This window comes from Paenibacillus lutrae, from assembly GCF_009757775.1.
In the GTDB taxonomy this organism is placed as follows: domain Bacteria; phylum Bacillota; class Bacilli; order Paenibacillales; family NBRC-103111; genus Paenibacillus_F; species Paenibacillus_F lutrae.
In genome coordinates, this window is the sequence record NZ_RHLK01000002.1 from 632,884 (window position 1) to 690,554 (window position 57,671).

53 protein-coding genes and 1 riboswitch (1 of these 54 running past the window's edge) are annotated in these 57,671 nt (G+C 51.8%); of the genes, 40 read left to right on the forward strand and 13 right to left on the reverse strand.

Annotated elements, in window-relative coordinates:
* Window positions 1-491: 491 nt before the first annotated feature.
* Window positions 492-3,260 carry a DUF5704 domain-containing protein gene (locus EDM21_RS05105; protein WP_157333458.1) on the forward strand — a complete coding sequence of 923 codons (2,769 nt, stop codon included), beginning with the start codon at window positions 492-494 and terminating at the stop codon, window positions 3,258-3,260.
* Between the two features lie 120 nt (window positions 3,261-3,380).
* Window positions 3,381-3,953 (forward strand): GNAT family N-acetyltransferase, encoded by a 573-nt coding sequence (locus EDM21_RS05110; RefSeq protein ID WP_157333460.1) that lies wholly within the window; start codon window positions 3,381-3,383, stop codon window positions 3,951-3,953.
* 83 nt (window positions 3,954-4,036) lie between these two features.
* Here EDM21_RS05110 and EDM21_RS05115 read toward each other — a convergent pair whose 3' ends face one another.
* On the reverse strand, window positions 4,037-4,900 hold the full coding sequence (locus tag EDM21_RS05115; protein ID WP_157333462.1) for a M15 family metallopeptidase: 864 nt from the start codon (window positions 4,898-4,900) through the stop codon (window positions 4,037-4,039).
* A 556-nt stretch (window positions 4,901-5,456) separates the two neighbouring features.
* Here EDM21_RS05115 and EDM21_RS05120 point away from each other — a divergent pair.
* The gene (locus EDM21_RS05120; protein ID WP_157333464.1) at window positions 5,457-6,530 is read left to right on the forward strand and encodes a hypothetical protein; all 1,074 of its coding nucleotides are present in this window, start codon (window positions 5,457-5,459) and stop codon (window positions 6,528-6,530) included.
* Window positions 6,531-6,726: 196 nt separating this feature from the next.
* Here EDM21_RS05120 and EDM21_RS05125 read toward each other — a convergent pair whose 3' ends face one another.
* Together EDM21_RS05125 and EDM21_RS05130 are read right to left on the reverse strand one after the other, a co-directional pair.
* Window positions 6,727-6,960, reverse strand: coding sequence for a hypothetical protein (locus tag EDM21_RS05125; protein ID WP_157333466.1), 234 nt, complete (start codon window positions 6,958-6,960; stop codon window positions 6,727-6,729).
* A 17-nt stretch (window positions 6,961-6,977) separates the two neighbouring features.
* Window positions 6,978-7,196 carry a hypothetical protein gene (locus EDM21_RS05130; RefSeq protein ID WP_157333468.1) on the reverse strand — a complete coding sequence of 73 codons (219 nt, stop codon included), beginning with the start codon at window positions 7,194-7,196 and terminating at the stop codon, window positions 6,978-6,980.
* A gap of 347 nt (window positions 7,197-7,543) precedes the next feature.
* Here EDM21_RS05130 and EDM21_RS05135 point away from each other — a divergent pair, with 347 nt between their 5' ends.
* The 4 genes from EDM21_RS05135 (at window position 7,544) to EDM21_RS05150 (ending at window position 11,012) form a co-directional block, all read left to right on the forward strand.
* The gene (locus EDM21_RS05135; RefSeq protein ID WP_420850641.1) at window positions 7,544-8,347 is read left to right on the forward strand and encodes a sugar phosphate isomerase/epimerase family protein; all 804 of its coding nucleotides are present in this window, start codon (window positions 7,544-7,546) and stop codon (window positions 8,345-8,347) included.
* A gap of 156 nt (window positions 8,348-8,503) precedes the next feature.
* Window positions 8,504-9,298 carry a thymidylate synthase gene (gene thyA / locus EDM21_RS05140; protein ID WP_157333472.1) on the forward strand — a complete coding sequence of 265 codons (795 nt, stop codon included), beginning with the start codon at window positions 8,504-8,506 and terminating at the stop codon, window positions 9,296-9,298.
* A gap of 167 nt (window positions 9,299-9,465) precedes the next feature.
* The gene (locus tag EDM21_RS05145) at window positions 9,466-9,954 is read left to right on the forward strand and encodes a dihydrofolate reductase (RefSeq protein WP_157333474.1); all 489 of its coding nucleotides are present in this window, start codon (window positions 9,466-9,468) and stop codon (window positions 9,952-9,954) included.
* 155 nt (window positions 9,955-10,109) lie between these two features.
* Window positions 10,110-11,012 carry a Gfo/Idh/MocA family protein gene (locus EDM21_RS05150; RefSeq protein WP_157333845.1) on the forward strand — a complete coding sequence of 301 codons (903 nt, stop codon included), beginning with the start codon at window positions 10,110-10,112 and terminating at the stop codon, window positions 11,010-11,012.
* A gap of 328 nt (window positions 11,013-11,340) precedes the next feature.
* Here EDM21_RS05150 and EDM21_RS05155 read toward each other — a convergent pair whose 3' ends face one another.
* The 4 genes from EDM21_RS05155 to EDM21_RS05170 all read right to left on the reverse strand — a co-directional run bounded on the left by EDM21_RS05155 (window position 11,341) and on the right by EDM21_RS05170 (window position 14,035).
* Entirely contained in the window at window positions 11,341-11,985 is a 645-nt protein-coding gene (locus EDM21_RS05155) for a YcnI family copper-binding membrane protein (protein WP_157333476.1), read from the reverse strand.
* Between the two features lie 103 nt (window positions 11,986-12,088).
* On the reverse strand, window positions 12,089-12,757 hold the full coding sequence (locus EDM21_RS05160) for a response regulator (protein WP_157333478.1): 669 nt from the start codon (window positions 12,755-12,757) through the stop codon (window positions 12,089-12,091).
* Window positions 12,720-13,556: a sensor histidine kinase gene (locus EDM21_RS05165; protein ID WP_157333481.1), complete on the reverse strand. Its 837-nt coding sequence runs from the start codon at window positions 13,554-13,556 to the stop codon at window positions 12,720-12,722. The genes EDM21_RS05160 and EDM21_RS05165 overlap by 38 nt, the downstream gene beginning before the upstream one ends.
* Before the next feature lie 236 nt (window positions 13,557-13,792).
* On the reverse strand, window positions 13,793-14,035 hold the full coding sequence (locus EDM21_RS05170; RefSeq protein WP_157333483.1) for a hypothetical protein: 243 nt from the start codon (window positions 14,033-14,035) through the stop codon (window positions 13,793-13,795).
* A gap of 220 nt (window positions 14,036-14,255) precedes the next feature.
* Between EDM21_RS05170 and EDM21_RS05175 the strand changes: the two genes are divergently transcribed.
* On the forward strand, window positions 14,256-15,599 hold the full coding sequence (locus EDM21_RS05175; protein ID WP_157333485.1) for a helix-turn-helix domain-containing protein: 1,344 nt from the start codon (window positions 14,256-14,258) through the stop codon (window positions 15,597-15,599).
* A gap of 167 nt (window positions 15,600-15,766) precedes the next feature.
* On the opposite strand, the gene EDM21_RS05180 is transcribed toward EDM21_RS05175, so the two are convergent.
* Window positions 15,767-16,360 (reverse strand): VTT domain-containing protein, encoded by a 594-nt coding sequence (locus EDM21_RS05180; RefSeq protein ID WP_166541833.1) that lies wholly within the window; start codon window positions 16,358-16,360, stop codon window positions 15,767-15,769.
* 200 nt (window positions 16,361-16,560) lie between these two features.
* Here EDM21_RS05180 and EDM21_RS05185 point away from each other — a divergent pair, with 200 nt between their 5' ends.
* From EDM21_RS05185 to EDM21_RS05225, 9 genes are all read left to right on the forward strand, one after another.
* The gene (locus tag EDM21_RS05185) at window positions 16,561-17,175 is read left to right on the forward strand and encodes a type II toxin-antitoxin system PemK/MazF family toxin (RefSeq protein ID WP_235918035.1); all 615 of its coding nucleotides are present in this window, start codon (window positions 16,561-16,563) and stop codon (window positions 17,173-17,175) included.
* Between the two features lie 217 nt (window positions 17,176-17,392).
* On the forward strand, window positions 17,393-18,178 hold the full coding sequence (pxpB, locus tag EDM21_RS05190; protein WP_166541834.1) for a 5-oxoprolinase subunit PxpB: 786 nt from the start codon (window positions 17,393-17,395) through the stop codon (window positions 18,176-18,178).
* A gap of 21 nt (window positions 18,179-18,199) precedes the next feature.
* Entirely contained in the window at window positions 18,200-19,264 is a 1,065-nt protein-coding gene (locus EDM21_RS05195) for a 5-oxoprolinase subunit C family protein (RefSeq protein ID WP_157333487.1), read from the forward strand.
* A gap of 5 nt (window positions 19,265-19,269) precedes the next feature.
* Window positions 19,270-20,031, forward strand: coding sequence for a 5-oxoprolinase subunit PxpA (locus tag EDM21_RS05200; RefSeq protein WP_166541851.1), 762 nt, complete (start codon window positions 19,270-19,272; stop codon window positions 20,029-20,031).
* Window positions 20,032-20,692: 661 nt separating this feature from the next.
* Entirely contained in the window at window positions 20,693-20,989 is a 297-nt protein-coding gene (locus EDM21_RS05205) for a CD3324 family protein (RefSeq protein WP_068776399.1), read from the forward strand.
* 298 nt (window positions 20,990-21,287) lie between these two features.
* Window positions 21,288-21,689: a response regulator gene (locus tag EDM21_RS05210; protein ID WP_157333491.1), complete on the forward strand. Its 402-nt coding sequence runs from the start codon at window positions 21,288-21,290 to the stop codon at window positions 21,687-21,689.
* Between the two features lie 22 nt (window positions 21,690-21,711).
* Complete coding sequence (locus EDM21_RS05215; RefSeq protein WP_157333493.1) at window positions 21,712-23,475, forward strand: diguanylate cyclase; 1,764 nt, start codon at window positions 21,712-21,714, stop codon at window positions 23,473-23,475.
* A gap of 340 nt (window positions 23,476-23,815) precedes the next feature.
* Window positions 23,816-24,223, forward strand: coding sequence for a DUF2203 domain-containing protein (locus EDM21_RS05220; RefSeq protein WP_157333495.1), 408 nt, complete (start codon window positions 23,816-23,818; stop codon window positions 24,221-24,223).
* A gap of 152 nt (window positions 24,224-24,375) precedes the next feature.
* Window positions 24,376-26,013, forward strand: a complete 1,638-nt coding sequence (locus EDM21_RS05225; protein WP_338043929.1) for a copper resistance CopC/CopD family protein — start codon at window positions 24,376-24,378, stop codon at window positions 26,011-26,013.
* A 145-nt stretch (window positions 26,014-26,158) separates the two neighbouring features.
* Here EDM21_RS05225 and EDM21_RS05230 read toward each other — a convergent pair whose 3' ends face one another.
* Together EDM21_RS05230 and EDM21_RS05235 are read right to left on the reverse strand one after the other, a co-directional pair.
* Complete coding sequence (locus EDM21_RS05230; protein ID WP_157333497.1) at window positions 26,159-27,355, reverse strand: DUF418 domain-containing protein; 1,197 nt, start codon at window positions 27,353-27,355, stop codon at window positions 26,159-26,161.
* A gap of 382 nt (window positions 27,356-27,737) precedes the next feature.
* Window positions 27,738-28,526, reverse strand: coding sequence for a lipid II flippase Amj family protein (locus EDM21_RS05235; RefSeq protein WP_420850642.1), 789 nt, complete (start codon window positions 28,524-28,526; stop codon window positions 27,738-27,740).
* 305 nt (window positions 28,527-28,831) lie between these two features.
* On the opposite strand from EDM21_RS05235, the gene EDM21_RS05240 reads away from it, so the two are divergent.
* Together EDM21_RS05240 and EDM21_RS05245 are read left to right on the forward strand one after the other, a co-directional pair.
* The gene (locus EDM21_RS05240; RefSeq protein WP_157333501.1) at window positions 28,832-29,806 is read left to right on the forward strand and encodes an ABC transporter substrate-binding protein; all 975 of its coding nucleotides are present in this window, start codon (window positions 28,832-28,834) and stop codon (window positions 29,804-29,806) included.
* A gap of 264 nt (window positions 29,807-30,070) precedes the next feature.
* Window positions 30,071-30,463: a hypothetical protein gene (locus EDM21_RS05245; protein ID WP_157333504.1), complete on the forward strand. Its 393-nt coding sequence runs from the start codon at window positions 30,071-30,073 to the stop codon at window positions 30,461-30,463.
* A 398-nt stretch (window positions 30,464-30,861) separates the two neighbouring features.
* On the opposite strand, the gene EDM21_RS05250 is transcribed toward EDM21_RS05245, so the two are convergent.
* Window positions 30,862-31,794 (reverse strand): aldo/keto reductase, encoded by a 933-nt coding sequence (locus tag EDM21_RS05250; RefSeq protein ID WP_157333506.1) that lies wholly within the window; start codon window positions 31,792-31,794, stop codon window positions 30,862-30,864.
* A gap of 175 nt (window positions 31,795-31,969) precedes the next feature.
* On the opposite strand from EDM21_RS05250, the gene EDM21_RS05255 reads away from it, so the two are divergent.
* The 8 genes from EDM21_RS05255 (at window position 31,970) to EDM21_RS05290 (ending at window position 43,755) form a co-directional block, all read left to right on the forward strand.
* A complete protein-coding gene (locus tag EDM21_RS05255) occupies window positions 31,970-32,545 on the forward strand; it encodes a TetR/AcrR family transcriptional regulator (RefSeq protein WP_157333508.1) in 576 nt (191 codons plus the stop codon).
* A 27-nt stretch (window positions 32,546-32,572) separates the two neighbouring features.
* On the forward strand, window positions 32,573-32,926 hold the full coding sequence (locus tag EDM21_RS05260) for an SMR family transporter (protein ID WP_166541835.1): 354 nt from the start codon (window positions 32,573-32,575) through the stop codon (window positions 32,924-32,926).
* Entirely contained in the window at window positions 32,926-33,240 is a 315-nt protein-coding gene (locus EDM21_RS05265; RefSeq protein ID WP_157333512.1) for a DMT family transporter, read from the forward strand. Before EDM21_RS05260 ends, EDM21_RS05265 begins: the two co-directional genes overlap by 1 nt.
* Window positions 33,241-33,723: 483 nt before the next feature.
* The gene (gene pheS / locus EDM21_RS05270; RefSeq protein WP_157333514.1) at window positions 33,724-34,758 is read left to right on the forward strand and encodes a phenylalanine--tRNA ligase subunit alpha; all 1,035 of its coding nucleotides are present in this window, start codon (window positions 33,724-33,726) and stop codon (window positions 34,756-34,758) included.
* 25 nt (window positions 34,759-34,783) lie between these two features.
* A complete protein-coding gene (gene pheT / locus EDM21_RS05275) occupies window positions 34,784-37,240 on the forward strand; it encodes a phenylalanine--tRNA ligase subunit beta (protein ID WP_157333516.1) in 2,457 nt (818 codons plus the stop codon).
* 181 nt (window positions 37,241-37,421) lie between these two features.
* Entirely contained in the window at window positions 37,422-42,413 is a 4,992-nt protein-coding gene (locus EDM21_RS05280; RefSeq protein WP_166541836.1) for a hypothetical protein, read from the forward strand.
* Entirely contained in the window at window positions 42,413-42,961 is a 549-nt protein-coding gene (locus tag EDM21_RS05285; protein ID WP_157333518.1) for a CvpA family protein, read from the forward strand. The genes EDM21_RS05280 and EDM21_RS05285 overlap by 1 nt, the downstream gene beginning before the upstream one ends.
* A 221-nt stretch (window positions 42,962-43,182) precedes the next feature.
* Window positions 43,183-43,755 (forward strand): hypothetical protein, encoded by a 573-nt coding sequence (locus EDM21_RS05290; protein WP_157333520.1) that lies wholly within the window; start codon window positions 43,183-43,185, stop codon window positions 43,753-43,755.
* Window positions 43,756-43,855: 100 nt separating this feature from the next.
* Here the strand turns inward: EDM21_RS05290 and EDM21_RS05295 are convergent, their stop codons facing one another.
* Window positions 43,856-44,221 (reverse strand): cupredoxin domain-containing protein, encoded by a 366-nt coding sequence (locus tag EDM21_RS05295; RefSeq protein WP_157333522.1) that lies wholly within the window; start codon window positions 44,219-44,221, stop codon window positions 43,856-43,858.
* Window positions 44,222-44,446: 225 nt separating this feature from the next.
* A complete protein-coding gene (locus EDM21_RS05300; protein ID WP_157333524.1) occupies window positions 44,447-44,812 on the reverse strand; it encodes a phage holin family protein in 366 nt (121 codons plus the stop codon).
* 217 nt (window positions 44,813-45,029) lie between these two features.
* Between EDM21_RS05300 and EDM21_RS05305 the strand changes: the two genes are divergently transcribed.
* From EDM21_RS05305 to EDM21_RS05365, 13 genes are all read left to right on the forward strand, one after another.
* Window positions 45,030-47,396, forward strand: a complete 2,367-nt coding sequence (locus tag EDM21_RS05305; RefSeq protein WP_338043930.1) for an endonuclease MutS2 — start codon at window positions 45,030-45,032, stop codon at window positions 47,394-47,396.
* 214 nt (window positions 47,397-47,610) lie between these two features.
* The gene (locus tag EDM21_RS05310) at window positions 47,611-48,285 is read left to right on the forward strand and encodes a PspA/IM30 family protein (RefSeq protein ID WP_068776418.1); all 675 of its coding nucleotides are present in this window, start codon (window positions 47,611-47,613) and stop codon (window positions 48,283-48,285) included.
* Between the two features lie 96 nt (window positions 48,286-48,381).
* On the forward strand, window positions 48,382-48,801 hold the full coding sequence (locus EDM21_RS05315) for a DUF350 domain-containing protein (RefSeq protein WP_157333525.1): 420 nt from the start codon (window positions 48,382-48,384) through the stop codon (window positions 48,799-48,801).
* A gap of 191 nt (window positions 48,802-48,992) precedes the next feature.
* On the forward strand, window positions 48,993-49,520 hold the full coding sequence (locus EDM21_RS05320; protein ID WP_157333528.1) for a hypothetical protein: 528 nt from the start codon (window positions 48,993-48,995) through the stop codon (window positions 49,518-49,520).
* 163 nt (window positions 49,521-49,683) lie between these two features.
* Window positions 49,684-51,012 carry an MFS transporter gene (locus EDM21_RS05325; RefSeq protein WP_338043931.1) on the forward strand — a complete coding sequence of 443 codons (1,329 nt, stop codon included), beginning with the start codon at window positions 49,684-49,686 and terminating at the stop codon, window positions 51,010-51,012.
* A 108-nt stretch (window positions 51,013-51,120) separates the two neighbouring features.
* Window positions 51,121-52,047, forward strand: coding sequence for a cysteine synthase A (cysK, locus tag EDM21_RS05330; RefSeq protein WP_157333530.1), 927 nt, complete (start codon window positions 51,121-51,123; stop codon window positions 52,045-52,047).
* A gap of 263 nt (window positions 52,048-52,310) precedes the next feature.
* Entirely contained in the window at window positions 52,311-52,625 is a 315-nt protein-coding gene (locus EDM21_RS05335; RefSeq protein WP_157333532.1) for a GNAT family N-acetyltransferase, read from the forward strand.
* Window positions 52,626-52,838: 213 nt separating this feature from the next.
* On the forward strand, window positions 52,839-53,330 hold the full coding sequence (locus EDM21_RS05340; RefSeq protein ID WP_157333534.1) for an Lrp/AsnC family transcriptional regulator: 492 nt from the start codon (window positions 52,839-52,841) through the stop codon (window positions 53,328-53,330).
* Window positions 53,331-53,342: 12 nt separating this feature from the next.
* Window positions 53,343-54,539, forward strand: coding sequence for an aminotransferase class I/II-fold pyridoxal phosphate-dependent enzyme (locus tag EDM21_RS05345; RefSeq protein ID WP_157333536.1), 1,197 nt, complete (start codon window positions 53,343-53,345; stop codon window positions 54,537-54,539).
* Window positions 54,540-54,608: 69 nt separating this feature from the next.
* On the forward strand, window positions 54,609-54,866 hold the full coding sequence (locus tag EDM21_RS05350; RefSeq protein ID WP_235918036.1) for an aspartyl-phosphate phosphatase Spo0E family protein: 258 nt from the start codon (window positions 54,609-54,611) through the stop codon (window positions 54,864-54,866).
* A gap of 53 nt (window positions 54,867-54,919) precedes the next feature.
* On the forward strand, window positions 54,920-55,495 hold the full coding sequence (locus EDM21_RS05355) for a hypothetical protein (RefSeq protein WP_157333538.1): 576 nt from the start codon (window positions 54,920-54,922) through the stop codon (window positions 55,493-55,495).
* A gap of 88 nt (window positions 55,496-55,583) precedes the next feature.
* Window positions 55,584-55,787: riboswitch (cobalamin riboswitch) on the forward strand.
* Between the two features lie 179 nt (window positions 55,788-55,966).
* Window positions 55,967-56,974 (forward strand): ABC transporter substrate-binding protein, encoded by a 1,008-nt coding sequence (locus EDM21_RS05360; protein WP_157333864.1) that lies wholly within the window; start codon window positions 55,967-55,969, stop codon window positions 56,972-56,974.
* A protein-coding gene (locus EDM21_RS05365; protein WP_157333540.1) for a FecCD family ABC transporter permease crosses the window boundary here: on the forward strand, window positions 56,975-57,671 show its 5' portion. 341 nt of this gene lie beyond the right edge of the window; only the first 697 of its 1,038 coding nucleotides appear in the window; it begins with the start codon at window positions 56,975-56,977; its stop codon lies beyond the right edge, outside the window. It begins immediately after the preceding gene.

Consider the following 57,671-nt stretch of genomic DNA (forward strand, 5'->3'; position numbering starts at 1 on the left):
CCACGCCAAATGAAAAGATATTAGGAGACTTTTGGTATGATACTTCAATTTCTATTGCAAATGAAGGAAGTGCACAGACTAAAGATTTAATTTACTACTTTTCAATAAATAAAATGGATTACGGGTTACAAAAAGTAGAGATTCCGTTAGGTAAGAAATTAAAGAGGGTTGTTGTAAGAAATAAATTTGATAAGCAAGAAATAAGTGATTTAACAATAACATCTCCCGATACATATTATTTAAAGGTCGAGGGAGAAGCATATGATCTTAAAGAAGTGGAAGAAAGTGAGCTAGGATATTTCGAGTGGTTTCGTGCACCTCAGCGAAAGCGTTTATGGCAATATGATTATGATGGGATCCGATTTTATCACTGGAATAAAGATATCAATGATACTCCGCAGCCCGAAGCACTAATACATTCGGTACCTTTTTTAGGTAGTTATCCTCCTAGATATCCTACTGACAATGAATTAAACAACGGACTTTCCTCAATGGAGGGTCATATTGCATGGGATATAAGAAAAATCAATATTCATATTAACTCACTACTGTTTGCGGACAGGCACAAAAATCAAAACATCCAATTTCCGATAGATAAGGTCGCAACCTTAACAGCGGATGTAGAATATTTTGATCCGCTTCAGGGTGGATCTCTACGTTCAATAGATGTTCTTGATGTTCCTGAAGATAGAAAGAAATTTGATCTTCAGAACAAATTATTTAACTTTTCCTATAAAGCCCAGTATGTCATTCCACCGGAACAACCGCCTAGAAGAAGTCCTGATGGAGATCTTGTCATTCGGTATTATAACCAGTGGAAAATCACCTACAAAGCCAAAGTCTACGGCTACCCGCAGATGGAGCTGGTCGCCTATTTCGATGATGACAGTGGCGGTTCCCCGCCGACTACAACTGATTGCGATATCAGAATAGGCGTGCCTGCCAGAGGAACCGTTAACTCGGGAGGTGTAATGGACCCGGCAGCTTCAGCGGTACTGCTTGCAGACCGGCGCGGGGCAGAGGCATTTAATGTCCGGCAGGGCATTCCCACTTCGGAGAGCCTTTATGCGAATGTTTTCGGGATGAGCTACTTATTTCAGAACAAGTTCGCCAACATGACGGGCGAAGTGACTTATAAAGTCAACGTCCGGCAGACGTATGTCATTTTCGTTCCGCCCGCCCCTGGCGGTCCCGCGCCTCCTCCGATCCGAATTCCGGTTGAACGCATGATGACAGTTAAAAGGCCATATTCCTATTGGCAGATTGACAACCTCGAAGTATATCGGCTCCAGCAGGCGACTCTCCGAAATTACGCATTGGGCGGCTATGGGGGCGCAATCACTTTACAACCTAACGGTTACGATGTTCCTACGCTGCAAAGTGACAACAAAGACAGTGTGGAGCAGCATGTCAGGGCCGCTTCCTGCCGGAATGTTAATCTGCCGGATGCATCGGGGCCTGTGCCCAGTCATGTGGAACAGATTTTTCAATCCGCTGCCGAATCTGTTGTGGGCACGAACCTAGTGAACAACGACCTCGTTATTTTCAACAAAACCACGATTATGGACAACAAGCCACAGAATGCGGCTGCTCCGGCGCCGATATCCATACCCAATCCGAACCCCATTTCCCCGGATGCTCTTTATGGAAGCGGCTATATCGTCAACAAATCCCTCATGAATCAAGCCAACCAGCCCACAACCGGGCAAATCAACTACAATTTGCTCCCAGGAAACATTAAAGGCGGCGCCGATAAGGAATTCGGCATCTCTGGCATCAACCCCGTTACTGTTCATACCCCAGTCGTGATGTACGCATCCGTATCGGATGACCGCGAGCACAACCAGAAAACCACGCCAGCCTACGATCGTTCCGCTCTCATACTAGATCGCCCTTTCACCGTTACGCTTCCGACTACAGGACAGCACCGGGATTTACCCGGCTACGGAAATCGTGATTATGCGAAGTATATCCGGTTTAAGCAGGTTTGGTTCCCGTTTGACGTCTATGATGCTGCTATGAAGTTTATCCCCCAACAGACTTGGGTGGACATTCCGGCGGGCCAGCTGACAGCAACCTTTTTTATGCCGGTTTGGGTAGATGAAGGATTCTATGATGTTATGTTCCGATCCATTGCGGAGAATGCTCCCGGTTCATTCACAACAGAGCGTGATGCGAATTTCAATCTGCTGAATCATGCAGCAACCGATATCATCCCGGTAGATGTAATCGGACGGGTGTATGATTTCAAGATTACGGACATCGCCGATTATAATTGGGAAACCGTATTCCGTACGGGAAAAGGAAGTTCCGTGCCGACCGGCACGAAATATTGGACAGGTAATCAGGGGATTGACGGTCAGCCGCGCTCTACCGGATATCCGTTTACTCTGCCAATCCATCCCGGCAGCCATACAGAGAAGGGCTACCAGAATATTGCGGTCAAAACCGGTTACCATTTCAAATTTGACTTGAAAACAAAAGGCAATATGTTTGATCTTCGGGACGGCGTCCGTATAACACCGACTATTACCTTTGTGAGCAAAGACGGCTCCTTGCGCCAGCCGATTGATCTCTACTATCATGCCCAGGGGCGGCCATTCATCCGGATTGGCTCCCGGGAGGACCAGGAGCAACGGTTTGTCATTCTGAATGAACGGCTGCGCAATGTGACGAAGCAGGAGATAGAGCAGACAGCAGGGTATATTTACGATCATGACTCTTCCGCTCAAAAGGGAGGTCTCAGCCGTGCGGGCTTCATCGCCGAATACCTTAAGAAAGCGGGTCAGTCGACCCGAGTGGGTAAGTATGACTGGATGATGCTTCCCTACACCTTGCGGACGCTGATTGGCAGCACACAGAATATCCCGCAGGGAGTTAATAAAGCACGCGTGCTTGCCTCGGATCAAAAATGGTACGGAGAATACAGTCTGCCTTCAGCTGTGTATGCAGTGCCGGCGGGGACCAATCTCGCCGAGTACGGCCGGAAGCATACGCTCGATGACCGGTCGTCAATTTTTCTGCGGAACGGATATATCATCGTGAACTTCAATATAGAGACAATCCGTAACGCCGATGTCAATCAGCCTCATCTGCAGTACATCAACGGACCGCTCAACAACCAATGGCGGATGGAGGGCTTCCAGTCCAGGATTCAAGACAGGCAAGGAAACCTGTTCCAATTGATGGATGGCGATGTTGTTTTTTACCACGGAGATCGATCCAGTTATGATGATTTCAGATCAAGTGGGACCCACTAATACAAGGAAGGAAAGAGACGAGGCAAGTATCCCCAAATGGCCCAAGATAATTTTTGTCTATTTTAGAATATACAAATATCCGCTATAGTAAAGCCAGCAGAAAAACTGGAGGTACATGATATGAAGCAGACCGAAGGCAGCTCCCCTGTCAGATTCCAGGAAGGAAGAGCCGTTTACTTACGCCCCATCGAGCTGGAAGACGCCGAAATGTATCATGCCAGCTTGTATCATTCCAGAATCCGCGAGCTAACGGGGACCCAGAAAATTTACTCCAGAGAGCAAATCCGCCGGTATCTTGAAGGGAAGATGCAGGATTCATCGAGCCTGCTTCTGCTGATTGCCCTGAGGGATACGGATGAGGTTATAGGTGACATAGCCCTGCAGGATATCGATTTGCTGAACCGGAGCGCGAATCTCCGGATTGCTTTGTTCGGAGACGAGGTGCTGGGCAAAGGCTACGGCAGTGAAGCCATTGCGCTTCTGCTGGATTACGCATTCGGTATTCTTCAATTGCACCGCATTGAGCTGAATGTGTTTGACTTCAATCCGCGCGCGCAGCATGTCTACGAGAAGCTGGGCTTCCGCAAAGAAGGTGTGCAGCGAGACGCGCTGTTCTATAACCACAAGTACCATGACTCGATCACGATGAGCATTCTGGAAGAGGAATACAGAGCGCTCTATGGCGCGAAGTAAACGAGCGGAGATGGGGCGCAGACCCTGACGTCAGAAGCCGGCTAACCCTTGGGGGGATAGCCGGCTTCTGACGGTTAGCCGTATTAGTTAGAAACAGCGGTTGAATTAAAATATTCTTCCATGGTCGTGTTCTTGCTGTGAATTTCTTTGGCGATCTTCGTACCGACATAGCGCATGTGCCATGGCTCATACTGGTAGCCTGTAATGTTTTCTTTTCCCTTAGGATAACGCACGATAAAACCGTAGTTCTGCGCGTTGTCCGCCAGCCACTTTGCTTCCGGTGTGCCGGCAAAGCAGTCATCGGCGGCACAGGCGCCTGTACTTCCCGAGATATCGATGGACAGGCCGGTTTCATGCTCGCTGTGTCCCGGAACAGCGCTGTATTTCTTGGCGGCTTCTTCCCCGTCTTTCTGCACATAGCGGTTAAACAGGGTGGTCTGAGTAGCATGCGAGCGATAAGCTGAGACACCCGCCAGATTAATACCGTCTTTTTTAGCTCCGGCAAACATCTTCTCAAGCGCACCGGCAGCTTCCTGACGCATCATCCGTTTCTCGATCTTTTCTTTGAAAAGAAAAGGGACGTCCGGGTAGGTAAGATCGGCAGGCTTATAATTGTCAGGCAGTTTATATTCTTTATTAACGAGAACAGATACGCTCTGCGGATCGGCTGACGCCGGAGAAGAACCGCCGCCGGCAGCAGGTGCGGTTGCTTTGGGTGAAGCGGTAGCTGCAGGTTTCCCGGATTCGGACGGTGAAGTGCTTGGTTTGTCGGATGGCGAAGATGAAGGTGAAGGTGTTGGTGACGCCGTGGCTGTAGTGTCCGGTGTGGCTGACGGATTAGTAGAAGATGCGGTTCCGCCCGTTTCCTTATTGTCGGAGCAGCCTGCGAATAGAGCGATTGCAGCGGTAAGCAGCAGGGTACGAACCATGATTTTTCCTGATTTCATCGTATTTCCTCCTTGATTGCAAAGCTGGTCTGGCATGAATAGAATAGCTGTGTTACTGGCAACTCTTCTATTATACCCCATGAGGGACTGCTATGCATTTGTGACTAAGCAGTGACAGCACTATTAACTTCACGAATGATTCGTTACAATGTGAGTAATTGAGAGGAGGCAGCGCACAATGATGATTGCATCTTTGATAATTGGGCTGGCATTAGCCGGGCTTATATTATGGGCTACGATATGGGTCACCAACAAGGCATACTCCAGAAAATGGGATAATCCGGATCAGGACTAACAGCGGATAATCACATAATAATTTAAACGCCCGCACTTAATTTCCGTTATAAGGGTTATTAACCAAGGGTATAATAAGTTTTTAGGAAAAAAATTCCCCCAAGCAGTTTCGATTTCGGATAAATAGGTTAATCTCAAACTGGGATATGATTTCATCATTTTCCTGCATTATACAAATCACTGCTTTGCTTCAGATACGATTTGTATTATAATGGTTCTTCGTGCTCCACTAAAAAGAAGGTTAGAGAGAGGGGAAATGGGTTTGAGTAAGAAAGTATGGATGTCCTTATTTGTTATTATGCTAGCGATTTCTGTAGTATTAACGGGTTGCGGAAGCAAAGAAACTCCGAAGCAGGCTATGGAGGAAGCATCAACTACGGCAGCGGCAATGACTTCTGCTGATTTTAACATGAAGATGACGCTGAATCTGGAATTCCCGGAAGCCGCCGTCAAAGCGGATCCAAGCTTGAACATGGCTGCCAATCTCATGAAGAACATGGAATTGACCGCTAAAGGTGTTTACCAGGCTGATCCTATGCAGACAGAAATGACCCTGGAGGCTCATATTAAAGGCGATATGCAGACTACAATCACCGTTCCTATGGTCATGACTGCAGATAAAATTTACATTAAAGTTCCTAAAACGCCATTTTTGCCGCTTCCGGATGACGTGACGAGCAAATACCTGGTGATGGATATGAACGAACTCAACAAGAACAGCGATGTGAAAGTCGATATTAAATCGCTTGATATGAAGAAACAGCAGGAATTCAGCCAAGATGCCATGAAAATCTTTACAGCTAACTTTGACGAGAAGACTTATTTCGTTGATGTAGACAAGAAAGATGCCGGCATTCCGGATACCGCTGACGCTAAGCAGGTTGTTAAGTTCCAGATCACGAACGAGACACTGGAGCCGGCACTGATGGCTATTATCGAGAAAGTGGCTCCTCAGATTCTTGATCTTGTAGGAAGCGACAAATATAAAGACATGTTCCAAGTCGACCCGGCAGAGCTTGAGAAAGCGAAGAAAGAAGTGGCGGCAACCGATACAGAACAAGCAAAGAAAGATATTGCTGAAATCAAGAAAGCTCTGAACATCAATGAAATGAACATCATCACAGCGATTAATAAAGATAACTACCCGACTTATCAAGCTATCAACGCTAATCTTGACATCAAAGACGAGAAGTCCGGTAACTTTAAAGTCGGCACTAAAATAACCAATGAGTATACGAACATCAACCAGAAGGCTAATTTCAAAATTGGCATTCCGGCTGAAACCCTTACTATGGAAGAGTTCAATAAAAAAATGCAGGGATCCGGTCTTCAGTAATCGGCTTGCATGATCATACGAAGAAATCCCGGGCATGCTCTATCAGCCTGGGATTTCTTCTTTATAGGGGATTGCTCAATAAAAATGCCCGAGAAACAATAAGCGTTCCGGATATAAAATCCGGAACGCTTATTGTGAAGATTTCGGGTATTTTTATAGGAATATCCTAATAGGATGTTGGTAGCTAACCAGGAGATCAACAGTTAAAAAGCAGGCGCGCGTACTGCATGATGAGCTGCATGACGGCCTTCTGTTCCTCTGTCTTGGCCAGAAGGCAGTGGCGGCGCCAATCAAGGAGTCGGATGGCCGCATCGCGATTTCCGCTGCGGGCTGCCTGCCAGGTTTGCTCCACCTCTGTCATAGAGGGGATCACCTGATGTCTGCGGTAAAAGCCGACTTGTCTGGAAAGAGCGGCAAAATCATCTCTCATGGAGAAGGTGCCCGTCCCTAACTGCTTTTCTTGGGGGCATTGGTTTCTTCAAATCCCGACCAGAAGAAAAACGTGCCGCTTATAACGATCAGCAGAGGACCCCACTGCAGAAGCTGATTCCAGCCTTCCGAGGATATCAAATATACGCCATATCCGGATAGCAGGATTCCGTATACCAGAAGAAGATAGCCCAGCAGCAGTTTTGTTTTCAGTTTTTTGACGGCCCAATTCGGCATTGTTTTCTTCCTCCTGTTTCCTTGTGACTACTCCTTATTACCTCGTTCTTTTTTAAAGGAATCACCTATTTCCATAAATTTAGTCACGAATAGCGAGAAAGAAGAAACCGGAGTGGAAAGAATGTCCAACATTCGCCGTAAGCGGGATGATAAGGGGCTAAAAAAGCGCAATTAGGGGGATATACGCGAATTATGCTGAATTATGCGAAATCAAGAAGGTTGCTTCTTGCCGAGGGGTTTTCTATGATACAGGTGTAGTTATTTCATTCATACAGAGAAACGAGGCGGCCCAATTGAAAATCGGCTTAAGCTCCTACAGTTTGTACCGCGCGATTACGGCAGGAGAATTGGACTATGTCAGCGCACTCGAATGGATCGCAGCTAACGGCGGCGAGCACATGGAGGTGGTTCCGCTTGGAATCGATTTCACCCAGGAACCTCAGCTGGTGCAGGATATTCGCGAGAAAGCGGCTGAGCTGGGCATAGAGCTGTCCAACTATGCTGTCGGCGCCAACTTCCTGACAGAAAATGATGAAGCATACCAGCAGGAGATCGAACGCGTAAAACGTGAAGTGGATGTGGCGAATGCCCTTGGCGTTAAACTGATGCGTCATGATGTTGCCCGTCACGAAGATGTGTCCATGCGTACCTTCAATGCGAATGTGGACCGGATGATCGAAGCCTGCCGCACAATTGCAGACTATGCAGCCCAGTATGGCATTACGACGAGCATTGAGAACCACGGTTATCTCGTTCAGGCAAGCGATCGTGTGCTGACAGTCGTACAAGGAGTAGACCGTCCTAATTTCAAAACGACTTTGGATATCGGAAACTTCATGTGCGCTGACGAGAATCCGGTTGCATCGGTGAAGAAAAACTTGCCGCTGGCATCGATTGTGCATATTAAAGACTTCTACCTCCGTCCGTCCTACCGGGATCCGGGTGAAGGCTGGTTCAAGACGACAGCCGGCAATTACCTGCGCGGTGCCATTGCGGGACAAGGCGATATTGATATGTGGGAAGTGCTTCGTGTTGTGAAGGAGTCCGGCTACGACGGTTACCTTTCGATCGAATTCGAAGGCATGGAGGAATGCAAGCAGGGCTCCCGCATCGCTTTGGAGAATGTGAAGCGCATCTGGGCCGAAGTGTAATTAGCATGCGTTATTTCCGTACAAAACAATAAACAGATATGCCCGTAAGAGGAGGATACAGCCCCTTGCGGGTTTTTTGCGTCCTCTGCTAATGAATTCTTGATGGAACCGTGGAACTAACTTATACTAATAAGGATGTTTTTCCGGAGGTGTGTAATGAACAGTTATTTGAACTTGCTGCGTGATATAAGGGACAACGGAATCCGCAAAGAGGACCGTACGGGTACGGGGACGATCTCGGTATTCGGACGCCAGATGCGGATGAATTTAGCGGAAGGATTTCCGCTTCTGACTACGAAGAAGCTCCATACAAGATCCATTATTCACGAACTGCTGTGGTTTCTTAAAGGCGAGACCAACATACAATATCTGCATGACAATAAAGTAACGATCTGGGATGAGTGGGCCGACGAGGACGGCAACCTGGGGCGTGTATACGGCGCTCAGTGGCGTACATGGCTCGCGCCGGACGGCCGCACCATCGACCAGATCTCGAAGCTGATCGACCAGATCAAGAACAATCCGGACTCACGCCGGCATCTGGTCAGTGCCTGGAATGTTGCGGAAGTGGACTCGATGGCTCTGCCTCCTTGCCACTATGCGTTCCAGTTCTATGTAGCGGACGGGAAGCTGTCCTGCATGTTCCAGATGAGATCCGTAGACACATTCCTTGGTCTGCCGTTCAATCTGGCCTCCTACGCCCTCCTGACGCACATGATCGCTCAGCAGTGTGATCTTGAAGCGGGAGACCTTGTGTGGACAGGCGGCGACGTACACATCTACCTCAACCACCTGGAACAGGTAGAAACGCAGCTCACCCGCGAGCCGTTCCCGCTTCCCAAGCTCGTAATAAAACGCAAGCCGGATTCGATCTTTGATTATACTTTTGAAGATTTCGAATTTACCGGCTATGAATCCCATCCCGGGATCAAGGCTCCGATTGCGATTTAGACCCGCTGTATTTACCGACATTTTATTGCCAGGGAGGTTCGTTTATCTCCATGGCAATTTTTATTTTGGGGTGTTATGCTAAGATGGAATTTTCCATCCGGACAACAAGAAGTCAACACGGGCCGATTTCGCGCATGGGCCCAAAATTTGAATAATGAGGTGAGAGTATGAGCGTATCGTTCCTATTTGCTATGGATCGCCAGAATGCGATTGGCATTGATAACAAGCTTCCATGGCACCTGCCTGCAGATCTTAAGTTTTTCAAAAAAATGACAACCGGTCATTCCGTCCTGATGGGGCGCAAGACATATGATTCGATCGGACGGCCGCTGCCGAACCGGAACAATATTGTGCTGACCAGACAGCCGGATTATAAGCTGGAAGGCTGCGAGGTTGTTCATAGTGTGGAAGAGGCGCTTGCCGGCTTCCAGGAGGAAGAAGTGTTCGTGATCGGGGGCACGGAAGTATTCAAGCTGTTCTGGCCCTATGCAGATAAGCTGTATGTAACGTTTATCGACGATATTTTCGAAGCGGATACGTATTTTCCGGTCATTGAGCCGCAGGAATGGTCGCTTGTTTCAGAGGAACAAGGAATCAAAGATGAGAAGAATCCCTACGACTATTATTTCCGTACTTATGAACGCACAGGGAAATAGCAACGAACCGATGCGCAAATCACGGCAGCCGGACGAGGCTAAGCTAAGCTTCATCTACATAGGAGACGGTACTTACACAACTACAAGGCTTTGAGGAATAGAGAAATAAGCATCACGACTTTTCTCATGAAGCCTATGGGGAGCGGGGAACGTTGATGAACAAGGTGTTGCGTATTGGGATGATCGGGCTGGATACATCACATGCCGTTGAATTTACGAAGCTGCTGAATGATCCGGCTAATCCCTATCATGTGCCAGGCGGCAAGGTCGTTATCGCTTATCCGGGCGGATCGGATGATTTCGAGCTCAGCCGGTCCCGGGTTGAAGGGTTCACGAATAAGCTGCGGGACGATTTCGGTGTCGAAATTGTCGATTCCCCTGCTGCGGTTGCGGCGGCGTGTGATGCCATTCTGCTGGAATCGGCGGATGGGCGGGTGCATGCGGAGCAGTTCCGCCAGATCGCCCCTTTCGGCAAGCCGGTCTTTATCGACAAGCCGTTGGCGGTATCTTCCAAGGAAGCGGCCGACATCGCGGCTTTAGCGAAATCCGGAGGGATACCGCTTATGAGCAGCTCATCGCTCCGCTTCGCAGAAGAAGTGACCCGGGCGCTCGCGGACACCTCCAAGGGCGCGCTGCTGGGCGCCGACTGCTACGGTCCGATGGCGCTGGAGCCTACGCAGCCGGGGCTATTCTGGTACGGCATCCACATGGTGGAGATGCTGTACGCTGCGCTGGGCCCGGGCTGCGTGCGGGTCACCGCGTTCACGCAGGATGCGCATGACGTGGTGGTGGGCGTCTGGGCGGACGGACGCATCGGCACCGTCCGGGGTAACCGCGCCGGAAGCTTCGGCTTCGGCGCCCAGATCCACCGCGAGAAGGGTACGATCGCGGTAGACGTGGCCGCCTCGGCGAAGCCTTTCTACGCGAGCCTGCTGGAGCGCGTCATGGAGATGTTCGCCGGCGGCCCCGCTGTCCGGCTGGAGGAGACGCTGGAAGTAATCCGCTTCATCGAAGCGGCCAACGAAAGCCGTGAGACGGGGCTGCCGGTACGCTTGTAGCCGCTGCTGGCTTGCCTGGGCGGTTCTTGCAGCGGGTTAACGAAGGAGCTTACCCGATGAAGTAAGCCTCGAAGTCGGATGGCTTTCGATTTCGATTGCCCGCAATCTGCTCATAACAGCAGCAGTGGATGTCAAAAACAAAGGAGCTAAGCATATTCCAGCCGCTTAGCTCCTTTTCGTTTACACGATCACTTATTTATAATAACGGGTAGTGCCCGTACATCTGCCTATTATTACTTTTGGGACAGCCCCAGGTCCCAGGTTCGGTCCCGCCGCCCTTCAGGCAGCGGCACTAGTTGCCGGGATATAGAGACCAGGCGGCGTGCGCCTAAGTACGTTTACGGAAAAGTGTAAGCAAGAGCGATGCTGCGCTCAGAACAACCGCTGCGATGGACAGGATCAGGGGCGTGCTGCTGGTTTCAGCACCGGCGGCTGCTTTAGGCGCTTCGGCTGCCTGATTAGGCGCGGCCGCTGTATTGCCGTGGCTGTCTTTGGCGCCCTCGGCAGGCTTGGCGCTTATTTTCGTAACGGAAGCGGGCTTGTCGGAACCTTCCGCGCCGGTCCATTCGACGACGCTGCCGTCTTTGTAGGTCTGGTAAGCTTTCCATACGATGCTGGAAGCATTGTCGGCCACTTTGCCCTGCATGCTGAATTCGGCAAATTCTGTTTTACTGAGTCCTTCGCCTTCGGAAGTCCAGGTGACGCCGGTTATTTTCTCGGCGGCATCCTTGGCAATCTCGTATTTCCAGCCCGGTTTCGGTTCGAATCTGGAAACAGCCACCGAATCAATTGGGAATTTCACTTCGACTTTGACAGTCGGGATGTCTTTTTCAACCGGAACCCGGACCGTGAACTTCTGGTAGGAGCCGGCTGGCGCCTCAGCGGGATTTACGGTTACGTGTGCGCTGGCGACTCCTGCGAAGAGCATCATCCCCGCCATTAAGGCGGCAGCTTTGACTGCGATTTTGTTCATTATTAAACATCCTCTCTCCTGCGTTTTCTATACTTCTACTGTATCTAATCTGCGCGGGAGAAAGAATGACTCAGGTGGGCTATTTTTATACAGAATTTGTAGATTAGTTATGTAAATTTCGTGTCAAACCCTGTTTGACGGCATAGGCAGTGAGCTGGACGCGGTTATCGATCTGAAGTTTCTCGAAAATATTCTTCATATGATTCTTAACGGTATTCTCGGATATCAGCAGCTTGCCCGCGATTTGTCGGTTATTATATCCTTCGGCAACATGCAGGACGATCTCGTGCTCCCTGTTGGTCAGCGGGGGGAGAGACTGGCCGGAGTGAGGCGGAGCCCCCGACATACGGAAGCGCTGCATCAGCCTGTCGGCCATTTGCCGGGCAACCAGGGAATTGTCATCGAGAAGGGCATGCAAATACTGCATCCACTCGTCGGGATCCATATTCTTAAGAAGATAACCCTGGGCTCCGAATTGAATAGCCGTGAACAAATCCGCCACGTCATCGGATACCGTAAGCATAACGATCCGAATATGCGGGTAGAGCTGTTTAATCTGCCGGGTGGCTTCAAGTCCGTTCACCGGGCTCATATGGATGTCCATCAGAACTACATCCGGCTGCAGGTTTCCGCACATGGATACGACTTCCTCGCCGTTATAGGCTTCACCTACTACAGTAAAAGCCGGATCATCCTCCAGCAGACTCTGCACGGCTTGCCGTGCCAGCGGATGATCATCCGCGATGATGACGCGGTACGGAATCTTTGCCATTTGACTTCCTCCTTACTGAATGAACGGACAGCTCTGTCCCGCCTTCAGGCGGAGAGTGGAACTTCCAGACCGCGTTCAATTCCGCTGCCCGTTTCTGCATCATGGCGAGGCCATAACGGTATCTGCCCGGATCCCCTTCAGCGAATCCGAGCCCGTTATCCGATATTCTCAGGGACCAGCTTGTCCCCGAAGCTTCCAGCTCGATCGAAGCCTGGCTGGCGCGGGAGTGCTTGCGTATATTCGTGAACGCTTCCTGGATAATCGCGAACAGCTGGACTTCTTCCGCAGGCGTGAATACTTTGTCGGCGATGCTCAGCTCCTGCAAGGTTTCGATCCCGGTCAACAGCTCCCAGTCCTGAAGCCATTTCACAGCGCGCAGCGTGAAGGAGCTTCCTTCTTCGGGAAGAGTGCGCAGATTATAGATCGCCTGCCTCAGGTGGTGATCAATCTCCGATACAGCAGCGGTGGCCTCCTCGGTCTTGCCCTGCTTTAACTTTACATGGATAAAAAACAACGTTTGCGCCAAGTTATCGTGAAGTTCTCTGGCAAGTCTTTCGCGTTCTTCGTAAACGGCCCGTTTGGATGTTTCCCGTGCAAGCCGGTCGTTGGTCCTCTCGATGTTGCGGAACATCCAGGTGGCGAAGAAATAAGAGAGGAGCAGGGTCAGCAGCGTAATGTACCAATTGCCCGCTTCCATGGATAAATAGCTTAGGATAAGCTCGTGCCGGATAAACTCGAACCCTCCGATAATAAGTGCGGGCGTAATCACGGCGAGCCATTTTAATGTTTTGAGCGACATAAAAGTTCCGTCCTTTACCTCCGACTCAATCTGTTCCCACTATACCCCAACGGGCAGCTGTCAACAAGGCGGGGCAGGCAATACACCGCTTTGCCGTCCCATAAGGAATCATGCCGGCAGACTACCGGGCACAGTTCTTTTCGCCGTATAGTAAGCGTTTACAATACCTTCGGGTTAACAGAATCCGCCGACAGAAAATAAGCCGGCCTGTAATCGCGCTGGCCGACTTCTTCTTATTAATAGAGCATTTCCGAGTAGGAAGCTCCTTTATTCGGATGATGCAGCGGTAAAGCAGCGTGATCGAATGGATCATGATCCTCTATGATTTCAATCATGCGGACATGTTCTAAAGGAAGCAAGACGTTATTGACTTTAATTAAACCGAATTGTTCATAATGATTGGTGATGGTACCTGTAATCGTATCTTTGCCGCAGCTGACTTTAACTTTTTTCTTTTGATAGATAAGAATATCGAACATGAACTCACCTCTCTAATAAGTTATGACATGTCTGCAAGGATATTCGTCACACTTTTAATAAAAAAAAGTTAAAAAAAATTTAACATAAGGACAATTTAAGGACTTGTCTGTAATAGGGGTGTTAGGTAAAATGTGAAGTGTGTAAACGTTTGCTGAAAACGCCGTGCACCTTCCGGCACATTCGCTTACTAAGGAGTAGAATCGGAAAAGGGGATGCAAGATGGAACTGAATGTGGCGGGCAGCCGGGATGAGATACCGATTGGAGTTATCGGACCGGAAGAGCTTCTGGATAAATTATTGGAAGCGATTAAAGCGTTTCCCTCTTTTCGTCCGCTGCCGTTAGTCTGGCGCGGAGAAGGACAGGATGCCGCTCAAACTCTTCAAATTATGGAGCAGGCAGAAGTGTTGCTTTTTACGGATCCGATTACGTTCAAATGGGCTAAGAAAAAAATAATGTTCCGTATCCCGGTACATTATGTCCCTCTTACGGGAACGGGGCTGTATCGTGCCCTTTACCTGGCGCGCAGCGGAGGGGCTCCCGTATGCTTGACGGTTGACGGCCTTAACGAGCCGGCGGCAGCCAAGGCGCTCCGCGAGCTGGGGGAAAGCAGCATGGAAGTTGTATGCTACAGCGGTCCCAGTGACGATCCGGTCACGGAACTTGTCAGATTCCATAGAGAAGCGGCTCAGAAGCCGGGCACGATTGCTTTGACGGGGATGAAAGCCGTGTACGATGAGTTGACATTGGCCGGGCTCCGGACAGAATGGCTTTCACCAACGGAGCACGATATGACTTTATCGCTGCAGCGCGCGCTGTTGTCCACAGAGACAAGACGCAGCAAGGAAGGCCAGATTGTGATCGGCTTTATTAATATAGACGGGTTTCAGCGCCTTACCGAGCGATCCGGATCGGAGCATGAAGTGCAGCGGATGAAGCTTGATCTTCACCGGATGGTTCTTGATTACGTCGAGCATCTGGACGGGTATATGAATACGCTTGGCGGGGATGAATTCTTGTTCATGACGACCCGGGGAATATTCGAGCGCGAGACGGGCGGCTACAAATCTATCCCGCTTGCCAGAGATATCTCCGCTATGCACGACTTGACGATGAGCATCGGTATCGGATTCGGGCGCTCGGCGAACGAAGCGGGTACGCATGCACGTCTGGCGCTTAGACGCGCCAAAGAAGCCGGGGGCAACATCACGTTCATTGTCCGCGAAGACCGCAGTGTCATCGGTCCTTTGGAGATGACGGAGCCGAATCGCTTTGACTTGTCCCTGATCGATGCGGATCTGATCGGGGAAGCAAGCCGGGCGGGCATGACGCCTGCATACTTGAGCAGGCTTGTTGCTTATGTGACGCGCTTCGGCAAGCTTGATTATACGGCTCAGGAGCTTTCCTCTGTCCTGGATGTGACCGTCCGCAGCACGCACCGGTTCCTGCTTGCCTGGCAGGACGCGGGTCTCGTCGACGTGATCGGGGAAGAGCGGGGCGTGTCCAAGGGCAGACCGAAGCAGATTTTCCGGCTGTCTTTTCTGGAAGAAAGACTGCGAACTTAGCAGACTTCGCAATTTGACGCATAAGCGGCCATAAAAAGGCAAACAATGTATACGAATCGTTTTAACACTATCCAATTCAGCACTTACACTAATAAAGAAAAAAAGCCCCGTAAGGAGCTTTTTTCTTTATATCGGGGTCCGAAGGGGAGCGGCTGCATAAAAGCCGCCTAATCGCGGTGCATGCGGTTTTCCACCTTCTTGCCTAGAAGCCACAGGATGAGAATGACGACTAACATAACGAGGAACTTCCAGGGCTGCCGGACAAACGACATGATATCGTAACCGACGAAAGCCATCATAAAGACCATAACGGCTTTACCGGATATGATGGCGGGGAGGAAAACCCATTTGTCCATTCGGGAAAGCGCCGCCACAATAACGACCAGGGATGAGGGCGTGAACGGGAAACAGCTCAGCAGGAAGATCGTACCGAACCCGTGGTTGTGAATCCATTTCATCCCGTTGCTTACTTTGGGCCGCTGTACGAATCGCAGCATGAAAGGGACACTGGAGAGCTTACGGAATAGAAGGAACAAGGAAGTCGCCCCGAGGCTTGTCCCCAGCCAGGAGTAAAGAAAGCCCAATCCTAAGCCGTAGGCGGCCGCATTTCCGACTACAATGGCGAACAGCGGCAGGATTGGGAGGAACGCTTCTATGAAAGTCATGAAGATTCCAGGCAGCGGTCCAAGTGATTCGTATTGGGACAACAGCTGCATAATTTTTTCTTCGGTAAGCATATTTTTTAGCGATTCCCAGTTCACGATAGTTTCAAGGGCTCCTTTTTCGGGTAGTGATGTTCAATTGGATTTTTTATTCTAGATGGAAAAGGATTTCTTCTATAGTATAACGAATGAAAATCACAATGGTTTCTTGCACCCGGATAATCCATTGTTGAATGTACATGCGTTACTCCTTTTACATCAAATTATACTTTCGTCAGCATGGAAGGAGAATGGGATTTATGTTGAACCGCAATCATAACGGAGGTGGCCCTTTGAAAGCTGACCTGACTCGTATGCAAGATTATCTCGAATGGCTCAAAACAAAAATTTATCTGGACTCTTTGTCCGATAAAGCGAAGACGCGATCTTTACGCCGCGGTGAAGTATACAAATGTAACTTGGGCAAAGGTATTGGCAGTGAAGAGGAGAAGGAACGCCCTTGTATCGTTCTGCAGAATGATGTAGGCAATAAACATTCCGGAAATACGATTATTGCGCCGATCACCCATACAGCGGGTATTCCCAGTGTATCCGTAGAACTTAAGGGAGAATACACTTATCTGGAAGCAGGCAAAGAAAAAAAGCTTTCAGGTTACGTGCTGCTGGCCAATGTGATGACAATCAGCAAATCTCGCATCTCTGGAAGCTGTCTGGCTAATATCCGCAGCGAAATGGATGAAATCGAAGAAAAACTGATGGTTTCACTGGGAATGTATAAGAAATACAAAGACCTGCTCGACAAAAAAGAACGGGATAAAGCGTTTATTAAACGCCTGCTGCAGGAAAATTACGCTCTCAAAGAAAAGCTGGATTTGTATGAGCGTCCGGACAGCGCTTCGGAAATACATGGTTGACAACTCTTATTTGGTATGGTTTAATTGGTTTAACGACTTACAAATATGTTTGGTCGGTCGATCGAATCGTACTGATAGGTCCATTACAAGTTCAAATATAAGGAGTCCGTTGATTCCTTCGCTTCTTTCGAAAAAAGATCTCCCGCCAGAGGTCTTTTTTTCATGTCTACATACTAATAAACGGTACAGCTATTTTTGAAACCGGGAGGCACAAAAAGTGGGTACGTTTCCAAAGTTCTTGCTGGAACCCTTGGGAGATCAGGCTCTGCTCGTAAGATTCGGTGAGTCCTTCTCGGAGGAACTGAGCCAGCAGGTGCTTGCAGCTGAAGCTGTGCTGGTACGGAATCCGTTCCCCGGACTGGTGGAGACAGTCCCTACATATCACACGCTCACGATCTGGTACAGTGTGCCCGATGTACTGGCTGCGCAGTCTGCGGAGCGGGCGAGAAACGCTGGAAATGACTTGTTCCATACAGAAATGCCGGTCTTCGATTGGGTCAGCAGGCAAGTGGAGAAGCTTCTGACGCCTGCTCCGCTGGAGAGGAATTACCCGGATGCTAGTGCTGGACCCGCCGGAGGAAGAGTCAAGATCATCCCGGTGTGTTACGGAGGCGAGTACGGGCCCGACCTCGAAGAAGTTGCCCAGATCCACGGACTTACAGCGGAAGAAGTAATCCGGCTGCACAGCGGTGCCTGCTACCGGGTCTATATGATCGGTTTCATCCCGGGATTTCCTTACATGGGCGGCCTTCCTTCCGCTTTGGCCACGCCAAGGCGCAGTAATCCGCGCGTGCAGATTCCCGCCGGCTCAGTCGGTATCGGGGGTACGCAGACCGGTGTGTATCCGCTCGCATCCCCGGGAGGGTGGCATCTTATCGGGCGCACTCCTTATGAATTATTTACGCCCGACCACGATACCCCGACTCTGCTACAAGCTGGAGACCGTGTCCGCTTCGAGCCGGTTACGGCAGCGGACTATGAGCGGATACGGCGCATCCTATAAAGGAGAAGAGGTGGAACAACGATGGCACTTCTGGTGAATCAGGCAGGTCTGTATACGACGGTGCAGGATCAGGGGCGAACCGGTCTGCGCCGGTACGGCATGGTACAAAGCGGAGCTATGGACCGGAGGTCTGCCCGGATAGCCAATATGCTGGTAGGGAATCCTCCCGATGCGGCTGTATTGGAATGGACCCTCCGCGGCCCGAAGCTGACCGTCGGCAGGGATATGCTGATGGCTTTCTGCGGGGCCCAGTCCGTTATCAAAGCGGACGGTCACCCCGTAAACGGGTGGCAGGCCGTATATATTCCGGCCGGTACGGTGCTCGATCTCGGCAATGCGTCCGAAGGATGCCGAGGCTACCTTGCTGCAGCAGGCGGCATAGACGTGCCCGAGGTGATGGGCAGCCGCAGCACCTACGTGCGGGCAGCCCTTGGCGGCCTCGAGGGCCGGCCGCTTGCTGCGGGCGACAGACTGCCGATTGGCGAGCCTGGCCCGACAGCTGACCGGATGCTGGGGCTCCTCGCAGCGGATGGAAGGAGCGAGCGTGCTGCTGCTGCGCTGCCAGCAGGCCCTGCCGTCAAGGCTGCGCCGTGGAGCGTATCCCACTCCTTGAGGCCCGCCTCAGCCAAGGCAGCGGTGCTCCGCATGGTCCGCGGACACGAAGCGGACCGGTTCGTGCCCGGGCCTCACGGCCTTGCCGGACTGCTGGGCGGCGTATACCGCGTGCTTCCGCAGTCCGACCGGATGGGGTGCAGGCTGCTGGGCGCTCAGCTGAAGCTCGTAGAGCGGACCCAGATGGTGTCGGAGAGTGTCGTGCCCGGCACCATTCAAGTGCCGCCGGACGGACAGCCTATCGTGCTTGGAGCAGACAGCCAGACGACAGGCGGGTATCCCCGGATCGGGCATGTGATCTCGGCCGATCTGCCCATACTTGCGCAGCTGCCGCCGGGAGCATCGGTAAGGTTCAGCGAAGTTACGCTGGAAGAAGCGCACGCTGCCATTACACGCGAGGAAACGGATCTGCGCCGGCTTGAGGCTGCTCTACATATGCGGATGGTGAGAATCGGAAGGGGCAGCGTGTCATGACTTCTATTAGAAGAATCGACCTCAATTGTGATATGGGCGAGAGCTTCGGCGCTTACCGGTTCGGCTTAGACGAGGAGCTGCTGGACTGCATCAGCTCAGCCAATGTTGCCTGCGGATTTCACGCAGGAGACCCTGGCGTGATGCGCCGGACTGTCCACCTTTGTCTAAGCAAAGGTGTTGCGATTGGCGCACACCCGGGCCTGCCCGACCTTGCAGGCTTCGGGCGGCGTGAGCTTGCGGTCAGCGCGGACGAGACGTATGAGCTGACGCTGTATCAGCTCGGCGCGCTGCATGCGTTCGTACGCGCCGAAGGGGGGAGCATGCGGCATGTGAAGCCGCACGGCGCGCTTTACCATATGGCGTCGGTGCGTCCGGAGCTTGCCGATGCCATTGCCCTGGCCGCCTTGCGGGTGAGCGGCGAGCTCGTGCTGCTGGGCCCGCCGGGGAGCGAGCTGCTCCGTGCCGGCAGGGCGCACGGCCTGCGAGTAGCGGCGGAAGCTTTCGCCGACCGCACATACAGGCCGGACGGCAGTCTGACGCCGCGAACGCAGCCAGGCGCGCTGCTGGCCGATCCGGCCCAGGCTTGCGAGCAGGTGCTCCGCCTCGTTCAAGACGGGACGGTACCCGTCGAGGGGGGCGGGGCGCTGCCGCTTGAGGCTGACACCGTCTGCATTCACGGCGATGGGCCGCATGCCGCCGCGATCGCCCGTGCGGTACGAGATAGGCTCGTACGCAGCGGTGTAAGCGTGCGGCCTGTCGGCAGTTGAAGATTTGCCGCCGCAGTGATCCATCCTTGCTAGTCTGGCAAAGTTAATTAATAGGCGAAAAATAATACGGGCGTACTAGGTGCTTACACCCTGATTGCTTATGTGTCTGCTGATCTTTTTCTTGACCACTGGAAAGAACGACTATAATGAATCTCCCCCTTGTGAATGCGTGTTCATATATGCGTTAATAGAGTTGTAGCCGGCCGGCTTCACTCTCTAAGGAAAGGAGTGATTCGGAACAATGAACACAACTATGGAGGTGGCTTCCGCCTAGCGGGAGCCCGTCAGACCGGAGGCCGCAATGCCTCCGGTTTTTATTTTTCCTAAAGAAGAGACCCAATTTGGGCGTGACAAGATGAGGCCGACTCCCATATAATTGAAAATAGCAACTTAAAAAAACATTTGGTGAAAGGAGATGCTTTTCCATGCAAAAAGAATTAAGAATTGTGAACGTCACCGTAGAGGTGCTCATTTCTTAACTGCATATCGTTCATGGAAGTACCAATCACCTGTTTGTATATACATACATACAAGCTGCGCGATAGAGCTTATCGTGCTTATTCTTTCCTCTGAATGATAGCAGGTGCGGAGATGAAGACCCTCTACGGTAGACGATGCGGTACGGAACACACACGACCAAATCGAGGAGGTATTCAATCCGATGAGTTATAAGAACGGCAAAGACATTCTTCCGGCTCACTTGCTACAAGAACTGCAGAAGTATATCCAGGGAGAAATCATATATGTACCTAAGAAAGAAAAGAAGCGTGCAGGCTGGGGCGAGAACAACGGCACACGGCTGATTATCGAACGCCGCAACCGGGAAATCTTCCGGCTGTACCAGAACGGTTCTTCTGTTATGGAACTGATCCGGACGTTTCATCTTTCTGAGGACAGCATACGCAAAATCATCGGCAAAACCCGCGAACGGCTCAAACAAGCCGCAGCGACCCCATAAAACGGCGGCCCAACAGGTCGCCGTTTTTCTGTATAATCTGATGAGTTTAGTGTTCTCTGTAATTGTAATGTGATAACATAGGTTAATTATACGAAATGTGCCTTTTGAAGCAGGATTCTATGAAGTTAAAAGAGAAAATGAAGCTACAGAAATAGTAAACGGAACGGCTGTGCGCGAAGTTACGTAGTGTCAGGGAGCCTAATCCCGGATGCCCGGATGCATGAAGGCCGTTAGGGTGAGGATCCGGAGAATCCGGTACGCTGCTCGCCTTTCGTATGACAAGACAGGAGGAAGAGGCTTGAATCCCTATCGTATTCTACTGGCGGATGATGAAGCCGCGCTCCGGTTTTTGCTGACTGAAACACTTGTGGATGAGGGTTATGAGATCACGGAAGTCATGGATGGGCAGGAAGCTGTTAATAAGCTTCAACAGGAAACGTATGACCTGATTATATTGGATTATATGATGCCGGAGAAAACGGGCGTAGAAGTGTGCGAATGGCTGCGCTCGGAAGCGGTGGCGAACCGGGACGTCCCCGTGATCCTGCTCACGGCCAAGGCGCTGGAGAAGGACCGGGAGAAAGCAAATGCTGCCGGTGTCACTACATATATCGTAAAGCCGTTTAGCCCCCTGCAGCTGGTGGACACCGTGGAGGAATTAATCCGTGTACACAACAAGACTGTAGATAACTCGCAATAACGAACGGATGTGAATCTGAGCTATGAATCAATCGGGCTCCCGGTGGCAGGGCGACAAGGCCCTGGGAAAGGATGAGCGGCTTCTAAAGCAGGGCAGGAAGCTGTTCATCAAAGAGCTAGGCAACCAAATCAAGCAAATGGACGAACTGCTGGTCCTCATTGCCTCTTCGTCCCCTGTACAGGATCTTCAGGATATGTACAGGATTGTTCATATGCTCAAAGGCAGCGCCCCCATGTTCCAGTTTGCCAGAGTCGGCAAAATTGCCGAAGAATTGGTGCGGATATGGGAATGGACGCAGGCTTTACAGCCTTCTGTAGCTTTGAGCGAAGATTTTGCCCCGCTTGTGAATGAAAGTGTGAATCAGACAAGCCTTTATTTAAGACATTTACGGATGGAGCATGATGTGTCCGTCATCGAACTTGACGTGGATGATCAGAAAGAGCAGGGCATCGTTCTTAACCTGGGTACCAGACGAAGACTGCTTATCATTGACGACGACGATGTGCTGCGTTCTTACCTTGTACGTCGTTTGGAGCTTGATGGTTATACGGTTGACGAAGCGAACAATGTTACGTCTGCCCAGCTTCTTCTGCGTGAGCATGTGTATGATCTGGTGACTTTGGATTTGATGATGTATCCCCAATCCGGATACGAACTGTTTGACTTTCTCAAGGACGATCCTACCCTGAAATGGGTTCCTCTCATCGTACTCTCCGGACGGGATGATTTGAGTGACAAAGTCCGCTGCTTTCATCTGGGCGCAGATGATTATGTGACGAAGCCCTTCCAATATGAGGAGCTGGCTGCGCGCATTTACGGGATCGTCAAACGGACCAAGAATTTCGAAGAAATGGCGTTTCGCGACCCGCTGACGGCCGTCTTCAACCGGAGATATTTCGATCATCAGATTCAACTGGAACTGGAAAGGGTGCAGCGGTATCCTTCGTCTATATCGCTTGCCTTCATTGATATCGACGGTTTCAAGAAAATTAATGATGTCTACGGTCACCATATTGGCGATCTTGTTCTACAAGGGCTGTCTCATCTGCTTCAGACCCGGATGCGTTCTACAGATCTTGTTTTCCGTTTCGGCGGTGAAGAATTCGTCGTCGTTATGCCCGGAACGGATGCGGACGGAGCGGCAGCGTCTGTACAATCTCTGCTGGAAATAGCCCGCAGTCAGCCGATTGTGTCGGATGAAGGCAAGAACTACTGGATCACCTTCTCTGCAGGAATATCCGCCTGGAACACCGGACTTACCATCGATGAATGGATTCTTCGCGCGGACAAAACGATGTACCGGGCCAAGCAGGAAGGGAAAGACCGGGTACTGGTCTCGGAGGAATCGTGCCAGAGTCAGTCTCTTTCGGATGCGGATAAACGGGGGCGGCATAAGCTGCTGGTCGTCGATGATGATAAAATTTTGCGGGCGATCGTCATGTCAGGTCTCAATCATCTTAATCTTCTCATCGAAGAAGCCCAGGATGGGGAAGAAGCGTATCACAGGCTGATGAAAGGGGATATCGATTTGTGCATCCTCGACGGAATTATGCCTAGAATGAGCGGGCTTGAGCTGCTGGAGCGGATTAAAGCCGAGCCTCCTCATACCCGTCCCATGAGTAAGGTTATGATGCTGTCCGGACGCCGCAAGGATGAGAATATGGAGAGACTCCAGGAGCTTGGAGTCAGTGAGTACATGACCAAACCTTTCTCCATGGTAGAGCTGGAGATGAACGTAAAGAGGCTGCTTGGCATGGAGCAGCTGAGCGCAAAGGTTACCCAGTAACTACGTCCAAAGCATTTCGATCCCGGGAATCGAAATGCTTTTTTATTATGAATTTTGTCGGCTGTGCAGTTAGCTTCCGAGTGGACGGACCAAAGGGACCGCTTGTTTCCCGTTTTGATTTTCGGGGTAAATTCCTTTGCAGATGCAGGTTACATATGTCGATGACAGAGGAAGTCTTTGTGAGACGGGTCTCTTTCGAATAATTGCATGGCTAATAACGAATAATTGCACCGCTAATAACGACCGTTTATTCCGCGCTGTCTTATCCTATAGGAAGTAGCCGAGACAGCACGTTCGATTGAACGGTTATTTTCTGATACACTCAAAAGGGGTGGAGTCGATGTCCAAACGGTATTTTACAATCCAAGAGGCTAATGCCCTGCTGCCTACGGTTGAAGATCAGCTTGATCGCTTGCAGGATATCAAGACGGATTTTGAATTCAAGTACATCGAATTGCGGGAGAAAAGGCAGCAGATCCGCCAACAGCTGCAAAGCAGCAAACGGGACCCTCTGTTTGAACTGGAATGTGAGCTGGAATTTTTGCAGATTGAAGCACGCGGAATTATTCATCATTTTTACCATCAAGGCATTGAACTCAAGAATATCGAACACGGTTTAGTCGACTTTCCATCGATAATCGGCGGAGAGGAAGTGCTTCTGTGCTGGCGCAGCGGTGAAGAACGGGTAAGTTTCTATCACAGCAGGCAGGATGGTTTCCAAGGCCGCAGACCGCTCCCCGAGGAGTAAGAGTGTCTTGTGCATATGCACAGATGCATGGGGAGCAGGCCGTTACCAGATCTCCCCGGCAGCCTCTGCGATGACCTCTAATCCTTAAGTTTGTCGTATGCTGACCGGGCGCTGTACAGAAAGATTAACAGTTGAGGGAGAGTAGAGTACTGGTGGCCATTGTCTTAAAGCGTTACGGCCGTGTATTGGCCGGCATATTCATGATTCTGAGCTTGCTGGGCGGACTGTTTCCGCGAGAAGCGTCCGCTCATGCGGCTCTGATTAGCACCGAACCGGCACCGAACAGCAGGATGGAGCAAGGGCCGGAGCAAATCCGTCTCACCTTTAATGAAGCGCTGGAGGAGAGTGTCTTTTACATCCATGTGCTGGATCAGAGCGGTAATAAGATAACAAGTGAAGAGGCAAGCATGACTCAAGACCGGACGGCGATTGTGCTGAAGCTGCCGAAGCTCGGCGAGGGTTTGTATGTGGTTTCGTATCACGTCATCTCGGGGGATGGGCATCCGGTCGGCGGCAGTTATCCGATTACAGTGGGGGATCCGCCTGCTTCGGGAGAAGCGGCTGCGGCAGAGGCGCCGCATGAACACGGAATCGGGAGCTCGGGCGTTGACGGGCTGCTTCAGTTCATTGCCCGCGGCTTCTGGTATGCGGCGATGCTCTCGCTGACAGGCTGGCTGTTCTGGAGGCGCAGTGCTTCTATCCAGAGGCTTCCTGAGGCTGTATCGTCCAGATGGACGAGAATGCTGCAGCTGTTCTATCTGATTACGCTGCTTTTTGTAGTCGCTACACATTTGGAGTCTCTCCTTGGCGGGGGCGGTCTTTCGCAGCTCGGCAATCTCCTGACCCGTACCGGCATCGGAATTTCGTGGCTGGTCTCATTGGCGCTTTCGCTGCTGGGCTTTATGCTTCTAACCCGCAGGGCTTGGCTGGATTATACCTGGGCCGCCGCGCTGCTGCTAACCAAGAGCCTATCGGGACACGCGGTAACATTCTCACCGGAATGGGCAAGTGTTCTCTCGGATGCGGTCCATTTGGCAGCTGCTGCCTTGTGGGTCGGCGGACTGTTTGCCGCAGCGGTTATTTACACAAAGAAACGGGATGAGTTTACCGGTTTCTTGGCGGCCTTTTCTAGGGCGGCTCTGGCGTCTATCGTTGTTCTGACCGTCAGCGGGATTATCCTTGTGCTGCTCTTCCTGCCGGATCTGACGTATATTTTCGATACGCAGTGGGGTATCCTTCTCCTTATTAAATTAGGATTGGTTCTTGTTGTTGCAGGGACAGGAGCACTTCTTCGGTATTATATGAAAAAGAACAACGAGCAGGCCGTTCGCAGCTGGTATAAGGTGGATTTCAGCGCGATGCTGCTTATCTTACTGGCTGTGGGCTTTCTGACCTACTTGTCGCCTGCGCCGCCTAACCAGCCGCTTAACTGGCATGAAATGGGCAAGACGGCGCATATGACCGCTGTCGTTACCCCTAATGCGCCAGGAACCAATTCGTTCGCGGTAACGGTGTGGCTGCCTGAGAATACGGGCGCTCCCAAACACGTTCAAATGAACGTTCAGTATCAGCCCGCGGCAGGGAATGAGGAGGCTCTGGCTCCTATTCAGATACCTTTGGAGCTGCAAAGCGGCTCTAAGAACGAAATGAAGATAGCGGGCTTCACTGCTTACAGTTATGCCGTGCAGGGTCCATTCCTTCCGCTCCCGGGCCAATGTGTGCTTGAAGTAAGGATTATGGACAGCAATGACGACGAGACTGTATTTAAAAAAGAAATGAAGCTGTATTGAACACGGAACGCGGCTTCACGCAGTTATTTGTCGTTCTGTGTAAATGAATAGAACACCGCATGTTGATGTGTGATAAGCCATTGAAAAGGACCTTCTGGAGAGACAGAAGGTCCTTTTTGATGTACGGAGGTAAGGGTTGAGGCGCCTAAGACTGCTGTTTGCCGGGTTTGTTTGCCGTACCGGCGTAAGTAAGGCGCCGCCATACCCACTCTGCCGGTCCATAGCGGAAATGCCGCAGCCAGAATGCGGAGAAGGCAATCTGCACGGGGTAAATCGCAAGGCAGATCAGGGTTCCTTGCCATATATTCACATGACCGTACAGCCGGAAGCCCAGGAAGAGGACTGTGCACAGGACCGTCTGGGTCAAATAGTTGGTCAGCGCCATACGGCCGTACGGTTGCAGGAAACGGAGCCTGCGCTGCCACACGGGCTTATGAAGCAGCAGAGCCAGCTGGGAGATGTATACAAAAGCAAGGGTGTAGCCGCTTATGTAAGTGATGAAATAGACAACAGCGCTGAGGCTGGACTCCTCTCCGAATGCATAAATGGCGGCAATGCATGCCAGCAGCGGTACGCTTGCGGCCAGATTCCGGCGGCGGATCCGCTCCCACTGGGTACGGTGGGCTTCTACGTTCTGAAGCATGCCGCTTTTGCCGACCGCAAGTCCCAGCAGGAACATGCCGAGAATAATTGGCAGCATCGTCAGCTGGTTGCCAAGCGATTCGAAAACTTCCACTTGCCAGTGCCAAGCCAGCCATTCGGACCATGGAAGTGTCTGGAAAGCGTGGAGGGCGCTCTGTATCTCGCTGGCGGTAAACAAAGAGCCCCCAAAAGCCGGATTAATGCGGCCTGCCAGGAGCGCATCAACTAGAACGACTAGGGCGGAGAGGCCCAGAGTCAGCAGAAGGTAGCCGATTACGAGCAGGCGTCCCCAGAACCATAAAGCTTCGGTGCGCATCGGATAGAAAGCGGGCAGAAGCAATCCGGTGAGGGCGTACAGCGTCAGGATATCCCCCTTCCAGAGGAAGATAAGATGCGCAAGTCCGATCACCAGGAGAATAAGTAATCTTCGGAAGAACAGGCTTTTGCCGAATCCTTTCTGTTCCGCGCGTGACATGAAGAGATAGAAGCCGAGTCCGAACAAAAAAGAAAAGATCAGGTAAAATTTTCCTTGAACAAATAGATCGAAAAACATCCGGATATACCGGTCCGCTCCGTCATAGGTTAGAAATTCGCTGCCGCTGAAGGTCGGCATATTCACGAGGAAGATGCCCAGAAGAGCAAATCCGCGGATGATGTCCACGCTGATAATACGTTCTTTTCCGGCGGCTGGGCCGATCATAGGTGGAAAACTCCTTCCGGTTGGGCCATGTACACCTCATCATACCGGGAAAAAGAATCCCGTGCAATAAGCGCATACCCGGCTCGGATTGGAGGAATCAAGCCGGATCCGGGTCATATAAACAAGGGTGTTTGTACGATATGATTTCCCCGGACGGTAATAAAAATCAATGATTTCCCGGTTGAGCGCTTTAAATTTAACCGGTACTTCCCGAAGAGTATCCGCCTGTTCTTGTTGCCAAACGGATTGGGATATACCAGCTGTCCAAAGAGATACGCGCCAAGATGTTTTTCAGGTAAGCTGTGCATGGGCGGAGCCCCTCCTTTTTTCTAGAGGTATGAAAGAAGAGAAGGACAATGCCTGTCCGCACAAGCAAGAGTCCTTAATACAAGGAAAGCGTCCAGCGTATAAAAGCGGCGGCAGGAACAAGCAGCACTTGTGCAAGGATCGTTCCGGCAAGGCGGGAAAGCATCAGCAGGCCGAACATTTTGTTCATGGATTCCTGGCTTGCTTTGCCGCTCATTGCCCGGTCCGTCAAGAGAGCGACCCGCGGATCAAGGAAAAGCGTCATGATGATTGTCGCAATGCCATTGATCAGAGCGGAAGACATTGTCGCTTGCGATTTGCCGTCCGGAGTAAATGCCGAAGCATACAGGGCGGCCAGAACACCGACGGTGTAAATAGCGGTAACAGCTACATTCAGCACAATCAGACGTTTGGGCACGCCCCCGACCCGGAGGCGGGACAGCATCTCCAGCCGAGGCAGGCGGATATGCCGCTTGGCTCTTTTGACGCTATGAATATTCGCGGTTGCTTTGAGCATCAGGGGAATAGAGCCCGTCACTTCAAAATGAGCAATCATCCGCGCGGACAAAGCTACTAGTGTAGGGAAGAGCAGGATTGCGATAGCCGTTCCTACGGAGGAGGAAATGAGCACATAGCGGAACGGCGCCAGAGCCAGATGAGGATCTGTCAAACCTGCGTTGTCGGCTATTCCTGCCGTCAGCATTCCTTGAAACATATTGGAAGTACGGGATACGAGAACAATCATTCCGGCAAGCGATAGCGCCACAGCGAGCTTGCCTATCCGGATACCGGCCAGCCGGACTGCATAGGCAGCCGTTTCGGATGCATGGATCAATAGAGTGAATAAGCAAGCGAGAAGCAGCATAGTCAAGGAAATCGACGCTCCTTAGGTTGTAATCAGCGGAATAGGTAAGAGGATTATAGCGGTAAGTTGTCATGAAAGGATACAAGTGTTTGATCTTGTCCCTCACTTTAAATGTATATGCGGAGATACTCTGCCGGAAACCAGTTTTTGATATAAAAGCACAGGTGAAAATGGAAGAAGGGGTGAAGCGGATGTAATGTAATGGTTGACAAGCCGGCATTTAGAAGGTATATTTCTCTGGTGAATGATAATCATTATCATTCGTTGTCATCTAGAATACATACACGACAGGAGAGAATAGATCGATGAAATCAGCAGCACGTAAAGCATACGTACTCGGAATGATCGTTCTTGCCATGGTGCTGGTTTTGGCGGCATGCGGCAAGAATACGGATACCTCTGGGGGCACGGCAACCCCTGGGGCGGGAGAAACAGCGTCAACCGTTAAGATTAAGCATGCCATGGGCGAATCCGATGTGCCGGCCGCTCCCAAACGCGTCGTTATTTTGACGAATGAAGGGACGGAAGCTCTGCTGGCACTAGGCATTAAGCCGGTTGGCGCGGTTAAATCATTTACCGGCAACCCTTGGTATGATCATATTAAAGCAAATATGGAAGGCGTAACAGTCGTCGGGGACGAGCAGCAGCCCAACCTTGAGCTGATTGCCAGCCTGAAGCCGGATCTTATTATCGGCAATAAAATGCGTCAGGAAAAAGTATATGAGCAGCTCAAAGCGATTGCTCCTACGGTCTTCTCGGAGACGCTGCGCGGGGAATGGAAGAACAATTTCAGTCTGTATGCGGATGCGCTCGGCAAAAAATCAGAAGGCGAGAAAGTAATCGCCGACTTCGATAAGCGTATTGAAGATTTCAAAGGTAAAGCCGGAGACAAACTGAAGGAGAAAGTATCGGTTGTCCGCTTTATGGCAGGGAAGACACGTATTTACCTGGAAGACACCTTTACCGGAATCATTTTCAAACAGATCGGCATTGCCCGGACTCCGGTGAAAGCGAAGGATACATTCGTGGAGGAAATCACCAAGGAACGTGTTCCTGAGGTGGATGCGGACCGTTTGTTCTACTTTACGTATGAAACCGGCAACGGGGATGGAGTCAAGCAGGAGGAAGCGATCACCCAAGATCCGCTTTGGCAGAACCTTAACGTAGTGAAGAACGGCAAGACCCAGAAGGTCAACGACGCAATCTGGAATACGGCCGGCGGCGTGAAAGCAGCTAATCTGCTGCTGGACGATCTGTATAAGTTCTACGAAGTTAAATAAGCCGGAGAATCAACAACTCCGCTTTCCTGGCAGCAGCCGGGGAAGCGGAGTTTTTTTGCCTCGTTGATCTGCGGCATATGCCGGATAAAGCCTGAGCGCAGAGGGGCTGGCGGGACAGGTCTAGCGTAAACCTGCGATAACTGCGGAAAAAAATGTTAACAATGAAAAAATAAATACTAGGAAGTTATATTATTATTTTTTGAAATATAGTTGGGAATATGGTAATATATACATGTAATTAAATCCCTTATAAGGAGGTTTATTATGAAAAAGAAAGTTGTATCCCTTGCCCTGACCGGTATAATGTCTATTACGATGGCTGCTTCCGCTTTTGCTTATCCGGAGAGCAACAACCGGTTCGTAACGGAATCCGGCCAGCGGACGGGGTCCATACACGGTGATCACCAGTATGGTCGGATGACACTCAAGCTGGATACGATTGTGTGGTACGACAATTACGCTTATGCAAGTCTATATGAGGTTTGCCCAGGCAAACCTAGGAATAATTTGGGGACGGTAACTGTAGGTATGTATAACCGCGAGGCTTCGAATAATTTCTATATGAGCGGAGCTTGTACGTATTACGCGGAATATACGAAGGTCAGTCCGGAGGGCGCAGCCGTCTTTTCAAATCTACGAATTCAGAATTTTCCTTGAAAAAACGAAAGAAGCACGGTCTGATAATAAAGAAGCACGAGAAGATAATTTGACCTAAACAGTACCCATAGACTTACACGTCCGGAAAATGCGGCTGTGTCTATGGGTACGTTATAACAGCGGCGCTGATAGGACCAAAGGGGCTGTCTCAAAAGGGTAAACCTGAGTGAGGCAATCCTATAATAGGTGCAAAAGAACCTTCAAACCCACTATAAAAGTGGATCTGAAGGTTCTTTTTTAAGCGAATATCGCATGAAAAGTGGGACTGAATTTTCTTGAAATGACTCTTGGGACAGCCCCTTTGTCGTCAGCCTGCTAACTTCTGTTTGTGTTCTCGTTACCGCAGTCTCTATCATCTTCGCGGGAGAGCGCTGAGCCTTGCGGTGCCGCCAGCCGCTCTAGCCAGCCTGCTCCTCTGTCCACGCCTGCACATGGTTGCTGCTCAAGTAATCCGCCGCTTTGGCGTTGCTTTCCACTTGAGCGGTGTTCTTGCAGCCCGGAATGACGGCGGTGACCGCGTCATGCTTCAGGCACCAGGCGAGCGCCCATGTCGCCATGTCCATGCCTTCGGGCACCTCATGCGCCTGAATGTGCTGCACTTCCTCCAGCTTGCGCAGCGTAGCTTCGGGATCGTGGCGGTGCCGCGTATCCGTCTGGGCGAAAGTTGCGCCCGGCTTGTACTTGCCGCTGAGGTAGCCGCTTGCCAGCGGAACGCGGGCCAGTACGCCGAGATTCTGCTCCAGGCAGGAATCGAATACACCCTGCTCCGGCGCGCGGTCCAAGCGGTTGTAGACGACTTGAATGACTTCGGAGCCAACGCTGCTTGATGCGGCTACCTGGTGAAGATTGTCATTCTTCGCGATGGAAGTCCCGATATGACGGATCTTGCCCGCCTGCTTCTGCTTATCCAGCGCCGTCCACAATGCATCGTTGTCAAAGGCGGAGTCCGGGCCTGAATGGAATTGATAGAGGTCGACATAATCCACACGAAGTGCTTTGAGTGAAGCGTCCAATTGGGTCAGCACGTCTTCAGCGGAGTACCGGTCATCGCGCTTGAAACGATCATGGAAATGATGGCCGAATTTCGTAGCCACTACCCAACTCTCGCGGTCGCGGCGGCTCAAATAGTCGCCGATGAAAGATTCGGACAAATGATCGCCGTAGCACTCTGCCGTGTCGATCAGATTAATCCCGAGCTCCCGCGCCTTGTCGAGAATAGCGTCCACCTCGGGCTGGGTAAAATCCACGCCCCATTCACCGCCGAACTGCCAGGTGCCTACGCCGATCACGGATACTTTTAATCCGGTTGTACCAAGTTTGCGGTATTTCATCGTTTAGCCTCCTACGTTTCTAGTTAACCGCCAGCCGACTCTGCTGCAGACGGTATATTCTCTTCCATTTAACGCAAAAATGAAGGCAAAGTCAAAAATTCGGAGAAGGCTCTTGATATCACAAGCCGAGTGTGAGATACTTACCTAACTAATGTTAGTTAGGAGAATCTTACTCATGAATACCTCCGCGCGTATCAAAACCGCAGCTCTGGATCTTTTTGCCGCACAAGGTTATGAGGGGACATCGATGGCTCAAATCGCAGAAGAAGTCGGCATCAAGACCCCTTCCATCTATGCGCACTTCAAAGGAAAAGAAGAGCTTTTTCTCAGCGTCTTGCAGGACGCCTCCAAAGAGGAGCTTGCTTTTGCAACGGCGCACTTGGACGCAGACCCGGATCAGCCTCTTCACGGCAAACTCTATAATCTGCTGCTGTATTTTCGCGATAAATATGAGCACGATAACGGGGCGAAGTTCTGGATCCGGATGATGTATTTTCCGCCGACGGCTCTTTATAAGGAAAGCATGGAACTGGCCTATGTCTATCTGGGCAAGCTCGAAGAGCTCCTTACAGCGGTTTTTGAGAACAACCGGATCTCTATAGCTGTGGACGCCGGTACAGCCGCTGCAGCCTACCTCTGTTTGATGGATGGTATGATCGTTGAGCTGCTATACGGGACGCCGGCAAGCTTCGAGAGAAGACTGGATGCGTCATGGGAAGTATTTAAGAGAGGAATTTCTCCTTCATCATAAATGACAGAAAGTCTGGAGGCGGAGGCAGTGAACAAACATTGGATTTACGTATTGGCCGCAGGATTTCTTGAAATTGGCTGGGTATCGGGGTTAAAACACGCGGACAGCGCCCTTACGTGGGGGATGACGGCGCTCGCCATCCTTATCAGTTTCTGGGTGCTGCTGGAGGCGACGAGAAGACTGCCGGTCGGAACGGTGTATGCGGTTTTTACCGGGATCGGCACAGCAGGTACGGTTATTGCGGAAACTGTTTTTTTCCAGGAACCGTTCAGCTGGCTGAAAGTGCTCTTTATTCTTATTCTTCTTGGCGGCGTGGTTGGACTTAAATTAACGACAACGGAACCGGATAATCCGGAACCGGCGGAAGGAGCGAATCGATAATGGCCTGGGTTTCACTGATTCTAGCAGGTTGTACAGAAGTGCTCGGCGTATATTCGATGAACAAAATTAGTCAAAAGCGTACCTTAACCTGGTTCTTGATGCTTATTATCGGTTTCGGTTTGAGTTTCTCGCTTCTGTCTAACGCGATGGAGACGATTCCGATGGGAACCGCCTACGCCGTATGGACCGGAATCGGTACGAGTGGAGGGACACTCCTGGGCATGTTCGTGTTCGGGGAATCCAAAGACTGGCGGCGGATCGTGTTTATCGCGATGATTATCTCAGCGGCCGTAGGGCTCAAGCTTTTGACCTAGTTGATCTTCTGCTGAGCAAGAAATAAGCATTCACCACAGCCGCAAGCTCTCCCGCTGCGCACAGATACGCGATTAGGCTTGCAACGCCGGGGTGTTTTTCATATAATAGAGGGCATAACTAAAGCAAGAAGCTTCACTAACCGCATACCAAATGCGCTGAAGGAGAAGAGTACGCAGTGCTTCCGGACAGGGAGGCGACACCGGAGATTGAGAGTGTCCCCATGGAACCAGGCTGCCGAAGTTCGCTCCCGAGCAGTCTCTTGAACACGGGCACAGGGCCCGGACCAGTAGAGAGCACCGGCTACGAACCGTTATTCGAATGAAGTGAGACCGTACACGAACTTGAGCGACAACCCGTCGCCGTGCGCGTGCAGGTCTAACAAGGGTGGTACCACGGCTTTCTCGTCCCTTACCGGGCGGGAGGGCTTTTTTTGTTGGGCGGAAAACCCGTTAGCATGGACAGATTCAAAGGAGGGATTACCGATGAGAGAACGATTGGAAGCGTTAAAGGATACAGCTTTGCAGGAGTTAGCCGCTGTCGGCAGCCAGCAGGAGCTAAATGAGCTTAGAATTAAGTATTTGGGCAAAAAAGGCCCGCTTACCGAGATTTTGCGCGGCATGGGTGCATTAAGCGCAGAAGAGCGCCCGGTGATCGGTCAGGTAGCCAATGATGTGCGCGGGGCTATTGAAGAGGTTATTGCCCGCAAACAGGAAGAGTACGACCGCCTGGAGACGGAGAAGCGTCTGAGCGCGGAAACCATCGATGTAACACTGCCGGGACGTCCGTCCGAGCAGGGCGCTGTGCATCCGCTGAACAAGATTACTCAGGAAATCGAAGATATTTTTATCGGAATGGGTTTCACGATTGCAGAAGGTCCGGAAGTGGAGCGTGATTATTATAATTTCGAAGCTCTGAATCTCCCCAAAGATCATCCGGCCCGCGACATGCAGGATTCTTTCTATATTACCGATGAAATTCTGCTGAGAACCCAGACCTCCCCTGTTCAGGTGCGGACGATGGAAGCGCGTAAAGGCGCCGTGCCGATTCGTATCATTTCTCCGGGCAGAGTATACCGGCGCGACGACGATGACGCTACTCACTCCCATCAATTCACACAGATTGAAGGACTTGTGATCGATAAAGGTATCCGCATGACGGATCTGAAAGGGACCCTCCTGCAATTCATGCAAGAGATGTACGGCCCGGATACACAGATTCGGATGCGCCCGAGCTTCTTCCCGTTCACGGAACCGAGCGCGGAGGTCGATGTCAGCTGTATGATGTGCAGCGGCAAGGGCTGCCGGACCTGCAAGCAAACAGGCTGGATTGAAATCTTGGGATCCGGTATGGTGCATCCGCGCGTCCTTGAAATGTCAGGTTACGATCCGAATGAATACAGCGGATTTGCTTTCGGTATGGGTGTCGAACGTGTTGCGATGCTGAAATACGGTGTGGAAGATATCCGCCATTTTTATACAAACGACCTGCGTTTCCTGAAGCAGTTTATTCATCTATAGAATCGGAAGAGGAGGGAATAAGACGATGAAAGTTTCTTATAAATGGCTGTCGGAATACGTGGATCTGCAAGGATTCACAGCGGAAGAGCTTGCTGAAAAATTGACGAGAAGCGGCATTGAGGTCGATATTGTCGAATCGCTCAACAAAGGTGTGTCGGGTGTTGTTGTCGGTTATGTCAAAGCAAAGACGAAGCATCCCGATGCGGATAAACTGAATGTATGTACCGTAGATGTCGGAAGCGGGGAAGATCTGCAGATCGTCTGTGGAGCGAAGAATGTGGATGCCGGTCAAAAAGTGCCGGTTGCCGTAATCGGCGCAGTCCTTCCGGGAGATTTCAAAATCAAACGCGCCAAGCTGCGCGGTGTGGAGTCCCAGGGGATGATCTGCTCGGCCAAGGAACTTGGCATGAACGATAAGCTGCTGCCCAAAGAAATTCAGGAAGGTATTCTGGTTCTGCCGGCATCCACCGAAGTTGGTCTATCCATTCTGGATGTGCTGACGCTCGATGACCAAGTGCTTGAAATGGAACTGACTCCGAACCGTTCGGACTGTCTGAGCATGATCGGAACCGCCTATGAAATCGGTGCAATTCTGGGCCGTCCTGTCCAATTGCCGGAAGATAAACGGCATCCGAATGTCGAGATGAGCACAACCAAAGCGGAAGACCGCATCAGCGTAAAGATTGATGCGCAGGAAGCGTGCACGCAGTATGCGGCTCGTCTCATTGAAGGGGTAACCGTAGGCACCTCGCCGCTGTGGATGCAGAGCCGCCTCATGGCAGCCGGCGTGCGTCCGATCAATAACATCGTCGATGTGACGAACTATGTCATGCTTGAATACGGACAGCCGCTGCATGCGTTCGATGCCGATCAGGTTGATTCCGGCCGCATCGTTGTAAGGCTCGCTCATGAAGGGGAGAAGATGGTCACCCTGGATGACATAGAGCGTACACTGGAGCCGCACATGCTGCTTGTAACGGACGGCATCAAGCCGATTGCGATCGCGGGCGTTATGGGCGGAGCCAACTCGGAAGTTACCGAGGGCACGACGAATATTTTGCTTGAATCGGCACGTTTTGCAGGTCCTTCCGTCCGTAAAACATCCCGTCAGCTGGGCCTTCGTTCCGAAGCGAGCCTTCGTTTCGAGAAAGAAGTGAATCCGGAAGCGGTTATCTCGGCTCTGGACCGCGCAGCTGCGCTTCTCGTCCTTTGCTGCGGCGGAAAAGTAGCACAGGGTATCGTCCAGGAGATCGGTGCTACTTATACGCATGCTAAGATCGCCCTTAAGCTCGACCGCGTAAATCATTACCTCGGCACCGATCTTTCTATCCAGCAGGTCAAAGAAATTCTGGACCGTCTGGGACTGGAATACGGTCTGCTTGACGGCGGTTCTCTGATTGTTCAAATTCCGGGACGCCGCGGGGATATTACCCGGGATGTGGATCTTATTGAAGAAATCGCCCGTCTCTACGGTTATGATAATATCCCGACCACCCTGATGACAGGAGTAACGACTCCGGGTTCCTTGACACGCGAACAGGCGCTTCGCCGCACGATTTCACGTCTTCTGACCGGCAGCGGACTTCATGAGGTAATTACCTATACTTTATCGCATCGCGAAAGTACGGCAGATTATCCGGGATTGTATCCGCAATACACGCCGATTCCGCTGGCCATGCCAATGAGTGAAGACCGTAGTGTGCTGCGTACCACGATTGTGCCGCATCTGCTTGAAACTGTTACGTATAACCGCAACCGCAAGAATGACGATGTAGCTATTTTTGAAGCCGGCACAGTCTTCCTGTCAGAAGAAGCCGAAGCCGGGTTAACTAAACAGCCGCAGGAGAAACGCGTTCTGGGGATCGCGATGACGGGCAGCCGTACAGGCAGTCACTGGCAGCAAAAGCAGAAAAAAGTTGATTTCTATGATATCAAAGGAGTTTTTGAACGGATAACTTCTTATCTGGGACTTCATGTAGAATATCGCTCGGCCCAAAAAGAAGGCTTTCACCCGGGCCGTACCGCCGAGCTCATTCTGGTAACTTCTTCCGGAGAGCGTCAGCCGATCGGATATATGGGGCAGCTTCATCCGACTCTGCAGAAAAAGCGCGATCTGGAAGACACGTATGTACTGGAAGCAGAGCTGGGTCCGATTCTTCAACATGCGGATTATGAAGCGGACTACAAGCTGCTGCCTCGTTACCCGTCGGCAAGCCGGGATATGGCGCTGGTTGTAGACGCTGCTGTGCCGGTAGGCGAATTGGAGAAACTGGCCGCAGAGACCGCAGGAGAGCTCCTGGAGTCTATCCGTGTGTTCGATGTATACACCGGAGAACGTCTGGGCGAAGGGAAGAAAAGTATTGCGTTTGCACTTGTATACCGGCATCCGGATCGTACTTTGCAGGACGAAGAAGTTGCTCAATTGCACGAGGGCGTTGTGAAGGCGCTGGAGACCGCTTTCGGAGCGGAACTGCGTAAGTGATCTTTCGCTGAAAAATCAGGGCATGCAGAAGGAAATAGGGCGGGTCACATCGAATTCTTACTCGATGGACCGGCCCTTCATTTTTATGTTAACGTGTATAGGCAGGGTTAAATTTGTCTGAACCGCTGCTGCCGTTACATGCGGCCGATTCGAATGTTGTACAACCGAAGGAGGATTTATCGTGAATTCGGAAGAAAGAGCGAATATTACCGTTGACATATATGGAAATGAATACAAATTAAGAGGGAATTCCAACCCGTCTTATGTAAGAAAAGTGGCAGCTGAGGTTAATGAACAAATGGTTCAGATCGCCTCCAGTTACCCGCGTCTGGATACATATAAAATTGCGGTGCTCGCTGCCGTTAATCTGACGGACGAGAAAGCCCAGCTGGCTCAGCGGTTCGATCAGTCCGAAGGAAAGCTGGGAGATTTGAATAAAGCCGTTGCTCAAGCCGAATCCGCCGTCGAGAAGGCCAGGCAGGAGCTGGAAAAAGCGAAGCAGGAAGAGCAGCAGCTCAGTCAGGAACTGACGCAAGCCCGTGAACAGGGAGAACTGTCTGCCAGACGTGAGCAAGAAATGAAAGCTGAGCTCCAGCAGGCCAAACAGAGAAGTGAGCAAATTCAGCGTGAGCTGAGCACAGCTCGCGAGAAGTCGCAGCAGGCTGCTAAGCGGGAAGAGCAGCTGCGCAGTGAGCTTCAGCAGGCTAAGCAGCATGGGGAGAAACTCCAGAATGTGCAGAATACGTTAAAGCAGCAAATGGAGAAAGATGCGGCACAAGCCCAGCAGATGAAGCACAAATTAGATGAAACTGTTGAGCGTGAGAAGAAACTCCAGGCTGAAGCAGACCGGACTAAACAAAATGTAGAATCTCTGCGCAAGGAACTTGAGAAAGAAAAACAAGCCGCTCAGCAGCTTCGAAGTGACGCCAAGGCATCTCTGGCTCAGATCCAGGAAGCGGCCGAGAAGGAACAGACTTTAAGGGCGGAGCTCGCCCTGCTTAAGCAGCGCAGTGAGCAAGTCCAGCGTGAGCTCAGCGGATTCAAGGAGCGGACTAAGCAGCAGGAGCAGCAGCTGCAAGATCTGAAGTCTGAGCTTAAGCAGCTTGCGGAGCGGGAGAGCAGCGTACGCAAGGAAGCGGAGCAAGCCCGGCAGGATGCGGAAGCGCTTCTGGAAGATCTGGAGCGTGAGAAGGCTGCTGCAGAAGCCAGGCAGCAGCAATCGGATGCAGAGTTTGCAAGGCTGCAAGAAGAGAATAAATCTGCAGACGCACAGCTCGCTGCGATTAAGTCTGAGCTGGAACTGGCGCATGTTAGCGTACAGGAAAGCAAAGAACGGGAAGAACAATTAAATGAGGCTGCCCAGCTTGCCGCCGAGCGTGAAGAGATGCTTCGCAGTGAGCTTCAGCAGGCTCAGCGCGATGCGGAAGCACTGCTGGAAGAAGTAGAGCGTGAGAAAGCCGAGGCAGAGGCTGTACGCGAGGAGCTGCGTGAAGCGGCTGAACGGGAGCAGACCCAGCGCGCCGAGCTTGCCCTGATTAAGCAGCGTTCCGAAGAGACCCAGCGTGAGCTTGCTGAGAGCCGGGAACATGTACAGCAGCAGGAACAGCAGCTGCTTGATACCGCTGAACGGGTGGAAGAAGTGCGCCGGGAATTGGCGCAGGCCCGAAGCGATGCGGAAGCGTTGCTTGAAGACCTGGAACTGGGTAAAGCGGCAGCCGATGAAGAGCTGCGTGAATCAACCGAGGCTTTGAAATCGGCCCGTTTGGAAGCGAAAGCGGCCAAGGAGTCGGCTGAGGCCGAGAGATCCTCGCGTGAAGCGGTACAGCAGGAGAAAGCTTCGGTGGAAGCGAAACTGGAAGAAACCGCAGCAGCGCTGGAAGCGGCCGAGCAGCGTCATGCTTCGGCTGAGGCGAAGCTGAGCGAGACAAGCGCGGCGCTGGAGCAAGCGAAGCAGGAAGCGGCGGTAGCGCGAGAATCTGCCGAGACTGAGCTTCTGGAAGCGCTGGAGGCCGCGGAGAGCGAGAAGGCAGCGCGTGAAGCGGAGCAGGAGCAGCGGGCTTCGGTGGAAGCGAAACTGGAAGAAACCGCAGCAGCGCTGGAAACGGCCGAGCAGCGTCATGCTTCGGCTGAGGCGAAGCTGAGCGAGACAAGCGCGGCGCTGGAGCAAGCGAAGCAGGAAGCGGCGGCAGCACGTGAAGCTGCCGAGACCGAGCTTCTGGAAGCGCTGGAGGCTGCGGAGAGCGAGAAGGCAGCGCGTGAAGCGGTACAGCAGGAGAAAGCTTCGGTGGAAGCGAAGCTGGAAGAAACCGCAGCAGCGTTGGAAGCGGCCGAGCGGCGTCATGCTTCGGCTGAGGCGAAGCTGAGCGAGACAAGCGCGGCGCTGGAGAAGGCGAAGCAGGAAGCAACGTCTGCGCGAGAATCCGCCGAGACGGAGCTTCTGGAAGCGCTGGAGGCCGCGGAGAGCGAGAAGGCAGCGCGTGAAGCGGAGCAGGAGCAGCGGGCTTCGGTTGAAGCGAAGCTGGAAGAAACTGCAGCAGCGCTGGAAGCGGCCGAGCAGCGTCATGCTTCGGCTGCGGCGAAGCTGAGCGAGACGAACGCGGCGCTGGAGAAGGCGAAGCAGGAAGCGGCGTCAGCACGTGAAGCTGCTGAGTCTGAGCTTCTGGAAGCGCTGGAGGCCGCGGAGAGCGAGAAGGCAGCGCGTGAAGCGGAACAGCAGCAGCGGGCATCGGTGGAAGCGCAGCTGGAAGAAACTGCAGCAGCGCTGGAAGCGGCCGAGCAGCGTCGTGCTTCGGCTGCGGCGAAGCTGAGCGAGACGAACGCGGCGCTGGAGAAGGCGAAGCAGGAAGCGGCGTCAGCACGTGAAGCTGCTGAGTCTGAGCTTCTGGAAGCGCTGGAGGCCGCGGAGAGCGAGAAGGCGGCGCGTGAATCAGAGCAGCAGCAGCGGGCTTCGGTTGAAGCGAAGCTGGAAGAAACCGCAGCAGCGCTGGAAGCGGCCGAGCAGCGTCATGCTTCGGCTGAGGCGAAGCTTAGCGAAACGAACGCGGCGCTGGAGAAGGCGAAGCAGGAAGCGGCGGCAGCACGTGAAGCTGCCGAGACAGAGCTTCTGGAAGCGCTGGAGGCCGCTGAGAGCGAGAAGGCGGCGCGTGAATCAGAGCAGCAGCAGCGGGCATCGGTGGAAGCGAAGCTGGAAGAAACCGCAGCAGCGCTGGAAGCGGCCGAGCGGCGTCATGCTTCGGCTGAGGCGAAGCTGAGCGAGACAAGCGCGGCGCTAGAAGCTTCTGAGCAGCGCCGGGTAGGGTCCGAAGTGAAGCTGAGCGAAACGTATGCAGTACTGGAGCAAACAAATCAGGAAGCGCAGCAGCAGATTGCTGCGCTGCAAGCCGAGCTGGCAGCTGAGCGTGAACGTTTGGCGCGGGAGAAGGCGGAAGCGGCCGGACTTGCCGGCGAGCTTCAGGCTGCTGCAGCGCGTGAAGAGGCGCTTGGCGCAGATTTGGCGCGGTCCCGGCAAGACGCAGATGCTCTGCTGGCGGATATCGAGCAGCAAGAAGCGGCCAAAAACAGGTTATCTGAATCCGCGCAGGCGCTTGAGAGAGCGCTTCAGCAGGAGGCGGATGCCCGTCAGTCTGCTCAAAATGAATTGACTGAAGCTAAAGAAGCCGTACAGAGAAATGAAGAATGGGTTCGAACACTTGAGTTGGAGAAGTCGACTTTACAGGCGGAACTTCATGACTCTAAAAAAATGCTGGAGATGGCCCTTCAGGAAGCGGCTGAGGCAGAGGGTGCGGCTGCAAAGGCAGCCGAACAAGCCGAAGTTCTTATTACCGGACTGCGCCAAGATCTCTCTGAGGCTCACAGGGAACATGAAACGGGCCGGAGTGAAATGGCTCAGACCGTCAGCAGGCTGAAAACGGCGCTGGAAGCGGCCGAGAGCGACTTGTCCGCAGAGCGGGAACGCGTTATGCAGGAAAATGCCGTTTCCTCGGATTTGTCGGTGAAGCTTAAATCTGCCGAAGCGCGTGAAGAAGCACTTCGTGGGGAATTGGCTCAAGCGAAGCAGGACGCTGAAGCATTGCTGGAAGATCTGGAGCGCCATCAATCTGATGCGGAGAGCAGACTGCGTGAGCTTACGTTATCGCTGGAGGAAGCCCATAAGGAAACGGTTGCCGCTCATCAGAGAAGAGCGGAGCTGGAAGCGTCTTTCCATACTCAGCTCGCAGAGGCGTTAATTCAGAGTGAGAAAATGTTCACGGAAGTGGCGGCTGCAAGAGAGAAGGCGGAGCGCGAACTGGTATCGGAGAAGGGAAGATCCGCCCAGGAACAACTTGCGGCCACAGAGCTGGCGGAGGCGCTGAAACTGGCAACAGAACGTGAAGAAACGCTTGCCAGGGAACTGACCGAGGCACTTCTGAATGCTGAAGCCTTATTCGAGCAACTGGAGCTCGGACAACGGGAAGCTCAGGCCAAATTGAACGAATCAACGGCTGCTCTTGAAGAAGCGCGTGAAGCGGCGAAGCTTGAGCTGGCTGCCGAACGCCAGCGGGCAGCGCAGGAGATCCGCTCCATGGAAGGCCTCGTTGCCAAGCTCGAAGAAGCGGAAGCAGCCCGCGTGGAAGCCGTGAAGCGGGAAGCGCAGCTTCGTGAGGAGCTGGACCGGGTCAAAGCGGCGGGTGAAGCAAGCAATGCCGAACTGACCTCCGCGCTGCGTGAAGTAGCCGCTACCCAGCAAATGGCTCATGAGCAGGTTCTTCAGGAGCAGAATATCCGCAGGGAGCTGGAGAAGGCGCTGACGGAGAGGCGCTCTTTACAGGAAGAATTGGACGCTTATCGCCAGCTGATGGATGAGCAGGCGGATCAGGAAAGGGCGAGCCTGGGCGAAATGGGTACGCTGCGCAGCGAGACCGGCAAGCTCAGCCAGGAACTGGCGAAGCTTCAGGAAGCGCTGGAAGCCGAAAGCAAACGGAGCGGCTTGCTGCAGCATCAGCTGGAAGAGCTGGAACAGACCCATCTTCAGACCCAGCAAAGCTTGACAGAGCTCCGCCGGCGTGACGAGCAGGCAAGCGGGCGCTGGGAAACGCTTCAGGAGGAACATAGCAAGCTGCTCGACGAATATTCCAAGCTTCAGAGCGAGTATAACGAGTGGGTTCAACTCGTCATGGAAGAGCCGAAGGAGTAATGGCTCTGCCTCCATGGAATGTGCTTGACTGGTCCATCCTGGTCATTCTGGCGGGAGGGCTCTTCCTGGGATATGCAAGGGGACTGATCAGCGGGCTTGTTTCGATGGCGGGATTATTGATCGCGTTATTCGTGGCGGCCCGCTATCACCGTCCTGTTGCCGAATATTTACTGGAATGGCTTTCCCTTTCTTCTTTTTCCGGTTATGATAAATATGAGTTTTTGGTAAAAGGACTGAATTTGGAGTTTTATATCGCAGGTGCTTTGGCATTTGCCTTTCTGTTCATTCTGGTCAAGCTGCTGCTGGGTATTGCGGGAAGAATGCTGAACCTCATCGCACGCCTGCCTGGTTTGAATTTGATAAATCGAATAACGGGCGCTGCTCTCGGAGGAATAGAGGCGTTTGTCCTTCTCGTCATTGCCGTTCATATGATGGTTATTCTGCCTTCCGATTATGTCCAGGACATGCTTGGCAGCTCGCGTATAGCTCCCTATCTGCTTGACGACGTACTCGAATGGGCACGCGGCATTTGGGAACGGTATACGTAACTTTAGTGAAACCTATCCTCCCGCAAGGGAGGTTTTTTTACCGGATTGGAAGAAATTCGTATACATAATCCGATCGTTTAAAAAGCAAAGAGATATGCACCCGTACATACGTACCAGGCAAGCGTGCGCAGATGCCAGGCGGTTACAGCCGCAACACCTGCTTTCGTTCCAGCCGGATAAATCGGTATGCGACCGTGGAGCGAGAGGAGGAGAACCAGACAATGGAACAAACGTTAGCCGCAGGAAACGTCGTTATCGCCGCTTTTATTATGATCTCAGCTTGTCTCGGGTGGTTCTATGTATGGATTCGTAAAAAGCAGAAAGCAGAGGGAGCGGCACAAGTCCAGTCGATCATTACCGCGATAGCGGTTACGTTCTTTTTCCTCCTTCCGCTGCTGATTATGTTCGTGTGCATGTACGCCGCGCTGCTCAGTGCAGGAACCTTCCTCACGGATAGTATCTGGTATGAAAGATCCGAGGATCTGCTCAGCCTGGCCTTGCTGTTGGTATTCGGGCAGGTGGTGCTTAGTTTCCCGGTCCGGCTGCTGCTGCGCCTGGGAGCCCTCGAACCGCTCAAGCGCCTGCGCAGCAAACTGGGGATGCCGCTCCTCCCGCTTCAGCTCAGCCTGACGATGCTGACGTTTGCGATCGGTTACTCTGCCGCAAGGGCATGGAGCCTGACATCCGTGGAGCTGAATGAACAGGGATTGTTTTATATAGCGGTTCTTCCCCCGCTGGCCGCCTTCGGTATCTTCGCCTTACTCCGCCGTAAACGGCAGAAATCCGATCAGTAGGAATCCGCCCCTGAACACACCAAAAAGCTTGCGTCTACGTATCGGCCGATACGAATGACGCAAGCTTTTTTAAATCTGCAAGTCTATTGGCGGTCAGAGATTACTCAACTACCAGTTTAGCTGTCATAGTGGAGTGACCGGAGCCGCAAGGAATACTGCACTGGATGGTATAAGTGCCGGCTTTATCAGGCGTGAAGACTTTGCTTTTACCGCCGTCTACACTTACTTTTAAATCCGGAATTTGAAGCGCGTGCATGCCCTCTTTATTGTTAAGGCTGATTTTGAGCGGCTCGCCTTTTTTGACCGTATATACGTCTTTATCGAATTTCCAGTTGGAAGCTTCTACGGAAATCTCCTGGGTAGGCGTAACTGTGGTTTCGCCTGCCTTTTCTTCGGTTTTGCCGCATGCAGCCAATGCCAGAATCAATACGACAGACATGATCAGCAGTAAGGCTGATTTTTTCATAGATTTGTCCCCTCCGTGTAACCATATTCGCACAAGGCAGTCCAACATCACATACCATGTACGAATTAATCATACACCTGCCGGGAGAGGAAGTCAGTGGCAAATTGGTGAACCCTTTATGACAATTTCCTTTGTATTCCAATTTTATTTATATAATTGGAAAGACCGGCCCAGCTAAGTAAAGCTGACGGCCGGTTTTTTCAGCATCCTGCAGGGAAAAACAGGTCAGCGCGCACCATGCGATTGATCCGATTTGTCAAACGGACTGGAGATGGGAATAAACAAATCGATAATGCCGATTACAAGCGCGGCAAGGATGGCGCCTATAATCGAGACGGATACGCCGGAGACCAGGAATTGAGAAAGCCAGATAACAAGCGCACTCGTCAGAAAACCGACGATTCCACGTCCGAACGGTGTTATTCTTCTGCCGAATACGCTCTCGATGATCCAGGCGATTACAGCAATAACAAGGGCGAGCAGCAGGGCGCTGAAGAATCCCCCGACCGTAAAGCCCGGAACAAGCCAACCGACAACCATCAAAACCAGCGCAGAAACGATAAACCTGACCAGATGTCCAAGAAACCGCATCGCTTTGGTACCCCCTTGATTTGTTGGCTGAACATGGGAATCGCCGTTCTGCCTTCTTGCGTTTTCTTCCCTGTTGTGATCTGCGGACTTTCATCTGCAAGATGCCTGACATAGCATACCCTGTTTTGCAACTTTGCATTTTAAAAGAACTCTCCATAGCTTCGGTCGTGAGGATTGGATATAATAAAGGGATCATTCAAATGTGAGGGAGAATGCATTGAAGAACTCGAAAATTTTGCAAACGATGGAATTTCATAAAATCACACATAAATTAGGGACTCATGCGGCAACCTCGTTAGGAATCGCGAAAGCAGAAGAGGTGCGTCCTTCAGGCGATTATACAGAAGTAAAGCTTCGCCTTCAGGCAACGGATGAAGCCTTTGCAGTCGACCGCCTTAAGGGAGGCGCTCCGTTCGGAGGCATCCGCGATATTCGTGCAGCCATACACCGGGCGAGGGTGGGAGGTATGCTGAACCCGAGTGAGCTTCTTGATATTTCGACGACCATTTACGGAGGAAGGCGGCTGCGCAAGTTCCTCGAGACGATGAACGAGCAGCATCCCATTCCGATGCTTACGGGTTGGGCCGAGCTGTTGAGCGATAACAAAGAGATGGAAGACCGAATCAAAAGCTGCATCGACGATAACGCATCGGTGATGGACAGCGCAAGCAGCGATTTGGCGCGTATCCGCAGCGAGCTAAGAAGCGGAGAGGCGCGTGTGCGTGAGAAGCTGGAGCAGATGATCCGCAGCACGTCCGTCCAGAAAATGCTCCAGGATGCGCTCGTAACGATGCGTGGAGACCGGTATGTGATTCCGGTCAAGCAGGAATATCGTTCTTCGTTCGGCGGGATGATCCACGACCAGTCCGCTTCGGGCGCTACTTTATTCATCGAGCCGGAGGCGGTCGTGACGCTCAACAACCGCATTCGTGAGCTGAAGCTCAAGGAAGAGGCGGAGGTTGAGAAAATTCTGCGCATGCTGACGGCTCAAGTGGCCGAGATATCGGAGGAACTGCTCGCCGATGTCGAGCTGCTTGCCCAGCTGGACTTTACGTTCGCCAAGGCGGGCCTTGCCCGCGAACTGAAGGCGACCCTCCCGCGGCTGAACGACCGGGGATTCCTGAAGCTTAAGCGGGCACGCCATCCGCTGATTCCGATGGATAAGGTCGTCCCGATCGATCTGGAGCTTGGCGCAAGCTTTACGACTATTATCGTGACCGGTCCGAACACCGGGGGGAAGACGGTTTCTTTGAAAACAGTCGGACTTCTCAGCCTGATGGCCATGTCCGGATTATTTATCCCGGCTGAAGAAGAAAGCGAGCTTTGTGTGTTCGACGGCATTTATGCCGATATCGGCGATGAGCAGAGCATTGAACAGAGCCTCAGTACGTTCTCCAGCCATATGACCAATATCATCGGAATTCTGAAGGATATGACGCCCAAAAGCCTGGTGCTCCTGGATGAGCTTGGGGCGGGTACGGATCCTGCAGAAGGTTCGGCGCTCGCCATCTCCCTTCTGGAGAACATCCACAGGATGGGCTGCCGGATGATCGCGACCACTCACTACAGCGAGCTCAAAGCGTATGCGTACGAACGGCGCGGCGTCATTAACGCCAGCATGGAGTTCGATGTCCAGACGCTGAGCCCGACATACCGCCTGCTGGTCGGGGTTCCCGGCCGAAGCAACGCGTTCGCGATTGCGGAGCGTCTGGGCCTCCCGCGCGCGATTATCGACAGCGCCCGCGTACAGGTCAGCGACGAGGATCAGCGCGTCGAGACCATGATCGCCTCGCTGGAGGAGAATCGTCTGACCGCCGAGGCCGAGCGCAACAGCGCGGAGCAGATCCGCCGCGAGACCGAGCAGCTTCGCACGGTCCTGACCAAAGAGCGGGAGCGTCTCGAGGAGCAGCGCGACAAGGTGCTGCTCAAGGCGCAGCAGGAAGCGCAGGACGCCGTAGCCAAAGCCCGCCGCGAAGCGGAAGAGATCATCGCGGACCTGCGCAGGCTCGCGAAGGAAGAGGCCGGCGCCATCAAGGAGCATAAGCTCATTGATGCGCGCCGCCGCCTGGATGAAGCGGAGCCTAACCTCCGCAAGTCCGGAGCGAAGCAGCCGCAGCGCACCAGGCAGGCCGATGCCGAGCCGGGTGATGAGGTCCGGGTCATCAGTCTGGGCCAGAAAGGTCATGTCGTTGACATTGTGAACGGCACCGAGGTGACTGTCCAGCTTGGGATTATGAAGATGAAGGTCAAAAAATCCGATCTTGAAGTGATCAAAGCGGCTCCTCAGAAAAAACCGGTTCAACAAGCCGCGGCTACGGTTAAACGTACTCGTGACGACAATATCCGGATGGAGCTGGATTTACGGGGCGCTAATGTCGAGGAAGGAATTCTGGACCTTGACCAGTTCCTGGATGAGTCGTTCCTGAACAATTTCGGCCAAGTCTTCGTCATTCACGGTAAAGGCACAGGAGTACTCCGGGCAGGGATCCAAGATTACTTGCGCAAGCACAAACATGTCAAAAGTTTCCGCATTGGTGCCTATAATGAAGGCGGCAACGGGGTTACGGTAGTCGAGCTTAACTAGTGTTCATTACGATCAGGATTGATTTAGCGAGGCGAGGCTCAGACTTGGCCAGAGAGGCCTGAAGCTGAGCGATTTGGCCCGCATACTAAGATTTCTTCCGGATGGGTGCAAAAATATTTTAGGAATGAATGAAACGTAATTGTGGGTCCCGCGTATGAAAAAGTATGGAAAAACAAAATAAGACATTTAAGCGAAAGCGGGAGGTATAACCATTATGGGGATTTTTAAACGACTGAGAGACTTAACGATGGCTTCAATGAACGACCTGCTTGACAAAGCAGAGGACCCGGTCAAGATGTTGAACCAGTTCCTTAGAGATATGGAGCAAGACATTCAAGAAGCGGAAGTTGCGGTAGCCAAGCAGATCGCGATCGAGAAGAAATTCAAGCAGCAGTACGAAGAAGCGGAAGAAATGGTAGAAAAGCGGACCGAGCAGGCTATGAAAGCTCTGGAGCAGGGCAATGAAGACCTCGCCCGCCGCGCGCTTGAAGACAAGAAGGAACATCAGATCAAGTTTGACGAGATGAAGCGCCAGTTTGATGTCGCCAAAACCAATGCGGATCAGCTTCGCAGCCAACTGTCTGAGATGAAAGATGAGTTCACGAAACTGAAGAACAAGAAAGACCTGCTGATCGCGCGCGCTGAAGCTGCTAAAGCTCAGAAGCATATCAACCAGGCGCTGTCGGGCTTCGGTTCGGACAACGCAGCCAAAGGCTTTGACCGCATGTCCGAGAAGGTTCTCCAAATGGAAGCCGAGGCACAGGCAAGCAATGAGCTCCGTTCCAAGAGCAAGAGCCTGGATGACGAACTTGACAAGCTCGGTGCGACTGACGGAATCGCAGATGAACTGGCAGCTATGAAAGCAAAGCTGGCTGAAAAAAATAAATAACCGTGCTATAATGGCGGTATGCCTTAACACAGAGACTGGGATTTATTCTCAGTCTTTTCCCTTGTTCACTACTTTCACACCGGAGGGGGCATACACTTGCATGAAGAGGTGAATCAATTGCTTAGCAATCCTTATTTGGGGGCGCTTGCTTTTTTTTCTGTCGCGGTTGTTACGGTTGTCGTGTTCCTGACACTATTTGAGATTGTAACGAAGTACAATGACTGGGAAGAAATCAAACGCGGGAATGTATCTGTGGCAATGGCCACCGGAGGTAAAATATTCGGAATTTGCAACGTATTCCGTTTTGCCATCCTCAACAACGATTCGCTGATCCGTTCTTTGATGTGGGCGGGGTTCGGATTCATCCTGCTGATGGCCGCTTATTTTATCTTTGAGTTTTTGACTCCTTATTTTAAAATAGACGACGAAATAAAAAAGGACAACCGCGCGGTCGGATTGCTCTCTATGATGATCTCTGTCTCCCTTTCCTATGTGATTGGAGCTTGCGTTACTTAAGATACAGGGACGCTAAAGAGCGGGCCTGGCGTTGTGCTCGGGTACCGGGAGGGTTACGGGAAAATGAAATATTTATGGGGAATTCTGCTTGCGCTGGCCATCTTGTTCATGGGGCTGGGTGTGCGCTACCTGATGGTGCAATAGGCAGGAGAAGATGTTGGATGAGGAAAGTCAGCCAGGAGGTATGAAGTATGACCGAAATACGAAGAGAAGAAGAGAAAGAGACGTTCTGTCCCTGGTGTCAGACGGAAATCGTATGGGACCCTGAGATCGGGCCTGAGGAATCTTGCCCTCACTGCTACAATGAACTGGGCAATTATCGCAGCCTGACCCTCGGATCCGAATTGAACGAGGAAGACGACGAAGACGAAGACGAGAAACCGCCGGTTGCCGATTCCGGAGAAGATTTGCTCTGGGAAGAGGACGCCGGATACACGGATGCGTATGCCGAAGCGGTAATGAGCTGCCTGGATACGCAGGAAGAAGCGCCCGAGTGCTCCTCCTGCCGTGAACTGATGCTGCATGCCGGTACGCAGTCGCCTGGCGCCGATTATAAAGCCGCGATCCCGGCTGCATTAGGCAAACCGTTCCTGGACGACGGTTACAAATTAAATGTGTATGTCTGTCCTTCTTGCTTTAAAGTGGAGACGTTCCTAGATGATGCGGCAAGAGAGCGTATGCTGGCTGCATTCGGTGTCGAGAAAGATCCGCAGGCCTAAGCCTGCCCAAAGAAAGTTCAATGAACCGCACGTCCATTACGGACGGAGCGGTTTTTTTTGTTTTTTTGTCAGGCACGAAAGCGGAAGAAATTTGCTTCATTGAAGAGAGCCTCTTTTGGAAACGATAAGGAAGATGAGTTGCCCGAAAGGAAGGGATTTCTAAGTGCAGCAGAACAAAACCCGGCGTCGCTCCCGGTTTATGGCCTGGTTCAGCGGGCAGGGGAGCGGGCAGACAACCGCATCAAGCCCTGCGGCGTACGCCGAATCACTCAAGCCGGCCGATGAGCCTGCTGCAGCATCGAGACTGGATCGCCAAACGATCCTGCTGCTGCTTGAGAATGCTTTTTACGGGGCGGCCCATGCGCTCTCCGGAACTTTTGTCAGTATTTATTTGTGGAAGGCAAAGAATGATTTCGCGATGATCGGCTGGTTTGCACTTATTCATCAGCTTAGTACGGCACTGACATTCTGGCTGGCAGGCAAGTGGGTGAAAGAGCATAACAAGATGAACTGTCTGCGGACAGGTGTAGCTTTATCCGCTTCCTTTTACATACTCGTTCTTCTGCTGGGGACCAAAAGTGTCGATTACATTATGCTGCTGGGTATGGTGCAGGGACTAGCCGCGGGTTTCTTCTGGCTGGCCTTTAATATCGTCTATTTTGAAGTCACAAGCAGGGAAACGAGAGACAAGTTTAATGGGCTGGCCGGGCTTATGGGCGCGGGAGTCGGCATGCTGGCACCATGGGCTTCGGGTTTAATCATTGTGCAGATGTCCGGAAATCTCGGTTATAAGGTAATTTTCTCCATATCGCTGACTATATTCCTGCTGGGAGTTGTCGTTAGCTTTTTTCTCAAAAAACGCAAAATTGAAGGGACCTATGACTGGACGTATGGACTGCGATGCTTGCGAAGCCCCGGGAATGTCTGGCGGCCTGTATGCGCGGCTCTTGTCGCTCAAGGTTTCCGGGAAGGGGTATTCGGCTTCCTGATCGCCCTTATGGTCTATATCGCGACAACCAGCGAACAGAAACTTGGCAACTTTGCGCTTATTACGTCGGGGGTATCTTTCGTCAGTTTCTGGTTTGCAGGCCGATTCCTGAAGCCGAAGTTCCGGAGCAGGGGGATGCTGGTTGGCGTGATTATGGTCATAGTGGTGATTCTTCCATTTTACTGGAAAGTAAACTACATGACGCTGCTGCTTTTCGGCGTAGGAACGGCCTTGTTTCTTCCGCTCTATACCATCCCGATGACTTCGTCCGTTTTTGATCTGATCGGTATGAATGCGGAAAGTGTGAGCAGACGGGAAGAATTCGTAGTGCTGCGCGAAATTTCCATTAATACGGGGAGAATGCTGGGTACGCTGCTGTTTATTATCGTGATTTCCCGCAGCACGGCCCCTGCCGTGGTCAATACACTGCTTCTCCTGCTGGGCAGCGCTCCCTTGATCTCCTGGTTTTTCATGAGAAAAGTGCTCCGGCTCAAAAACTCTTGACAAGGCCTTAAATTCCTATAAAAATAGTAGGTATAGGAACCGGGTCCGGCAGCAAGATTTCAGTCCGGTTGGAATGGAACGGCAGTATGCATCAGGGAGGAAACGATCATGGGGAAAAAATTAGTGAACAGTATTGCGGAGTTAATCGGGGATACACCGGCCGTCAGGCTGAACCGTCTGACAGGCGATGAACATGCGGAAGTCTATGTGAAGCTCGAATATTTCAATCCGAGCGGCAGTGTAAAAGACCGCGCCGCTTATAATTTAATCGTGCAGGCGGAGAAAGACGGCCTCCTGCAGCCCGGAGCTACGATCATAGAGCCGACGAGCGGCAACACGGGTATCGGGCTGGCGATGAACGCAGCGGCCAAGGGCTATAAGGCTATCCTGGTCATGCCGGACAATATGACCAAGGAGCGGATCAATCTGCTCAAGGCCTATGGAGCCGATGTTGTGCTGACTCCGGCCGCGCAGCGGATGCCGGGTGCGATTGCGAAGGCGCTGGAGCTGCAGCAGGACATTCCCGGCAGCTACATCCCGCAGCAGTTCGAGAACAAGGCGAACCCCGATATTCACCGGGTGACGACGGCGCTTGAGATCATCGAGCAGACGGATGGACGTCTGGACGCGTTCGTCGCTTCCTCCGGAACGGGCGGTACGATTACCGGGACGGGCGAAGTGCTCCGGGAGCGCATTCCCGGAATCAAGATCTACGTGGTCGAGCCGGCGGGCTCACCCGTGCTTTCGGGCGGAGAGCCCGGACCGCACAAGCTTGTCGGGACGAGCCCGGGCTTTGTGCCCGCCATCCTCAACACGGACGTGTACGATGAAATCGTACAAGTATCGGATGAGGATGCGGTGCGCACGACGCGCGAGCTGGCCGCCCAAGAAGGCATCTTGGTCGGGCCTTCCGCGGGCGCGACGGTCTGGACGGCCATTCAGATTGCCCGCAGGCTCGGACCGGGCAAGAGGGTGCTGTGCATAGCGCCGGACACCGGGGAGCGGTATTTGAGCTCCGGAGTATTCGGAGAGTAGAACGGCGGCACATCCGGCACCATTGCGAGTAAACTTGCGAGGAACCGAGCTTTATCCTGCAACAAGACAGAACAGCCTTACGGTTCGTCACGCCCATCATGCTGATTATCGGCATGAAGGAGGTGGCGTCTGGAGGGCTTTTTTTTATAGCAAGAAAATAAATAGGGGGTTAAGCGGAATAGTTATTCGTATCATTGAATAAAAATACATAATGATGTATAATTATCGAAGAGGTATTGTGCGAAGAAAGGTGGATTACGAAAATGATTTCCTTGATGTGTGAAATTCCAAAACCATGGATTCTAAATCCCTTCATACAATCGTATACGGAACTGACTCAGCTCAGTGTGGACTACAGACATTTGAAAGAAATCCCCGCCAGTCAATTTATTTCCGCTTATGAGGATCAGGAGTTGGTAGGGATCGCTTTCGTGGCGGCGGCCGGTCAGGCGGAGACGGAGACGGAGACGGAGACGGAGTCCTCCTTATCGGTGATGATTCTGCCTTCCTATCACAAGCGGGGAATTGAAAGCTCCATGCTGCGCCTTTTGAAAGGCAAGCAGAGCCGGGGAGCCTGAAAGCAAGCGGGGTGCCCGCGGCAGCGAAAATTGCATAAGATGTTAAAGGCTGTAGAGCGGAGGAGCTCCCGGCCTTTTTGTGATTGTGCTTTTTATTGAATTCATACCGGGCTGGGTGTAATATGATAAATAAAGATTTTATGCTTAAACAAGTTGGGCACGACCATTAAGCTGGATGCGTAAGTGATCATGATCCAAGCAGGAGGTTCGAAGATGAACGAACTTAATCACCAAATTCTTGAAATCCTCAAAGAAGATTCCCGCCGTAATCCGGCCCTTGTGGCTACTATGCTCGGAATTACAGAGGAAGAGGCGGCATCTGCGATACGTCAGATGGAAGAAGATCACATTATTGTTAAATATGCCACTGTTTTGAACTGGAGCAAGGTAGATAGCGAGAAAGTAAACGCGCTTATCGAAGTGCAGATCACGCCTGAACGCGGAACGGGTTTTGACGCCATTGCGGAGCGCATCTATTTATATCCCGAAGTGAAGTCCGTTTATCTGATGTCGGGCGCGTATGATCTGCTTGTCGAAATCGAAGGCCGGACACTTAGAGAAGTATCTTCGTTCGTTTCCAATAAGCTCTCCACGCTGGACCGGGTGCTTTCGACCAAGACTCATTTTATTCTAAAAAAATACAAACAGGACGGGATCATTTTTGATGACCATGAGGATGATCATCGGATGCTGGTCTCGCCATAAAGGACGATGACGATGATAAACCAGGATGAAATCGGACGTAAACAAAAGTCCATGCAGGACTATTTATCGCCGCTGGTCCGGGATATTCCTCCTTCGGGCATCCGGCGTTTTTTTGATTTAGTCAGCGGAAGCAAAGACATTATTTCTCTGGGGGTCGGTGAACCGGACTTTATTACCCCATGGCATGTGCGTGAAGCATGCGTGTACTCTCTGGAGAGAGGCCGCACCAACTATACGCCTAATGCCGGTCTTCCCGAGCTTCGCGAAGCGATTGCCGAATATTTGTACAGCGGCTTCCAAGTCAAATACGAGCCTTCTAATGAAATTGTCGTGACAGTGGGAGGAAGCGAAGCGATCGATCTGGCGCTGCGCGCCCTGATTTCGCCGGGTGACGAAGTGCTTGTGCCGGAGCCGTGTTACATCGCCTACAGTCCGATCGTTACGATCGGAGGCGGCGTATCCGTTGGTCTGGAGACCTTCGCCGAGGACAATTTCAAGCTGAAGCCGGAAGCGCTGCGCGCTAAGCTGACGCCCAAATCGAAGGTGCTGATCTTAAGTTACCCGAGCAATCCTACGGGCGGGATTATGACTTACGAGGATTGGCTGCCAATCGCCAAAATCGTGGAAGAGAACGACCTCATTGTCATCGCCGATGAGATTTATGCGGAACTGACCTACGGCAGCAAGCATGTCTCTTTTGCTTCATTGCCGGGGATGCATGACCGCACGATTCTCGTCAGCGGATTTGCCAAAGCCTTCGCCATGACAGGCTGGCGTGTCGGTTACATGTGCGGGCATCCCGACCTAATCTCGGCTATGCTCAAAATTCACCAGTACACGGTGATGTGCGCCCCGATCATGGGCCAGATCGCAGCGCTTGAAGCACTGCGGAACGGACTGGGGGAAAAAGACCGGATGGTGGATTCGTACAACCAGCGCCGCCGGTTAGTCGTTCAGGGCTTCCGGCAGATCGGTCTGGAATGCCACGAGCCGGAAGGAGCGTTCTATGCTTTCCCGTCTATTAAATCAACGGGATTATCTTCCGAAGAGTTCGCACAGAGACTTCTTGTCGAAGCTAAAGTTGCCGCTGTTCCGGGAGCCGTATTCGGTAACGGAGGAGAAGGTTTTGTCCGCTGTTCTTATGCGACTTCGGTATCTCAGCTCAATGAAGCTTTAGACCGTATTGGAACTTTTATGAAAAAATTGTAAAGGTTTGTCCAAAAAATAGTTTTCAGATTCGGAAAAAACTGATATCTTTAGGGTAAAGGAGGGATCATGATGGCTTTTGAATATCATTTGGCAGATCCGGGAAATTGGTACAGCCATGATGCTCCTGAGCAGCGCTGGTTGTCGAAACGAACTGTAAAGCTAGCATCCCTCTTTCACCTGGAAGAAGAAATTCAGTTTATGCGCAGGCGTTTGGAGCAGTTGGTTCAGTCAGGCGAAGCCATGACATCCAACACGGTTATTGAAATGAGCGTATCTCTTGATCATAAAATCAACGAATATATGAATCTAGTTCAGAAAAGCCGGTAGAGTGCCGGCTTTTTTGCAGCGTTTGGATGGACGATCACATCGGAGGGGTTTTAATGACACAAAAACGCTGGTTACCGGCTGCTTTACTCTTGTTGCTGATTACCGTTCTGGCGGCCGGTTGCGGCAAAGATGAGGCCAAAGCGGATGTTTCTGTTTTCTTTATGAACAAGGAAGGTACTTCGACCGAGAACGCGGTCAAGCTTCAGGAGTCTCTGATCGCGCTGGTCGGACCCGCGCCTAGTATCAGTATTTCGACATCTCCTATTTTTTCCGCGGAGAAAATGATCGTTGAGCTGGGCTATGGCGGACACGGTATCTTTATTCTGCCGGAAGAACAGTTCAAGAATTTTGCCAAGAGCGGATCATTTCTGTCTTTGGACGAGCACTTTAAGCCGGAAGACTATTCCGAGGGAATCGTGGAAGCTGAAATTCAGCCTCCGGACGGCCAGAAAGTGGATAAGAACGCGCCGCCCAAGATGGAAAAGCACTTATACGGCATTCCGCTGAAACATTCCAAGTGGTTTAAAGACAATGGTTTTAACGGTAGCGGCCTGGTCGCCTTTATGGCGGAGAACAGCCGGAACCCGGAATTGTCGCTGGAAGTTCTTAAGAAAATTGCAGGCAAATAGCAGGTAAAGGGCGACTTAGTTTACTTTACTGGTTGTCATGACGGCGGGAGTTCGCCTATAATTGTTGAAAGAACTTGAAGGTTTAAACCAAATACGTCTACCGCCAGGTCCCGCAGATTCTTCTTGCTTCATTGGAAGAGCACGGGTTAATAGGGAAGCCGGTGTAAATCCGGCACGGTCCCGCCACTGTATAACGGAGATGTTCTTACGACGCCACTGTCCAAGGGGATGGGAAGGCAAGGACAGTTAATCATCCGTAAGTCAGGAGACCTGCCTGCCGGTCTTGCAGCACAACATCCTTCGAGGAGAGGATTGCGCGAAACCGGAAATGGCTTCCTGTGAAGCCACAGCCAACTCGTGTTTTCTGAAATCGTCCCCTCTATCTTCGGATAGGGGGTTTTTTGTGTGACGTGCCCAGTTATTATGTAACCCAGCTTCAAGTCAAACTTAAGAATCAAGGGAGAGAAAATGATGAGAAACCCCCAAGAAAGTAAACAATCCAAAAGATATTTGCAGCTGATTCTTGTATTCATGCTTGCCCTGCTGCTAACCGCCTGCGGTAAAAATGAACAACCGCCGGCCGGGACAGCCGCTCCGTCTTCATCCAGTCCGGCACCGCAAACCGCGGACAGTAAGAAAACGCAGTATCCGCTCAAAGTTAAAGATGCAACGGGTAAAGAATTTACTTTTGATAAAGCACCGCAGAAAATTATTTCGGTATCTCCGGCAGAAACCGAAGCTTTGTTTGCAATCGGTCTGGGAGATAAGATCGTAGGCGTCTCGGATTATGACGATTATCCGGCAGAAGCCAAATCGAAACCCAAAATGGGCGGCATCGTACAGCCTAACCAGGAATCTATCATTGCTTCAGGGGCTGAAATCGTCTTTACAGGCGTCTCGATGAAAAGTGAATCCGTCGAGAAACTTCGTGCGATGAATATCAATGTCTTTAAGGTAGAACCCAAGACTGTGGATGATGTGATCCAGAACGTGCTGCTATACGGTAAAATAACCGACCATCAGGAGCAGGCGGAGAAAGTAGTGTCAAAAATGAAAGAAGAACTCAAGAAAGTGACGGATGCTGTCAAAACTGTAGCTGCCGATCAGAAGAAAAAGGTGTACATTGAGTTTTCGCCCGGCTGGACCGTCGGTAAAGGCGAATTCATGGACGAGCTTATTTCGCTGTCAGGCGGCGTTAATGCAGCATCGGATATCACCGGCTGGAAACAGATCAGTGAAGAGAAAATCATCCAGGCGAATCCGGATGTCATTCTATTCGCAAATGATGTCGTCGACGATAAAACAAAGAAAAGTCTGGAACAGCTTATTCGTGAGCGCAGCGGCTGGGGGGAAATCAAAGCGGTCAAAGACAACCGTGTAATCGGACTGGATCAGAATAAACTAAGCCGCCCGGGTCCGAGACTTACTGAAGGTCTGCTGGAAATGGCAAAAGCGATTTATCCGGATCTGGTGAAATAGATGAGAAATAAATGGGGGCTTTGGGGAGGAGTAGGAGTTATACTCCTTCTTCTTTCTATTGTACTCAGCCTTTCGATGGGCTCGGCCCGTCTTCCGGTTGGACATATTACCTCGATTCTGATAAGCAAACTGCCGTTCATAGGGGAAGGGATGGCCGTCACATGGCCAGCCTCATCCGAGCAAATCATTATGAATGTACGCATGCCGCGTGTGGCATTGGCTATTCTGGTAGGCGCGTCATTATCCGTTGCAGGAGCGGCCTTTCAAGGTGTGCTGCGTAATCCGCTGGCTGATCCATATACACTTGGCGTCTCCAGTGGAACGAGTGTGGGCGCGGCTTTTATTATTTATTTCGGTCTGCAGACCGCCTATTTCGGTTCCTGGACGGTACCTATTGTCGGTTTTGTCACAGGAGCCATCTCTTTGTGGATTGTACTCCGTCTGGCTCAAACAGATGGTAAAATCCGCATGGAAACGCTGCTGCTGGCGGGAGTGGTTATGCAGGCTTTTCTCGGAGCCGTCGTGTCTTTCCTTGTTTCCATCTCGAATAAAGTGGTCAACGAAATCGTTTTCTGGCTCATGGGAAGCCTGGCTATGAAGGGCTGGAGTTATTCCGGCGTCCTGCTCCCGTATTTCCTGCTCGCTTTCCTGGTGCTGTTCAGCTACACGAGAACGCTGAATCTGCTGGCTCTGGGAG

Coding starts and splice junctions, on each gene's coding strand:
- EDM21_RS05110 (WP_157333460.1), top strand. CDS start 3,381: ATGAAGCAGACCGAAGGCAGCTCCCCTGTCAGATTCCAGGAAGGAAGA.
- EDM21_RS05345 (WP_157333536.1), top strand. CDS start 53,343: ATGATAAACCAGGATGAAATCGGACGTAAACAAAAGTCCATGCAGGAC.
- EDM21_RS05255 (WP_157333508.1), top strand. CDS start 31,970: ATGAATACCTCCGCGCGTATCAAAACCGCAGCTCTGGATCTTTTTGCC.
- EDM21_RS05215 (WP_157333493.1), top strand. CDS start 21,712: ATGAATCAATCGGGCTCCCGGTGGCAGGGCGACAAGGCCCTGGGAAAG.
- EDM21_RS05220 (WP_157333495.1), top strand. CDS start 23,816: ATGTCCAAACGGTATTTTACAATCCAAGAGGCTAATGCCCTGCTGCCT.
- EDM21_RS05115 (WP_157333462.1), bottom strand. CDS start 4,900: ATGAAATCAGGAAAAATCATGGTTCGTACCCTGCTGCTTACCGCTGCA.
- EDM21_RS05175 (WP_157333485.1), top strand. CDS start 14,256: ATGGAACTGAATGTGGCGGGCAGCCGGGATGAGATACCGATTGGAGTT.
- EDM21_RS05240 (WP_157333501.1), top strand. CDS start 28,832: ATGAAATCAGCAGCACGTAAAGCATACGTACTCGGAATGATCGTTCTT.
- EDM21_RS05250 (WP_157333506.1), bottom strand. CDS start 31,794: ATGAAATACCGCAAACTTGGTACAACCGGATTAAAAGTATCCGTGATC.
- EDM21_RS05170 (WP_157333483.1), bottom strand. CDS start 14,035: ATGTTCGATATTCTTATCTATCAAAAGAAAAAAGTTAAAGTCAGCTGC.
- EDM21_RS05195 (WP_157333487.1), top strand. CDS start 18,200: ATGGCACTTCTGGTGAATCAGGCAGGTCTGTATACGACGGTGCAGGAT.
- EDM21_RS05340 (WP_157333534.1), top strand. CDS start 52,839: ATGAACGAACTTAATCACCAAATTCTTGAAATCCTCAAAGAAGATTCC.
- EDM21_RS05295 (WP_157333522.1), bottom strand. CDS start 44,221: ATGAAAAAATCAGCCTTACTGCTGATCATGTCTGTCGTATTGATTCTG.
- EDM21_RS05145 (WP_157333474.1), top strand. CDS start 9,466: ATGAGCGTATCGTTCCTATTTGCTATGGATCGCCAGAATGCGATTGGC.
- EDM21_RS05125 (WP_157333466.1), bottom strand. CDS start 6,960: ATGAGAGATGATTTTGCCGCTCTTTCCAGACAAGTCGGCTTTTACCGC.
- EDM21_RS05320 (WP_157333528.1), top strand. CDS start 48,993: ATGACCGAAATACGAAGAGAAGAAGAGAAAGAGACGTTCTGTCCCTGG.
- pheS (WP_157333514.1), top strand. CDS start 33,724: ATGAGAGAACGATTGGAAGCGTTAAAGGATACAGCTTTGCAGGAGTTA.
- cysK (WP_157333530.1), top strand. CDS start 51,121: ATGGGGAAAAAATTAGTGAACAGTATTGCGGAGTTAATCGGGGATACA.
- EDM21_RS05355 (WP_157333538.1), top strand. CDS start 54,920: ATGACACAAAAACGCTGGTTACCGGCTGCTTTACTCTTGTTGCTGATT.
- EDM21_RS05160 (WP_157333478.1), bottom strand. CDS start 12,757: ATGGCAAAGATTCCGTACCGCGTCATCATCGCGGATGATCATCCGCTG.
- EDM21_RS05205 (WP_068776399.1), top strand. CDS start 20,693: ATGAGTTATAAGAACGGCAAAGACATTCTTCCGGCTCACTTGCTACAA.
- EDM21_RS05230 (WP_157333497.1), bottom strand. CDS start 27,355: ATGATCGGCCCAGCCGCCGGAAAAGAACGTATTATCAGCGTGGACATC.
- EDM21_RS05130 (WP_157333468.1), bottom strand. CDS start 7,196: ATGCCGAATTGGGCCGTCAAAAAACTGAAAACAAAACTGCTGCTGGGC.
- EDM21_RS05150 (WP_157333845.1), top strand. CDS start 10,110: ATGAACAAGGTGTTGCGTATTGGGATGATCGGGCTGGATACATCACAT.
- EDM21_RS05235 (WP_420850642.1), bottom strand. CDS start 28,526: ATGCTGCTTCTCGCTTGCTTATTCACTCTATTGATCCATGCATCCGAA.
- EDM21_RS05335 (WP_157333532.1), top strand. CDS start 52,311: ATGATTTCCTTGATGTGTGAAATTCCAAAACCATGGATTCTAAATCCC.
- EDM21_RS05350 (WP_235918036.1), top strand. CDS start 54,609: ATGGCTTTTGAATATCATTTGGCAGATCCGGGAAATTGGTACAGCCAT.
- EDM21_RS05165 (WP_157333481.1), bottom strand. CDS start 13,556: ATGTCGCTCAAAACATTAAAATGGCTCGCCGTGATTACGCCCGCACTT.
- EDM21_RS05245 (WP_157333504.1), top strand. CDS start 30,071: ATGAAAAAGAAAGTTGTATCCCTTGCCCTGACCGGTATAATGTCTATT.
- EDM21_RS05300 (WP_157333524.1), bottom strand. CDS start 44,812: ATGCGGTTTCTTGGACATCTGGTCAGGTTTATCGTTTCTGCGCTGGTT.
- EDM21_RS05155 (WP_157333476.1), bottom strand. CDS start 11,985: ATGAACAAAATCGCAGTCAAAGCTGCCGCCTTAATGGCGGGGATGATG.
- EDM21_RS05290 (WP_157333520.1), top strand. CDS start 43,183: ATGGAACAAACGTTAGCCGCAGGAAACGTCGTTATCGCCGCTTTTATT.
- EDM21_RS05285 (WP_157333518.1), top strand. CDS start 42,413: ATGGCTCTGCCTCCATGGAATGTGCTTGACTGGTCCATCCTGGTCATT.
- EDM21_RS05185 (WP_235918035.1), top strand. CDS start 16,561: ATGTTGAACCGCAATCATAACGGAGGTGGCCCTTTGAAAGCTGACCTG.
- thyA (WP_157333472.1), top strand. CDS start 8,504: ATGAACAGTTATTTGAACTTGCTGCGTGATATAAGGGACAACGGAATC.
- EDM21_RS05360 (WP_157333864.1), top strand. CDS start 55,967: ATGAGAAACCCCCAAGAAAGTAAACAATCCAAAAGATATTTGCAGCTG.
- pheT (WP_157333516.1), top strand. CDS start 34,784: ATGAAAGTTTCTTATAAATGGCTGTCGGAATACGTGGATCTGCAAGGA.
- EDM21_RS05105 (WP_157333458.1), top strand. CDS start 492: ATGGAGGGTCATATTGCATGGGATATAAGAAAAATCAATATTCATATT.
- EDM21_RS05310 (WP_068776418.1), top strand. CDS start 47,611: ATGGGGATTTTTAAACGACTGAGAGACTTAACGATGGCTTCAATGAAC.
- EDM21_RS05265 (WP_157333512.1), top strand. CDS start 32,926: ATGGCCTGGGTTTCACTGATTCTAGCAGGTTGTACAGAAGTGCTCGGC.